The sequence below is a fragment of the Streptomyces sp. NPDC091272 genome, from assembly GCF_044757485.1.
Classification (GTDB): Bacteria; Actinomycetota; Actinomycetes; order Streptomycetales; family Streptomycetaceae; genus Streptomyces.
Genome location: NZ_JBIVVC010000009.1, coordinates 254,128 through 304,505 on the forward strand (window position 1 = coordinate 254,128; position 50,378 = coordinate 304,505).

Here is a 50,378-nt window from a genome sequence, read left to right on the forward strand (position 1 = left end):
GCCTCCTCCTTCTTCCCGCCGAACTTGAAACGGGACCCGGCGGACGGGTTGCGGCTGCTCTTGGGCTTCTGCTTGTTGTTGCGCAGCAGCCGCTCGGAGGACAGCTCGACGGCGGCGGTGTACCCGAGGGGAGCCCCGGGGTGCGAGGCCTGCCGCTGGTCGTGCGTGACGGGAGAGGGCCAGGCCGCGCCGGACCGGGGATCGACGGGGGCGGCGGGCGCGGCGGGAGCTTCCGGCTGGGGCTGTGCGTGCGGCTGCGGCTGCGGTTGGGGTTGGGGCTGTGCGTGCGCCTGTGCCTGTGCCTGCGCCTGTGCCTGTGCCTGCGGTTGTGCGTGCGGCTGCGGTTGTGCCTGGGGGTACTGGTGCTGCTGCGGTACGGGCTGGTGGGCCGGGCCGTCGGGAGCGGGGGGCGCGGGGGGCGCGGAGTGCGCGGTGGGCTGCGGGAATCCGTAACCGCCGTCCTGGGGGAGCTCGGGAGCCGAAGGCTGCGGTGCCGGTGGTGCCGGAGCCGGTGCCGGCGTCGGGAGCGGTGCCGCGGCGGGCTGCGGGAATCCGTAACCCGGCTGCTGCGGGACGGCGTGGCCGGTCTGAGCTGCCTGGGGCTGGGGCTGCGGCTGCGGCTGCGGCGGAAAACCGTAGCCGTTCTGCGGGGCGGGTGCCGAGTCCTGCGGGAATCCGGGGGAGCCCTGCGCCTGCTGGCCGGAACTCTCGCTCGACGGCGCGGGCGCGGACCAGGGTGCCGACGGGGCCACGGGCTGCGCGGGCCACTGCGGGGCGGTCGAGGGCGCGGCGGGCTGGAAGGAAGGTGGCAGCGGCGGCAGGCTGCCCTGCGCAGGTGCCGGGGGAGCCCAGGACTGGGGCGCAGGTGCGGCGGCACCGGCGGGCGGGGTGTCTTGGGGCTCGTCGGCAGGGGAGGCGGCCGGCGTGTCCGAGGGGTTGTCCTCGGGGACGGCGTCGCTCAGGGTGCCGGTGTCAGTGACGGGCGAATCGTTGCGGAAGTCGCCAGGGACGGAATCGTTCGGCGCATACCCCTCCGCCCCGAAGTTGTCCTGCGCGAAGCTGCTCGGTACGGAGTCGCTGGGCTCGTCCTCGTCACGGCCTGGGGCCGCGTCCGCTGCCGTGTCGACGGTGGCGTCGGGGTCTCCGATAGTTGATGGAACGTCAAAAGCGTTGCTGGCGACGCTCGTTGCGGTGCTGGGGGCGGCGACATCGACATCGGGCGCAGCCGCGTCAATTGCGGCATCGTCAGCAGTGACAGCGGCAGGAGTGTCGTCGGACACGGATGCCGTCGCGAGCACGTCCCCGTCCTTGTCCGCGCCGGTGATGTGGGGCTCCGCGCCCGGCTGCGTATCGGACCCACTTGCAGATCCACTTCCGGATCCACTTCCGGTTCCGGCCGCCGACGCGTCCTGCGCCGCAGGGCCGTCGCCCGTGCCGCCGTATGCCCCGGCGTCAGTCCCCGTCCCGGCGGCGTCCGCAGCCGCGGCAGCTTCCTCGGCCGCCGCGAGTGCCGCGAACTCCCGCTTCAGCGCGGCGGGGGAGAAGCGCATGGTCGCCCCGCTCTCCAGATCCCCGCCCCCGAACGCCCCCGGCTCCTCACCCCGAACGTCGAAGTCAGCCGCAGCAGGCGCCGTCGGCTCGCCAGGTGCCGCCGGCACCACAGGTGAAGCCCCCGCAGTCTCCGGAGCCCCCGCAGTCTCCGAAGCCCCCACAGTCTCCGGAGCCCCCGCAGTCCCAGCAACCTCAGAAGCGCCCGGAGCGTCCGGAGCCCCCGAGTCCCCAGGGTGGCCCTCCGCACCGGCCGCGGTGCCCGAGGCGCCCGGAGAGCCCGCGTTCTGCGTGTACCAAGCCGGCGGCGTGTAGTCGATCGTGAACTCGCCCGTCTGGTCGGCCTCCGCGTCCGGCGACTCATCGGCGGGCGCGCTGACGGGCACGTTCCAGCCCTCGCGGATGTCGTCCCGCTCGCTGTTCACATTGCCTCCTGCTGTGGTCGAGCACCCTGGTGCCGTGCGTGGTGGGTGGGGTGACCGCTTCCGTCGTCCGATCCGCTCGGCGCTTCCCCGTGTTCTGCCGGGGCGGCCGGCGCACCCTGCCTGCTGCTCGCAGGCCCGCCTGTCGCGCCCGTGCGTCAGCCTAGTCGTCAGCAGTGCCCGTACGGCAGGCCTGCTCACCCGACGAACCGGGCCTCGGGGGACACTTGACGCCCACAAGTGACCTCGCGGCGCCACTCCGTAACGGCCAAAACGGTCACAACTCGACATCTCCGTACGGAATGCGAGCGACCCGTCCCGCCGACCGCACGCTTGCCAACAATCAGGTGTCACCAGCTGTGGCATGTGTCATGGCAGCACGCACAGACTCTGCACAAGCAGACTCCGCGCACAGCTGCGTCGATGCTCGCCGATGCCCACTTCCCCCGCCCCCCCGTACCCCCGTCCCCGTACCCCCACAGCGAAAAGCGGCCACCCGGCAGGTATGCCCGGCGACCGCTCCTCACCGCGGTGCACGCCCGTGGGGCCCGCGCACCCGCCACGGCTACGTCAGGTCGAACTCACCGTCCCGCGCCCCCAGCACGAAGGCCGTCCACTCCGCCTCGGTGTACCGGAGCACGGTCTCCGGGTCCGCCGACGACCGCATCGCCACGGCACCCTCGGGCAGGTACGCGATCTCCACGCGCTCCTCGGCGTCCTCGGTGCCCGGCGCGCCGAGCCACTCCACGTCCGAGATGTCGAGGGCGTAGAGCGCGTCCTTCTCCTGCTGCGTTCCCATTTGTCCGGGTGTCCCTTCACTTCCAGCGGCCGGCCCAACAGCCAACGGCCGCTCTCGCAGCAGCCGTTCGCTCCCCTGCCATGGTGCCCGATGCGTCAGCGGGGGGTTCCCTCTTCGCTGCGATCGTGCTAGCCGGATCGCGCTCGCCGGGCCCCGCAGAACCCGGCCCTCAGTCCATCCGGCGGGCGGGGCCGAGCAGGGTCCCCTCTACGGGGGTGGGCATCGTCGCGACCCAGTGCCGTTCGCGGCCCGCGCACCACAGGGTGACGCCGTCGCCGAGGCCGGGCAGCGCGGCGACCTCCTCGGGCGTCAGTCCCAGCAGCCCGCCGATCTGCTGCGCCTCGTCCGGCGACACCCGCTGTACGCCCACGAGCGCGGAGTTGCGGATCAGCCGGGGCGCCACCGGGCTGAGGTACGGCAGCAGGGTGAGCACCGACTGCCAGGGCGACGACACGATCCGTCCGCGCGGCGGCCGCATCCCGCAGTCCCGCACGACCAGCACGGGCGAACCCGGCGTCGCACCGCTCGGCGGCACCCGCCCCACGTCGTGCAGGGTGACGCTGTTCGCGTCCGGCCCGCCGCCCGCCGCCTGCGCGAGCTGGGTCCACGCCTGGGTGCGGCCGGTCTCGACACTCACCCGCGCCCCCGTGCCCGCGGTGCGCAGAGCCACCGCCTGCGCCGTCCAGAGACCGCCGATGAGCAGGATCTCGTACGGGGCGGGGCGGTGCAGCCCGAGTATCCGGGCGTGACCGCCCGTGTCGCTGCCGAGCAGGATGCCGTCGTCACCGACGGGCAGGGCGAGTGCGCCCAGGTCCTCCGTGGCGATGCTGTGCCCGGGGTGGCGCGGGCCGCGCAGCCCGCGCGGTACGAGATCCCTGACCCGGGGCCCCGCCCCGCTGCGGCCCCTCACTCGGCACCGCCCAGCGGCAGTGTGGCCAGTACGCCCGGCAGCTGCTCCCGGTCCAGGCGTACCAGGCCGAGCTTCGCGGAGCCCGCCATGCGCTCCAACTCCTTCCGTACGGACACCAGTTGGGTGTCGGAGTCGCCGGTCACCCGGACGTGCCCGGTGACCGTGGAGGAGCCCCGGTGCGGACCGCGCCGCACGGTCAGGCTGACGGTGGTCGCGTACGAGGGGACCTCGGCCAGCGCGGAGACCAGTCGCGGCAACGGCGTCGCGGCCCTGCCCAGCTCCGGCCAGCGGCCCACCGCGTACGTGGTGTGCAGGCGGTCGTCGCAGCTCCAGACCCGGGACGTCTCGGAGGTCCGCCGGGCGGTGTCCGTCCCCGCACCCCCGCCGGGGCCGGTGGGCCCGCCGGCCCTGACGCAGGCGGTCGTGGCCATCGCGGAGTTCAGCTCCTCCTGGTCGAGCACCACGGCCCGGAAGCCCGCCCCGGTGACGCGGCTCGCCACGTGGTCGGCGACCCGCACCAGGCAACGCTGGGCGCCTGCCACCCCGCCACCGCGGGCCTCGACGGCCTCGTGGGCGCGTTCGGGGTCGAGCTTCAGCGCGATCCAGGTCATCCGCAGCGCGGGCGCGGGAGTCTGCTGCTGGAGTTCGGCGTGCGAGACCCGGGCCGCCGACCGCTCGGGCAGATGCGGGGCCGGAGCGGCCCGTACCTGCTGGAGCAGCTGGGCCGACGCCAGCTCGATGTCGTCCACCGCGAGACAGTCGCCCAACAGCGCCAACGGCAGCGCACGCGCGCCGGACGCGGGCCGCAGCGCCTCGCCGCTCGCCTCGACGCGGACGACGGCGGTGAGGAACGTACCGTCGCCGATCATGCCGACGGTGCGGCGGTCCCGGTCCACGTAGGTGTACGGACCGAACCCGGGCACGTTCTCCGCGACCGGCACCAGCGCGGGGTCCAGGGCGGGATCGAGCCGAGCGCCGCCCGACCGCCCGCGGGCCCGCAGCGCGAGTACCGCGGCGAGCCAGTCCAGCACCGCGCGCCCCCGGCGGCGTACCACCGCGGACAACAGCAGCAGCACGGCCACCACCGCGCCGAGAACCATCCAGCTGCCGCCGGCCAGCCAGCCGAGACCGGCCGCGGCCACCGCGAGCTCCACGAGGACGAGCTGCCGCAGCGGCAGCGAGGCCGGCCGGCCGGTCCGGGAGAGCGGTCGCAGACCGGCCTTCGCCGGTGGATCGGCGGGCCGGGAAACGGCCGCCGGGCCGGGGGTGACAGAACCCTGCCGGTCCGGGTTGTTCGATTCGTTGCTACGTTGCCGACGGGAAGAGTTACGTCGGTTTCCGGATGGTTGCGGTGTGTTCCGCCCCCCGCGTTCGCGCGTTGTCGTCGCCACCGCAGCCTTCCCGTCGGTTCTACAACCGGCCACCCCGTGTCAGGGGTTGACCGGTCGATCACAGTACCGGAGCAGCGGGATGCGAACACCGGCAGGCATAGTGAGGGGCAGCAGGACAGCAGGACCCGCCCGGAGGAGCGCGGTGCACCCGGGGACCTGTGCGGCCCAGCGGGGAGAGGGAACAGCGGACAGATGGCATCACGTCGGGACGAACTCAACGCCTACACATTTGCGAAGAGGAGATTGATTGCGCAGTTTCTCCAGCCCAGTTCGACGGGTTCGGAAGAAGGTGCGCCCCGGCCGTTGCGGGCGGTGATTCCGGGCGCGATCGTGGGTGTGGTGATCCTCGCGGGGTTCGGCGCCTGGGGCATGTTCAAGCCGGTCGCGCCCAAGGAATGGGACAAGCCGGGCGAGAACGTGATCATTGCCAGCAAGTCGACCACCCGCTATGTGGTGTTGAGCACCGACGGCAAGACCCAGCTGCACCCGGTCCTGAACATGTCCTCCGCCCGGCTGCTCCTCGACCCGAGCAAGGGCAAGGTCGTCAACATCGACGAGAAGGTGCTGGACAGCGGGAAGATCCCGCACGGCGCGACGCTCGGGATACCGTACGGCCCCGACCGGCTGCCGGAGGCGAAGGAAGCGGGTGGCGCGAAGCGCTGGGCGGTCTGCGAGCAGCAGGGCGAGGGCGGCCGGGCCATCCAGAAGGCGGCGTTCGTCCTCGCCGAGCGCGAGGCCGCGAAGACCGACAGCCGCGAGCGCCTGACCGGCGGCGACCTGCTGTACGTCGAGGGGCCAGGACCGGCCCGTACCCGCTACCTGGTGGACGCGGGCGGCACCGCGTACCCGGTGGCCAAGGAAGAACTGCTGCTGCGCCAGTTGGTCGGGCACGGGCGCGTCCCGCAGCGCGTGTCGGCGGGCTGGCTGGCGACCCTGCACAAGGGGGACGCGATCGGCTTCCCCCGTATCGCCGCCTCGGACGGAGTGCCCAACACCCCGGCGGGCGCGCCTGGCAGCCTGCGGCCCGAGCAGAACAAGGTGGGCATGGTACTGCGGGCCACCGACGGCACCAGGTCCCAGCAGTACGTGGTCCTCAGGGGCCGGGTCGCCCCGGTGTCCGACTTCACCGCGAAGCTCCTGATCAACAGCCGCCAGCTGATCTCGCTCGGCCAGGCGGGCCGCCCGACGGCGGTGAGCGCGGCGGCGATCGAGCCGGGCGCGGCCTTCGGCCAGGACCGCCGGTGGCCACAGGCGGCGCCGAAGCCGGTGAACGACCCGGCGACAGGCTCGGCGACGCCCGCCGGCTCGGCACAGTCCGCCGGCTCTCCTGGGCCCGCCGGCTCTGCGCGGTCCGCCGACCCTGCGTCCCCTGCGTCGCAGTCCACCGGTTCCTCGGCCCCCCGCAACACCGTGTGCAACGTACTGCGTTCCGTGGACAGTGCGACCGGTGCCACCACGCTCAGCACCTGGGCGGGCCCGGCGTTCCCCGCGCCGCTGCCGGCCGGGGCGAGCAGTGCGTACGTCACGCCCGGCTCCGGCCAGCTGTTCCGCCAGTTCCAGGGCTCCACCACCGGCACCGGCTTCGTCTTCCTGGTCACCGACACGGGACTCCGGTACGCGATGCAGTCCAACGGCGACAGCGCGACGGGCGACCCGGAGGGCGGCATCGGCTCCGGTACGAAGGAGGAGCAGGAGGCGCGCAGGCAGGAGGCGGCCCAGGCGCAGACCCGCCTCGGCTACAAGGACGTACAGCCCGCCCCGATACCGCTCGCCTGGTCGGAGTTCCTGCCGACCGGACCGCGTCTGTCGACGGGCGCGGCGCGCCAGCCGCAGGGTTCGTGAGGAGCGGCGCGCAGATGACCCGTCACCAACTCCCCCCTCTCGTACGGCTGCTGACGGCCGCATCGGCCACGGCAGTGCCGCTCCTCGGTCTGCTCGCGGTGTCCGCGCCGCCCGCGACGGCGGCCCCGGCGGCCGGTGAGGACACCGGGGATCAGTGCCAGTACCCGGCGAAGCCGTACGAGGGGCGCCCCTGGGCCCTCCAGCGGGTCCTGCTCGACGAACTGTGGAAGCAGTCCACCGGGAAAGGCGTCCGGGTCGCCGTCATCGACAGCGGCGTCGACGTGAAGAACAAGCAGCTGACCCCGGCCGTGGACACCCGCAGCGGCCTCAACGCGCTGCCCAAGGGCATCAAGGACGAGCAGGGCACGCCGATCGAGCGCGGCAAGGAGGACGGCACCACGGACACGGTCGGCCACGGCACCAAGGTGGCGGGCATCATCGCCGCACGCCCGCTGCGCGGCACCGGCTTCGTCGGCCTCGCCCCGGACGCCACGATCATCCCGATCCAGCAGAACGACGCCGAGGGCCACGGCGACGCGGTGACCCTGGCCACCGCCATCGACCACGCGGTCGCGAGCCGGGCGAAGGTCATCAACATCTCGCAGGACACGGCGAACGCGACAAGGCCGACACCGGTGCTGGAACGCGCGGTCGAGCGGGCGCTCACCAGGGGCATCGTGATCGTCGCCTCCGCGGGCAACGACGGCCTGGGCGGCAACGTCAAGCAGACCTACCCCGCCTCCTACCCGGGCGTCCTGGCCGTCGCCGCGTCCGACCGCAACAACGAACGGGCGGCGTTCTCCCAGTCCGGCGAGTTCGTCGGGGTCGCGGCGCCGGGGGTGGACATGGTCTCGACGGTCCCCGGCGGCGGCCACTGCGCGGACAACGGCACGAGCTTCTCCGCCCCGTACGTGGCGGGGGTCGCGGCCCTGATCCGCAGCAAGCACCCGGACTGGACCCGCCAGCAGGTGGTCACCCAGATCCAGCAGACCGCGGAGCGCGCGGTCCCGGCCCACGACCGACTGGTGGGCTGGGGAGTGGTCGACCCGGTCCGCGCACTGACCGAGGACGAGCACACGCCACCCCCGGCGCCGGTTGCGGGCGGAGGTCTGACGGGCGTGCACGCCCCGACCGCCGCCGAACTCCCGGTGGGGGAGACCCCCCAGGAGCGCGACGCCCGCCTGGGCACGTACGTGATGGTGGGGGGCGGTGTGCTGGTCGCGGCGATCGCGGGTGCGGCCGTGGCGGTACGGGACGGCCGCCGACGGAGCCGCGCGACGACCGTGGTCACTCCCCACGGTGGTGCGCGGTCGCAGTAGCGAACAACATCACCTCAAGTCGGGATGTGGGGGACAAGTACCCACCAACGTCCCACAAGCGCTTGCGGTGTTGTCCATCACGCGCCTGATAACGGGGTTGGCTGTGCCGGAGATCTGGATAGAGTGGTTCCCCTGTGACGGATGGGACTCGCCAGCACTGCGATCGCAACCGGTAGGGACAGAGCAAACGGGGACGGGGAAGGTAATTCATCGTGGGCGATGACGGAAGCGATCTGTCGAAGGGCGTGGGGGCGCTTCGGCGTTTCCAGAGCAGGGTGAACGTCCTGCTGAACGACCTTGAGGGCGGAGACGCGGGCCGCACGAAGATCGCGGCACAGCGGGTGTCGAGGGCGTCGCTGAGCGGGGGCAACGCGGCATTCGCGGAGGCGGACGGGCTGTACGCGCAGTACAACCGCGTGCACCAGCAACTCACGTCGCTCTCCAAGACGTTGGGGTACCAGATCGAGGCGCTGAGCATTGGTGTGCACGCGTCGGAGGTCGGTTACGACAATGTGGAGGAGGAGGTGCGGCAGAGGTATGCGGGGATACAGGCGCGGCTTACCGAGGAGCAGCTGGCACAGGAGCGCCGAGACCTGGCCTATGAGCGCGAGCAACGTCAGCGGGAAGCGCGCCTCCACCAGCCTGGCCCACAGGGGCCCTCCACGGCCCCCAAGACGGAGTACTGACCATGGCTGAAGAGAACCCGCAGACCTCTGCCGAAAAGGCGCAGCTCGCGCAGGACCGCGCGGAAGTCCGGGAGCAGCTCGGCTCGACCGAGAACCTCGAAGCGGTCGCGAAGATGAGAACGATGTTCGCCCCGCCGGAGACCTGGGACGACCCTCCTCCCGTCCCTCTCGTGCAGACGCTGAGCCGTCCGGGGCACGGGGCTCGGACCAGCTTCGAGGCCCACGACCTCAACGCCATGATCGACCTGGTCGAGAACGCGAATCCGGCCGAGCTGGCGGCGGCAGGAGAGGCCCTCTGGGCGGCCAGGACCGCGCTCAAGGATGCGGCCAAGGAGCTCAGCGACTACGTCGGAAGCGTGGATTGGCACGGTGAAGGCGGAACCCGTTTCCGTACCTTCGGCAAGGGACTTGCCGCGCACGCCGGCCTCCTGGGCGACTTCGCCCACACGGCCGGTACGCAGATCATGGTCGCGAGCACCGGTCTGACCTCCGTGCACAAGGCGATGCCACCGAGGGACAGCCGGCTGGACCAGCGCAAGCCGGACGATGTGCCGTTGGTGAGCCGCGTCGAGGGCAACCCGGCGTACGACGCGGCGCTGAAGGTGGAGAAGGACCGCCAGGAGGCCATCAACCAGATGAACCGCCTGTCGTCGTTCTACATGGTCTCCGAGCAGAACCTCGCGATGGAGGACCCGCCGCAGTTCGACCAGGTTCTGAAGGCGAACGTACCGCCGCCCAGTGGTGGCGGCGACGGGTCTCTCGGAGAGGCGCGGGGCGGGCCCGGAACCCTTGGCAACTCCGGACCGGTCGCGCCCGCCGACACGACCCGCCCCGGCGAGGTCGCGCACCCGGAAGCCGGACGCGCGGACGCCGTGGGTAACGCCCGGGTGCCGGGCGACACCGACCGTCCCGTCGGCTCGGTCGGGGCGGTTTCCCCCGCACCGGTCAACGACCCGTCGATGCAACTCGCCCAGACCGCGGCGCCGCCGGCTCCTGCGCCGGTCGCTACTCCTACGACCGTCCCGACGTCAGCCCAGGCCCCGACGGTGGGCAATACGCCACCCATGGCTCCGGGTTACGCACCTCCGGCGCAGGGCGGCGTGAAGCGTGCGCCGGGCATCTCCGGTATGCCCGCGGGTCGACCGGGCGCTCCCGGGCAGGCGCCGTTGGGCCGCGCAGGAGGCCCCGGCCAGTCCGCGATGGGAAGGCCCGGTGCCCCCGGTCAGGCACCGATGGGCCGCGGAAGCGCGCAGGGCCAGGCCCCGATGGGCCGTGCTGGCGCCCCCGGGCAGCCGCCCATGGGCCGCGCGGGCCGCACCGACGGAATCACCGGCGGCAACCCCCAGCGCACCGCGCCCGGTTCCACCGGCTCCCGCATCCCGCGCGGCACGGTCGTCGGCGGCGAGTCAGGTATGGCAGGTCGCACCTCGGCGGGCCGCGTCCCCGCGGGCGGAGCAATAGGCGCCAACCCGGCGGGCAGCAGGGCCAACCGGCCCACCGGCCGCCCCGCCTCCAGCACGAACGGAGTGGTGGGTACGCCCCGGAACGGTGCGGCAGCCCCCGCCAGGCCCGGGACCGGCGGCTTCACCCAGGGCGGAGCCGGACTCGTACGAGGCCCGGCAGGCCCGCGCGACCCGAACGAGCGCGACGACGAGCACGGTTCGGAGCGGCCCGACTACCTGACCGAGGACGAAGAGACCTGGACAGCCGGCCGCCGCAGTGCCGTACCGCCGGTGATCGGCTGAGTTCCACCACGTCCGACCGAGTAAGACCCAGCACAGCGAAAGGCCCGGAAGCCAGGATGACGGCAGGAACCAGCCAGCCCCGAAGGCGCCGGCAGCGCAGGCAATGCGTGCTCGCGGCAGCGATGGTGTGCAGTATCGGCCTCGCTGCCGCGGCTCCGGCGGCGGTCGCTGCCGAGGCCTCGCCTGAGCAGTGGTACCTGGGCCCGATGAAGGCCGAGGAGATGTGGAAGGTCTCCACCGGCAAGGGCATCAAGGTCGCTGTCATCGACTCCGGGGTGCACGCGTCCACACCGTCCCTTAAGGGGCAGGTGCTCCCTGGCAAGCACTTCACCAGGGAAGGCGCGGACACCCAGACCGACGACACCAACGGTCAGGGGACCACGACGGCGGAGCTCATCGCCGGAACGGGCAAGGGTGGGGGCATCCGAGGACTCGCGCCGGGAGCGAAGATCATTCCGTTCAAGGTTGCCCTCCACAAGCACGATGCCCTCCCCGAAATCATGGAAGATTCCCTGTACCAGGCGGTGAGGGCTGCTGCGGACAGCGACGCACAAATCATCAACATTTCTGTGGGTAGCGAGTGGCCGATCCAATTGGGCAGGTTCGGCGAGACGGATGCCTTCAAATATGCCGCTTCCAAAGGCAAGTTGGTGTTCGCCGGGACCGGTGACAACGCCAAGCAAGGGAACAAACCCCAGTACCCCGCCAAGAACCTTGAGGTTGTCGGGGTGTCCTCGACCGACCGCAACGGTCAGGTGAACAACTACTCGCAGCACGGGGATGAGGTCGATCTCGCGGCTCCGGGTGCCGAGATCCCTCGTTGGTGCGATGCGAAGTTCGAGCGGTACTGCTCCGGCGGTGGGTTCGTTTCCGCTGCGGCCCTGGCGTCCGCCTCCGCTGCCCTGATCTGGTCCAAGCACCCGTCGTGGAGCGCGAATCAGGTGCTGCGTGTCATGTACGACACGGCAGGCCGAAGCTGGAAAACGGGATCGCGAAGCGTCTACCTGGGCCACGGCAGCATTCGCCCGCGGGCGCATCTCGTCGATGGCAAGGGTGATCCAGGTGCCCCCGACCGGGACTTCGTCGCGTATGAGGTTGAGCCCAACCCCCCTGCCGCCACCAAGCCGCCTGCAAAGTCCCGTAGCAAGGACTCCCCGGCCCTCGCCTCCTCCTCCCAGGACGCCGGCTCCGGCCCCTCCCCCCTCCTCATCGGGGGAATCGTCACAGCCGTGCTCGTCCTCGCCGCAGGCGCCTTCGCGGTGGTCCGCAAGCGCCGCACCACCTGACCAACGGCCGCTCATCGCAACACCTCCACCCACGCGCAACCGAAAGGAAGTCATCTCATGCCGCTCGACCAGCAGAAGCTTGACGATGCCTCACTCACCAAGCTCCAGACGCGTCTGACCCACGGCTTCGACGGGGTCAAGGGAACGCTGCACAAGCTGAACGCCACGCTCGACAACCTCGAAGGCCAGTGGCGCGGTATCGGCGCCGGCGCGTTCAACCAGAAGCAGTCCGAGATCAACCAGCGGATCGTGGAGATCGGCAAACTGCTCCTGAAGTTCCAGGAGGGCATCGAGGCAGCCCGGACCATCACCGGCAACACCGAGGACGAGGTCCTTCAGGCGATGCGAGGCGTCGACGTGGTGGGCGGCTACCAGGGCGACGCGAGGGTTGAGGCCAACACCTCGAACCTCAACAAGTTCTGAGGGCCGGCCCCGCCCCCTCTCCACCCGCACAACTCCCTTCCCACCACACCACTCCGGAGCACCCCATGGCACCGCAGGAACCCGGCTCGATGATCGTCACCTACAGCGCGCTGGACCGTGCCGCCGAGGACGTCCAGCGGCAGGCGAAGCGTCTGGAAACGGAACTCAAGGCCATCCAGACCGAGGTCAAGAGCGTTTCCCAGCTGTGGGCGGGTAAGGCCCACACGGCGTACGAGACCGCTCAGCGCGACTGGGACAACCAGGCGCAGGGCATCCACGACAACCTGACCAAGATCTCGCAGCAGATAGCGCAGGCCGTCCTCGCGTACAAGGCCGCCGACAACAAGGCCGCGAGCAACTTCTAGCCGCTCGACGAAACGCACGACTCGGGGTGGGCACACGCGGGAGGCGCCCACCCCGGGGCGCGCAGATCAACTGGGCAGATACACCCAGGACCTGACCCCCCTGTGCGGGGGCGCAGCCTCGCCCACTCCCCACTCCCCGCCCCAGTCGTTCACGACCTCCGCGAGCAGCCACAGCGCCCGCCTGCGCCGTACGAAACACAACGACGCGGCGTCCACCTCCGCGTGCGCCGGATGCTGGTCCCACACCACCAGCCGCAGACACTCCTCGCGCCACCGCAGTGAGATGTACAGCTCGGCGCCGCTGGTCAAACCGCTGGCCACGGCGACGAGTTCAGTCACGGCGAGCGCGGTAACGACCCCGTACCGCTCCATCCCGTGCACCCGCAGCGCACCGGCCACGGCATTCCGTACGATGCCCGCACTGCGCGGCTCACCGGGAACGGTGAGACTCAGCGCGAGCACGCCTCTTTCCTCGTACGACGATGGTTCTTCAAGGGCAACGGGGCAGAGCGAGGTGACCGTCATGGCTGAACTCCCTTGTTCACTACGGTTACTGGGGCGCTGTCCGGCCCGCCGGCGAGTAGTGGCCTGTCTCCCTGGCACGAGCCCGCCCCTCCCAGGGAAGAAGCTTCCGGGCAGGCTCGCGCGATGCACTTCCAACTCGTGTGCGTAGTCGGTGCGTTACTCAAAGTAGAGCACACGAGGCACCTGTGCCCAAGCTAAAGGGGGCAATTGCCGATCTATCTGGACTGGCACACCTGTACAGCGGCAGACTGATCGCAACGTCCGCCCGAAAGGGGCAGCATGCCAACGCGACCCACACCGTCGGAGCGACAACTGCGCCTCGGGGCCGAGCTCCGCAAGATGCGCACTGCCGCGGGTGCGACCACCGAGTACGCCGCGGGGCTGCTCGGTCTCGACCGCACGAAGGTCTCCAACATGGAGTCCGGAGTACGTCCGATCGCCCCGGAGCGGGTGCGCACGCTGGCTAGCAACTACGAGTGCGCGGATGCCGAGTACGTCGACGCGCTTGCCGAGATGGCGGCACGGCGCGGACGCGGGTGGTGGGACAAGTACCGGGGAGAACTGCCCCAAGGGCTACTGGACATCGCCGAGGTGGAGTGGCACGCGCACGCGTTGAGCACCGTCCAGACCGTGCACGTTCCGGGTCTGTTGCACACCGAGGAGTACGCTCGTGCGGTCTTCGACTCGGTGCTTCCGCCCCTGTCCCGCCTGGAGGTCGAACTCCGCGTGGCGCATCGGATGCAGCGCCGCCAGGTACTGGTGCGCGAGCCGCCGATGCCGTACGTCGGGTACGTCCATGAGGCCGCGCTGCGGATGAGGTTCGGAGGTCGACAGGTGATGCGCGAGCAGCTGAAGCATCTGTGCGGGATGTCCGAACGCGACAACATCACTCTGCGCGTGCTCCCGGCCGAGGCCGGTGCCTTTCCCGGAGCGGGCCATGCTCTGCTCTACGTGCACGGTGTCGTGCCCCTGCTGGACACCGTGCAGCTCGATTCGGCGCACGGCCCCGAGTTCATGCACTCGGAGGCTCAGCTCCGCAAATATCAGTCGCACTTGGACTGGATGGCCAAGGCGACCCTGCGCGCCGATGAATCGCGGGACTTCATGCATGCCATCGCCAGCCAACTCTGAGGAGAACCCACCGTGACCGGCATCCACTGGGAAGCCCCCTTCTGCGGCGAGGGCAACAACTGCTTTCGCATAGGCACCGACAACGCCGGCAACGGCTACATCGCTCTCCTCGGCCAGGAGGACACCCCCCTCGCCGATACCCAGGAAGCCCTGCGCAACCTCATCCGCGACATCAAGGCGGGCAAGGCCGACCACCTCCTCTGAGTCCCTGGAGTCTCTACGCAAACAGCATCTGGTCGCGTATGGAGATCCCTGGAAACACCTGAATGTGCATCTCGCCGATCTGCTCTTCCAGTTTGAACTGGGCCACCAGCCCGGCAGAACCAGGTGCGTTGGTGATGCGTAGGTGTGTAGCCCCTTCCCGGAAGACATCAAGGAGTTCCCGGCCGTCGGAGTCTGTCCAACGAATTCGGATCGACTGCCCCAGAGGATCGAAGGAGAGCACCAGCGTCTCCCTTTTTTCGTCATAAAGCGTGACCTGGTGCACGTTGCCTTCGATAACTACCGGCCACTCACCGAAGGTGTCAAGGAATTCTTGCTGTTCCGGAGTAGTGAATTCGTTGTACATTACGTTCCCGTCGTACGCGTAGCGGACGGTGCCGGCGGGCAACGCCGACCATCTCCTCTGACTACCGAGAGGGTTACATCTCCTTGCCCTGGCTCCTGGGAGATGCAACCCCCGAATCCGAGATAGGTGGTTGGGAGGGTCCCCCTGGCGTTGTGGTACATCCTCCGTGCATGCAGTCAACATGAGAAGCGCAATCGAAGAGGAATAACCGATACGCGCGTACCGTCGACCAACCTGATTCATCCAGCTATCCCCTTTTCGATGTCTTCGATACCGTCCTTGCCCCGTGCGTACGCATTCGCTAGTTCCGATTGCAGACTCCCGAGTTCGGATCGGTTCATTCCACCGCTCTCCCGGGCATAGTGGCTAGCAGTGTCCCAGAGCCCAGCCGTCCCTATGGTTTCGATGCTTTTGGGCGCCCTGAGCCATCCGGGCAGTAGCTTTTTTCTCGTTCTCCTGGAGGTACTCGAGATGTCCGGCACAGATTCAGCTACCCGGCGCCGGACGAAGCTCCACCGCGAAGGTCGAGTAGGTCCGTGGCCGTGCGCCCGGCGACCCCGCCTTGCGGGACGGCAGAAGAGCGTGCCTACCGCCCCTCCACCCCCACCACCCCCGTCTGCACCAACGGCTTCCCCCGCCTCCGTGAGACGAAGACTCCCCGGCCCGTCGGCATCGGGCGTGGGCGGACGCCCTGGAGGACGTCGCCCTCGTTCGGGTCGCCGGACAGGACCATTCCCTGGGCGCCCAGTTCCTGCATGCGCTGCATGAAGGGTTCGTACGCGGCGCGGCTCGCGCCCGCCGTGTTGCGGGCGATGACGAAGCGGACGCCCACGTCGCGGGCGAACGGGAGGAGTTCCGCCAGGCGGCCCAGCGGGTTGCCGCTCGACGTGGCGACCAGGTCCCAGTCGTCGACGATCACGTACACGTTCGGTCCCTGCCACCAACTGCGGTCGCGCAGCTGCTGCGCGGTCACGTCCGCGGGGGGTGTGCGGCGCTTCATCAGGCCTTCCAGCGCGTCCACATGGTGCTCCATGTTGTTGGACATGGGGACGTACTCGGCCAGGTGGGCGGGCGGCGTGACGTCGAGCAGGCCGCGACGGTTGTCGATGACGAAGAACTGGCACTCGGAGGGATCGTGACGTTCCGTCAGTTGTTGGATGAACAGGCGCAGCAGGTTCGTCTTGCCGGTCTCGCTCTCACCGAAGACGAGGAAGAACGGGTCCTGGTCGAAGTCGACGAACACCGGCTCCAGCAGGTTCTCGTCGATGCCGAAGGCGACGCCGCGGCCCGGGTGCGCGTTGCCGTGCGGGAGGGAGGACAGGGGCAGTTCGCGGGGCAGCAGACGCACGGCGGGAGCGCCGGGGCCCGTCCAGTGCCGGGCGACCTCCCGGTTCATGGCCGTCGACGCGTCGGAGAGCTCGCTGTCCGAGTTGATGCCGTCGATGCGCGGCACCGCCGCCATGAAGTGCAGCTTCTCCGGGGCGATGCCACGCCCCGGCACCCCGGCCGGCACGTTCACCGCCACCTTGCGGTCGATCTCGGAGTCCATCACGTCGCCGAGCCGCAGCTCCAGGCGGTTCATCAGGAGGTCCTTGAGGTTGGCGCGCACCTCCATCGCGCGGGACGCGGTGAGGACCAGGTGGATGCCGTAGCCGAGACCGCGCGCGGCGATCTCCAGGACCAGCTGCTCCAACGCCTCGTACTCGGTACGGAAGTTGCCCCAGCCGTCCAGGATCAGGAAGACGTCGCCCCAGGGCTGGTCGGCGGACGATATCTCGCCGCGCGCCCGCATCCTGCGGTACGTGGCGATGGAGTCGATGCCCGACGAGCGGAAGTACTCCTCACGGCGCGCCATGATCCCGTACACCTCGGAGACCGTACGACGGACCTTCTCCGGGTCGAGCCGGGAGGCTATCCCGCCGACGTGCGGCAGTCCGGCGACCGCGGAGAGCCCGCCGCCGCCGAAGTCGAGTCCGTAGAACTGGACCTCCTGCGGGGTGTGGGTGAGGGCGAAGGCCGTGACGAGGGTCCGCAGGAGCGTCGACTTGCCCGACTGCGGGCCGCCGACGATCTGCATGTGGCCCGCCGCCCCGGAGAAGTCCCGGTAGAGCGTGTCGCGCCGCTGCTCGAACGGCTTGTCCAGCACGCCGAGCGGGACGACGAGACGTCCGGCGCCCTCGTAGCCCGGCTGCGTCAGCCCGCGCCCGGGTACCCCCGCGAGACCGGGCAGCAGTTCGTCGAGGGCCGGCGGATTGTCCAGCGGCGGCAGCCACACCCGGTGCGCCTCGGCGCCACGCCCTTCGAGCCGGCGCACGATCACGTCCAGCACGGTGTCGGCGAGCGCGTCGTCCTGCGCGGGTCCGGCCCCGCCGGTACGGGAACCCGTCGCGGCAGGCGCGAGATAGCGCACCGGGACCGGGGCCGCGGTGAACAGCGCCGGTGCCCGGTCCACCCGGAGCGTCCCGCCCACGGCAGGCCGCTCGGCGCCGGTGCGGTAGACCCCGGACACGTACGCCGCCTTGAAACGGACCATCTCGTCCGTGCCGAACTTCAGATAGCCCGAGCCGGGCACGTTGGGGAGCTGGTAGGCGTCCGGAACGCCGAGGGCCGCCCGCGACTCGGCCGCCGAGAAGGTACGCAGACCGACCCGGTAGGAGAGGTAGGTCTCCAGGCCGCGCAGCCTGCCCTCCTCCAGGCGCTGCGAGGCGAGCAGGAGGTGGACGCCGAGCGAGCGGCCGATGCGGCCGATCTGCACGAACATCTCGATGAAGTCCGGCATCGCGGTGAGCAGCTCGCTGAACTCGTCGATGACCAGGACGAGGGAGGGGATCGGCTGGAGCGGGGCGCCGGCCGCACGCGCCTTCTCGTAGTCGTGGATGTTCGCGTAGTTGCCCGCGTCGCGCAGCATCTCCTGGCGGCGGTTGAGCTCACCGCGGATCGAGTCGCCCATCCGGTCGACCAGCGTCAGGTCGTCGGCCAGGTTGGTGATCACCGCGGCGACGTGCGGCATCTGCGACATCCCGGCGAACGTCGCCCCGCCCTTGAAGTCCGCGAGCACGAAGTTGAGGGTCTCGGACGAGTGCGTGACGGCGAGGCCGAGCACGAGCGTGCGCAGCAGCTCCGACTTTCCGGAGCCTGTCGCTCCGACACACAGACCGTGCGGGCCCATGCCCTCCTGCGCCGCCTCCTTGAGGTCGAGCATCACGGGTGAGCCGTCCTCGCCGACCCCGATCGGCACCCGCAGCCGCTCCGCCTGCGAACGTGCCCGCCAGGTCCGCGCGACATCCACCGACGCGGCGTCGCCCAGCCCCAGCAGGTCCGTGAACTCCAGATTGGCGAGCAGCGGCTCGTCGTCGTCCCCGCCGGACGCCATCCGCAGCGGCGCCAGCTGCCGGGCCAGCGCCTCGGCCGCCTCCCGGCTCAGACCGTCGGGCACACCGTCGTAGACCATGCCGTGCCCGGACTCCAGCCGCAGTGCGTCCGGCCGTACGACGACGGAGAGGCCGCCCCGCGCACCGGTCATCTCACCCGGTACGACCTCGACGACGGTGACGCCCTGGAGCCCCTCGGGCGAGGCGAGCCGCGACATCGGCGGCACCGACAGACCGTCGATCACCACGACGAGGTGCGGCTCCTCCAGCAGCGGCTGCCCGCCCGGCTGGAACCTGGGCCTGCCGTCGAGCCGTCCCGCCAGCAGGTCCTCCAGCTCCTGGACGCCGGTGGTGACCAGCCGGCGACTGCCCGCACCGTCGCCGTCGCCCGGCGCCTGGGCGTGCGGCAGCCACTTCGCCCACTCCCACTCGGGGGCGTGCCGCCGGTCGGTGGCGACGGCGATCACCAGGTCCTCGGGGGAGTGCAGCGCGGCGAGCGAACCCACCACCGCGCGCGCGGTGGACCGTACGCCCTCCGGGTCGCCGCTCACCGTCAGGTGGTAGAACGCCCGCAGCGAGACCGCCATGGGCAGCCCGTCGAGGGTGCTGTGCACGTTCAGGAACTGCTGCATCGCCCCGGCGGTGAGCGGTTCCAGCTCGTCGACGGGCGCGGTCTCCGGCGGAACCAGGGGGGTGGCGAGCTGCTGGCTGCCGAGGCCCACCCGCACCTGGCCGAAGTCGGGGTCGGACGGCCGCCGCTCCCAGACCCGGCTGCCCTCGGCGACCAGCGCCCACAGCTGCTCGGGGGAGGGGTGCAGGTAGTACTGCGCGTCACGCTGGAGCCGTGCGGTCTCCAGGACCGTACGGCGGGTCCTGGTGAGGTACTTCAGGTAGTCGCGCCGCATGTCGGCGAGCTCGCCCTGGGTGCCGCGCCGGTAGCGCACCAGCATCGCCACCGCCATGCCGACGGTCGCAGCGACCATCACCATGCCCATGATCTTCATGATCGGATTCGGTGTCATGAAGAAGAAGACCACCGACCCGCCCATGCCCAGCATGGGGAGGATCTGCATCAGCGCGCCCTCTTGCTGACCGCGCGGCAATTCCGGCGGCGGTTGCAAATGCACCTGCTCGCCGGGAATTTCGGATGGCAGCGCACGAGGCGGGCGCTTGACGACTATCTGGCTCACAACTCCCCAATTCCCCTACCGGACCGGAGTCGTTCCTCCTGGCAGCTCATGACGGACGACTCTGCCCGCCGGGATCCTAACTTGCACACCGGTGGCCGGGGCGGCGGTAGGGTGGCGCCCGGCAAGTACGCACCCGCGAACAGCGGGAGCAAACAGTGTGGTTGAGGACAAGTGGGCAATCGTCGGTCGATCCTCCACCGTTGACGGTCATTTCGGACACCTGGCGTGCAAGTGGGCGCAATGGGTGTGCGGGTGGTGTGTGCGAGTGTGCACGGAGGGTGTGTGGCGGGCGTGCGTGGCGGGGGGTGCGTGCGGTGATGCGTGGCCGACGCGTCGTCGGCTGCCGGTCGTCCCGTCCGCCGGACCGCGGTACACCGGCGGTGGTCGTCCCATCCACCGGAGCGCGACCGGTATCGCCACCGCGTGCGGCCGGTACGTCAGCGGAGTGCGGCCGACGCGTCAGCGCGTGCGGCCCGTACGTCACCGGCGTACGGCCGGCACGTCACCGGCGTGCGCCGACCGGGGCGTGTCCACCGGAGTCGTCGCCCACGGCGACGGGCGCGCACGGGCGGGCCCGGCCGGCCACATCGTGAAGAACCTGCGACGGGAGCAGAAGTTGAGTACGACGGTCTCAGCGCCGACGGCCACAGGCGGCCACCCGGGCGCCGCGAACGGCAGGTCGGCCCCCGCGGTCACCGCCACAGCGGTGAGCGGCACCGGCTTCTGCCGCGTCACGGTCGTCGCCCCCGACGGCCGCGTCGACGTGGCGCTGCCCGACGACCTCCCCGTCGCCGACCTCCACCCCGAGATACTCAGGCTGTCCGGCCAGAGTCCCGCCGCGAGCGCGCCCGTCGGCTACCACCTGGTCCGCCGGGACGGCACCGTTCTGGACGGCGCCCGCACCCTGGCCGCGCAGCGCATCCTCGACGGCGAGCTCCTCTCGCTGCGCCCCTTCTCGGAATCCCTTCCGCCGGCCGTCTTCGACGACGTCTCCGATGCCGTGGCCACCGCGGTGGCCCGCGACCGCACCCTGTGGAACGACCGGCTGACGCGCGGCGCGGGCCTGTTCGGCGGCGCGGTGCTCCTGGTGCTCCTCGCCTTCGTCCTGTGGAACGCCGACCCCCGCCACGACATGCACGGCCTGCCCGGCATCCTGGCCGCCGTCACCGGCACCCTCCTGCTGGCCCTGGCATGTGTACGGGCGCGGGTGTACGACGACCGCGCGTCGGCCGTCGCACTGGGCACCGGCGCGCTCGTGCACGCGGCGGTCGCGGGGGCCGGGCTGCTGCCGCTCGCCGCGGGGCAGGGCATCGGCCGGCTCCAGTTCCTGCTCGGCTGCGCCACGGTCCTGATCGCCGCGGTCGTGCTGGTGATCGTCTCCCCGTACGGCGACGGCCCCTTCGTCGCGTTCGCCGTGGCCTCCGCGCTCGGCCTGCTCGTCACCTTCACCGCGATCCTGACCGACCTGAAGCCGGTGGAGACGGCCGCGATTCTGCCACCGCTCGCGGTCGGCGCGCTCGCCTTCCTGCCCGGTCTCTCCACCCGGTTCGCCCGCCTCCCCATCGGCTTCGAACCGCCCCGCACCACCGTCGGCGACTACAGCACCGGCGCCGAGCCGGCAGCCCCGCAGGGCCCCGTCGACGCCGACCGGATCGCCGCCCAGGCCCGCCGCGGCCATGAACTCCTCGTCGGCCTGGTGGGCGGCTTCGCCCTCGCCACCGCGGGCGCCGCAGCCGTGCTCGGCTTCTCCGGCGACACCTGGGCGCAGGCACTCGCGTTCGCGACCGGACTGGCGATGGTGATGCGCGCGCACCTCTTCCGGTACACGGCGCAGGTCGGCTGCGCGCTGGCCGCGGGCCTCGCGGCGCTGGTCCTCCTCGGGCTCGGCCTCTGCCTGAACCCGCCGCAGACCCTGATCCTCAAAGCCCTCGCGGGTGACTCCACGGGCCTCGACATCCGTACGATCTGGCTGACCGCGGCGATCGCGGCGACGGCCGCACTGATCACGGCGACGGGCCTGATCGTCTCGGGGAAGGGCGTCACCCCGTTCTGGGGCCGCTTCCTGGAGATCGCCGAGACGTGCGTGCTGCTCACCCTGCTGCCGCTGTGCCTGGCGGTCTTCGACGTCTACCACTCGATCCGGGCCCTGACTTCTTGAGGGGGCGGGCGGGGGAGGAGGCGGTGGTCGAGGCGGCCGGATCGCCTCCGCCGCGCCCATGCCTCACCCCCGCCGCGCCCATGCCTCACCCCGCCTCGTCCCCGCCCGTCGGCGTCAGTCCATCCTGCGTGCCGGTCCTGCCAGGGCGCTCTCGCCGCCGACGGCCGTGGTCGTGACCCACTGCCTCTCCCGCCCCGCACACCACAGGGTGACGCCGTCGCCGAGGCCCGGCAGGGCGTCCGCCTCCTCCTGCGTCAGCGCCAGCAACCGACCGAGCTGCTGCACCTCGTCGGGCGACACCCGTTGTACGCCGACGAGCGCGGAGTCCCGGACCAGCCGGGGGGCGACCGGGCTGAGGTAGGGCAGCAGCGTCAGCACCGACTGCCATGCGGCAGGCACCACCCGCCCACGGGGCGGCCGCATCCCGCAGTCGCGTACGACCAGCACCGGCCGCCCCTCGCCGGCCCCGAGCACAGGCACCCGCCCCACATCGAACAGCGCGAACGTCCCCGCGTGGCTGGGCCTGCCGGTCCCTGCGTGGCTGGGTCCGTTGGGCGTGCCGGTCCCTGCATGGCTGGGCCCGCTGGATCTACCGGTCCCCGCGTGGCTGGGTCCGCTGGGCCTGCCGGTCCCCGCGTCGCCCTGTCCGCGGGGCCTGCCGGCGCCCGCGTCGACCCCGTTGGCGGTGTCCGCCCGCGCTCCCATCCGCTCCCACGCGTGCGCCCGCGCCGTCTCGACCGCCACGTGGATGCCCGCCGCCTCCGCCCGTAACGCCAGGATCTGGGCCGTCCACAGCCCGCCGATCAGCGTGATGTCGTACGGGACGGACCGATGCAGCCCGAGCAGCAGGGCCCGCCCCCCGGCGTCGTGCCCGACCGTCACACCGTCGTCCTCGACGAGGACGCTGCCACCGTCGCCGGGCACCACTACGTCGTCCCCGACGAGCACGCTGCCACCGTCGCCGGGCACCACCATCTCGTCCCCGACCAGTGCGCTGCCGTCGCCCCCGCCCGCCAGGGATGACGCGCCCTCCGCGTGCGCCCCGGCCCGCGTCCGTCGCCGAGTCCCGATCAGGCTCCTCACCGCGTACCCCCCAGCGGCAGCGTCGCGAGCACGCCCGTCAGCTGCTCCCGGTCCAGTCGTACGATCCCCACGCGTGCGGCCCGTGCGGAAGCTTCCAACTCGCGGCATGACACGTCGAGTTCGCGCTCGTCGGCGCAGCTCACCCGAACGTGTCCCGACACCTGCACCGCCCGCCCGCCGGCGCGGCGCCGCACCGTCAGCCCGACAGTCGCCGAACGGCAGTCCTGCGCGGTGGCGGTGGCCAACCGCCGCGCGCCCTCCGCCCCGCCCGTGACCGCATAGGCCGTGTGCACGAGCCCGCCCCCGTGCCACGCCCGCACGGACTCGCCACCGGACCGGGCGCCCTCCCCGTCGGCGCCGCCATGTCCACGCGCGGCACCTTGCGCGGAGCAACCCGCGGCCAGAGCAGCCGAGTTGATGCCCTCTTGATCCAGTACCACCGCCCGCAGACCCGCCCCCGTGATTCTGCTCGCCACGTGGTCCGCGGCCCGCACCAGGCACCGCTGCGCCCCACCGAACCCGCCCCCACGGGCCGCCGCGGCCTCTACGCACAGGCCGGGCTCCAGCCGCAGCGCCACCCAGGTCAGCCGCAGCGAGGGCGCCACCCCGGCGGAGGCGGAGGACCCCTGCCCCCGCGCCTGGCCCACCCGCCGCACCTGCTGCACCAACTGTGCCGAGGCGAGCGCGATCCCGTCCACCTCCAGCGCGTCCGCCAGCAGGGACAGCGGCAACTCCCGCCCCCCGCCCGCCGGCCGCAACCCCGCGTCGCCCGTCTCGACCCGTACCACCGCCGTCAGAAACGTCCCGTCACCCACCATGCCGACGATCCGCCGCCCCCGGTCCTCGTACGGGTGGGCCCGCAGGTCGTGCACCCCCAGCAGGTCGTAAGCGGAATCCGGCCGACGGGTCCGTACCCGCAGTGCGACGGCCTTCGCGAGCCAGGCCCAGGCCGTCCGCCCGCGGCGCCCCGGCACAGCCAGCGCAAGCCCGGCGGCACCCAGTGCAAGGGCCGTCGGCGACCACCACGGCGAGCGGCCCGCCATCCCGAGCACCGCAACCGCGAGTGATAGCTCGCAGAGCACCAACTCCCGTACTCCGAAAGCCCTGTTGTGCCCGTGCACCCTCGCTCCGATCGCTGTCCCGCGTTCCAGGGCCGTAACCCCCACCGACGTGCGGGAGTTGACGGAGAGTTCACCCTATCCGAGCTGTGAGTGACGGAGGTTCACGTTCGGAACGGGGCCCTGCGGCTACGACCGGGGAGAGTGCGGCGGCCCGATGGCATCACGACGAGACGAGCTCAACGCGTACACCTTCGCGAAACGGAGGCTGGTCGCACAGTTCCTGCGGCCCAGCCCGACCGGCTCGGAGGAAGGTGCCCCGCGGCCGATGCGCGCGGTCCTGCCGGGGCTGCTCGTCGGCGCGGTGGTGCTCGCGGTCTTCGGAGCCTGGGGGATGTTCAGGCCGACCGCGCCCCGCGACTGGGCCAAGACACGTACGAACATCATCGTCGCCGGCGGGTCCACCGCCCGTTACGTGGTGCTGGAGGCCGACGGGGTGCGCAAGCTGCACCCGGTGCTGAACATGGCCTCCGCCCGTCTCCTCATCGACGTGAGCCAGGGCGGCGTCGTCAAGGTCGACGACCGGATCCTGGACGAGAAAGGGCCCCCACGCGGCGCCACCCTGGGCATCCCGTACGCCCCGGACCGGCTGCCCGAGCCCGACGCGGCGGTGGCGCCCAAGAGCTGGGCCGTGTGCGAGCGGCCCGGCCGGGGCGGTGGCGGGGGCGTGCAGCGGGCCGTGTTCGTCCTTTCCGGCAAGGACCGGGACGCGCTCGAAAGCCCGAACCGGCTGCGCGGGGACCAGATCCTGTACGTCGAGGGCCCGGGGCATGTGCGGTACGTGGTGGACGCGGCGGGCACCGCGTACCGGCTCGGCAGCGACCCGGCGCTCCTCACCCAGGTGGTCGGACCTGGCAGGGTGCCGCAGCAGGTGTCGGACCGCTGGCTGGCCACCCTGCCCAAGGCAGGCCCGATCACCTCTCCTCTTCCCGGGGGAAAACTCGCAGCCCCCACCCCCGAGCCACGCGTCCAGGCCCCCCTCAACAGAGTGGGGACGGTCCTGGTGACCGGGGTCGCCGGCAACCGCCACCAGCACTATCTGGTGCTGCCCGACCGGATCGCCCCCGTCACCGACCTCATGGCGAAACTCATCACCAACAGCGCGAACCGCACGCTCCGAGCCCTCCACCCCGGCGGCCGCCCGCACCCCGCCAGCGCCGGCTTCGCGCCCGGCGCGCCCTACCTCCCGCCCGGCGGGGCGAAATGGCCTGCGAGTACGTCCGGAGCCGTCAACTCCCCGAGTGCCGCCCCCGGCAGCCGGAACACCGTGTGCAGCCTCCTGGGCGCGGTCGATCCCACCACCGGCCGGATCACGTTGCGAACCTGGGCGGGCACCGGCTTCCCCAAACCGCTGCCGACCGCTGCCGACCCCGTGTACGTCACCGCGGGATCCGGCCAGTACTTCCGGCAGTTCAAGGGCGCCCAGCCCCGCACCGGCACGGACTACCTGCTCACCGACACCGGCCTGCGCCACGCCATGCAGAGCAACGGGGACACCGCGAGGGGAACGGTACGAGCGACGGGCGGCGCGGCCGAACGCCCCAAGTCCGCAGCGGAACTCCTCGGTTACGGGGAAAAACGTCCGGCCCCCGTCCCGGCCGCATGGGCCGACCTGCTGCCGAAGGGGCCCCGGCTGTCCACCGGGGCGGCGCAGCAGCCGCAGGGCTCATGAGGGGCGAGGGCGCGCGCGGCCTGCTCCGCTGCGCCGCGACCTTCGCACTCGTCACCCTGTGCGCCCCCGCCGCCCGGGCTGAGGGCGACCCGACGCGTGACACCGCGCCGTGCGCCTTCGGTGGCAAGCCGTACGCGGGCACGCCCTGGCCCCTCCAGCGCGTCCTGCTCGACGAGCTGTGGGAGGAGGTCACCGGGGCCGGGGTCACCGTGGCGGTCGTCGACACCGGGGTGGACGCCAACCACCCGCAGCTCAGGGGCGCGGTGAACACGGCCGCGGGAAGCAACTTCGTCACGGGGAACGGCAGGCGGGGGACCGGCACCGCCGACCCCGTCGGCCACGGCACCAAGGTCGCGGGCATCATCGCGGCCCGCCCGCACCCCGGCACCGGCTTCGTGGGCCTGGCCCCCGGCGCCACCATCCTCCCGATCGTGACGCACGACGCCGAGGGCAGGGGCGACACCAAGGCGCTGGCGCAGGCCGTCCGGTACGCGGTCAAGCAGGGCGCCGATGTCATCAACATCTCGCAGGACCAGGTGGACGCGGGACAGCCGTCCGACGATCTGCGCGGGGCGATCGCGTACGCACTCCGCTACGGCCGGGTGGTCGTCGCCTCCGCGGGCAACGACGGTCTCGGCGGCGCCGTGAGGTCCACCTACCCGGCCTCCCACCGCGGGGTGCTCGCCGTCGCCTCGTCCGACCGCAACAACGAGCGCGCGTACTTCTCCCAGTCCGGCGACTTCGTCGGCATCGCAGCCCCCGGCACCGACATCGTCTCCACGGTGCCCGGCGGCGGCCACTGCACGGACAGCGGTACGAGCTTCTCCGCGCCGTACGTCGCAGCCGTCGCGGCCCTCCTCAAGGACAAGTACCCGAGGTGGAGCGCGGAGCAGATCGTCACCCAGCTCCAACAGACCGCGGAGCGCTCGGTCCCCGGCCACGACCGGCTCGTCGGCTGGGGAGTGGTCGACCCGGTCCGTGCCCTCACCGAGAAGGGCGGCCCGGCCCCGGGCGCCGAGCCGTCCGCGGACAACGGCCCGCCGCGTGCGGGCGCGGTACTGCTTCCGCCGCTCATGCACGGCGAAACCGCGCAGGAACGCGATACGCGCAGGGCCACGTACGCTCTGGCCGCCACGGCCGCGGCCGTGGCGACGATGACGGGCGCCGCGGTGGCGCTGCGCGACGCGGGACGGCGCAGACGGCGGGGCGGGTCGTCGTCGGGCCCGCGGGAGCACGGGTCGACGTAGCCATCGGGAGCGCCCAGGAGCCCGGCCCGCAGCGGCACGCAGGACGTACGGCGGGGGCCGCCGGCCTGACGCCACCCGCCGAACGGGTGTCGGAAGCCCGGCCCCCGCGCCCCGCAACGCCGGGCAACCACCCTTCCTGACCAGCGACTTGACCGAACGGGCGGCGCCGTTCCGGTGGCACGCTCAAGTGATTGACAGCAGTGCGCAGCGATCCGAACCGCACACTCCCCGCACACGACCTCCCCGCACACGACGCAGACGAAGGAGCACCGTGCTCGACGCAGGCGCCCCGGCCGCCGGCAGCAGCGACCTGGAACGCGGGATGAGCGCGCTGAGGCAGCTGCGCGCCCGCGTGCACGCCATACTGACCGCCTTCGAGGACGGCGCGGCCGGGCAGCGGAAGGTCGCGGCGCACACCCTCTCCCGCGCCGACCTGGGCGCACCCGGCATCCCCTTCCCGGAGGCCGACCACCTGCACGCGCAGTACCTACGCGTGCACAGCGGCCTGGTGAAGCTCTCCCGCTCCCTCACCGAGCAGATCGACTGCCTCAGCATCGCCGTGCACGGCGCGGAGATCGGTTTCGACAACCTGGAGGAGGACCTCCGCCTGCGCTTCTGGTCCGTCCGCTCCCGTACGGAACACGGGGCGGACAGCCGTGGGAGCGACGGATGAGCCGCTTCGAGTCGTACCGCCTCAACACGATGGCCGACCTCGTCGAGGCCGGAAACCCGCAGGCCCTCGCCGGCGCCGGGGAGGCGCTCGGGGAAGCCGGGTCGGCGTTCCACGAGGCCTCACGAGAGCTGCGCGGCCACCTCGGCGAGGTGAACTGGAAGGGCGAGGCGCACTCCGAGTTCCGCAGGTTCGGCGGACGCCTGGCGGACCACGCGCAGGACCTGGGGGAGTACGCGGACTTCGTCGCCCGCCGGCTCACGGAGGCCGCGACCGGCCTGACCTCGGTACAGAACGCCATGCCGCCGAGGGACGCGACCGGGGGAGCGGCGCCTTCGGAGCCCGACCGCCAGGAAGCCGTCAACCAGCTCAACCGGCTGACCTCGTACTACGCGACCACGGGCGCACATCTGGCGGCAGCGGAACCGCCGTGGTTCGACGAGATCCTGTTCGCGGACGTCCCACGGCCGCAGGCTCACGGCGCGACGGCGGAGACCGTGTACCTCGGGGGGCCCGGTGGGTCCGGTGGGTCCGGTGGGTCCGGTGCGTCCGGTGCGTCCGGTGCGGCGGGGGCCGACGCCGCTCGTTGGGATGCGCGGGGGGCAGGTGCAGGTGCAGGTGCAGGTGCTGGTGGTGGCCAGGTCGGCCCGGGCGTGGACCGGCTCGGGGCAGGACACTCCGCGACGGAACCGCGCAGCGCGTTGCCGGCCGCGCCCGGTTCGTCTCCCGCGCCGTCCGCCATGGAACTGAACAGCGTGGCATCCGGCGCTCCCACCGCGTCGCCGTCGTCGCACACGGCGGCCCCGCCCGTCCACCCCGCGCCCTCGCCGGGCGTCGCCGCCGTGCCGGCCATGGGCGCCGCTCCCGTACCTCCCGTGCCCGGAATCGTCGGGGGGATCGCGGGGAGTTCGTCGTCCCGGCCGGCTCCCGCGAGGGCGGTTCCCGGGTTCGGCCCGGCCCCGGCAGCGACGGGCCGTCCCGGATTCGCCCCCGTGACGTCCACCGCCTCCTCGGCGCACACGTACGGGGTTGTCGGCGGGGTTGTCGGCGGGGTGGTCGGCGGCACCCCCAGCGCGGTCCCGCCAATGTCCCCGGGCTCGTCCCCGACCGTACGGACGAATGCGAGCACCGCCTCCGCCCGAGGCTTCACCCCGGGCGGTACCGGGCTGGTACGTCCGGGCGCGCCGCCCCTGCCGCCTGCGCCTGCGCCGCACCGGGCTCCCGCGTCACGCATGTCCTCCCGCCCCCAGCCAGGGCAGCAGTCGTCGCAGGACGGCCGCCCCACGGAGGACCTGGAGACCTGGACGGCAGACCAACGCGCCCCCGTACCCCCGGTCGTCAACCATCAGCCCCACTGAGGAGGCCCCACCCATGGCAGTCCAGAAGGTCAACGACGTAGCCCTCGGCAAGCTCCAGACGGAACTCACCAGGAACTTCGACAGCGTCAGGGGCCAGCTCCAGCGCCTGCACGCCACGATCGACGGCCTGGAGGGCCAGTGGCAGGGCATCGGAGCGGGCGCGTTCAACACGAAGCAGGCCCAGATCAACCAGAACATGGTCCGCATCGGAAAGCTCCTCCTGAAGTTCCAGGAAGCGATCGCGGCGGCGCGGACGATCTCCGGCAACACGGAGGACGAGGTGCTCGCGGCGATGAGGGGCATCGACGTCACCCCCGGCCACCAGGGTTCGGCACCTTCCCCGCAGCCGACCACCCCGCCTTCGGCACTCAGCGGCTACTGACCCCGCTCCTCCTGCCGCACCCACCTTCACCCATCTCCATCGCCACCTCCACCTCACCGGAACGGGAACTCCGATGCCTTACAACGACGGCTCCATGCTGGTCACCTATGCCGCCCTGGACGAGGCAGCACGCACGATCAAGGCCCAGGCGGACAAGCTCGACGAGAGTCTGGAGGCGATCAAGACGAAGATCGGGTCGGTCTCCCAGCTCTGGTCGGGCGAGGCCAGGGAGGCCTACAACATGGCCCAGGCGGACTGGGACCGCGAGGCCAAGTCCATCCACATGTCCCTCCTCCAGATCTCCCGCGCGGTCCAGGACGCGGCACCGGCGTACCGGGCGGGGGACAGGAGGGCGGCGCAGGGGTTCATGTAGGTGGGGTGGGTGGCGCCGGCGAGATGGCCGGAGCCGCCTCCGTCCGCCTAGGAGCCGGCGCCGGGAGAGTTGCAGTCCGGCATTCTCCCGGTTGCCCGCGCGTAACTGGTCAGGAGTGCTTCCATCCCGGCTTCGTTCTTCGGGTCTGGATCCAATGTGTACATGCTGACGAAGAGTTGCCCTTTGGTGCTGCGCCACTCCTTGGCGGGGTTCGGGCAGAGGACCTTGCTCACCCCACCCTCCTCCGAGAACGAGTAGGTGCGGTCCGCGGCGATGTGCTCGCTCACGTCGATCTGCCAGCCGCTCGCGGAGACATCAGCGATTTCCGTCCCCGGGCTCCTCCACTGGGATTCCATCGACAGGACCCTTTTGTGGTCGACCAGGACATTGCAGCGGCGCTGACCGATCACCCCCGAGTCGGCCCGGACAACTTCCAGCTGCTTGCCTCCGGGGAGGAAAGGTGCGAGCAGCTTCGGGTGGACGGGAGTGCCGCACAGTTGACGTGGTGCGGCGTAGTCCCTGTCTGATTCGGCTACGCCGCATGCGGCCGCCAAGATGCTCAGCGATGCTGTGGCAGCGAGCAACGGGATCGACCGGGAAATGACGCTCTTGTGCATGGGCCAGCTTTCAGGGTGCGATTTCCGTAGTGAGATCGTCAGCCATCCTCGAAGTGTTCTCCTCCGCACGGTTGAAGCCCTCGTCCGCCCCTGCGTAGGCCCAGTCCGCAGGGGCGGAAATGTGACTGGTCCGGTGTCGCTCCGCAGCCATGGTTGCGGCTCTCTGCGCGACTTCGATGGCGGCATCGCGATCTCTACCCCAGATGTCCCCGGCCTCCCTGCCGGAAGCCTTCAGTTCCTCGGACTCGATCTGCTGGCCCACGTACTCGATCACCATGCCCGTGACAGCGGAGGCCCCGCCGCCGGCCAGAGCGCCACCGATCGGGGAGGCGATGAACGTGACTCCCGCCCCCGTGACGATTCCGGCCGCGCCGGAGATTGCCGCCTTGTTGTTGCTCAGCGCGTCGCTGAAATCCTTGTCGGTTTCTCGGGAAGATCCGAGAACTGCCTCCTGGCACCCTCTGGTCAATGTGCCACTGATCTCCGCCGTTCTCAGCGAGATGTCGGTGACAGTTTTCTCCGCCGTGTGCGGGTAGCGAAGCCCTTCGGGCGTGTCCGGGTTCAGGTGGTAGTCCATCAGACTGCCCATGTAGATCTTGTGGCCGTACTGCATTTGTGCGTAGCCCTCGGGTGTCTGCCCGAGCTGCAGAAGGAAGCGCGTTACTTGCGGATGCTCCATCGTGGCCGCCGCGCCCGTCACGGGGAACAACCTGTCCGTATTGCCGAACCTGTCATCCGCAATCGCCCGATTGATGTCCGGCAGATAATCAACCGCAATCCGCCCCACGCTGTCCCCCATGTACCCCCGATCCGTAACCCGCTTCCCGTCCTCCGAGATCGAACTCACCAGGGACTCCATGACCCGCACCTGACCCGGCGTATGGGCGATGATCCGATCGCCCGCCGGTTCCCCCGCCGGCCTTCCCGTGGCTGCCGCCTCCAACGCGTGGGCCATGAAGTCCGGGCCCGCGAAGCTCTCCGTGCCGTCCGTGTGGTGGGTGATGGGCCACTGGCGTTCCTCGAAGAGGTACTCGAAGTTGCTGAGGGTCCGGCGGCCCTCCTTGCCGTCGCCGTCCGTGTCCTCGGTGAACTCGTGGTCCTCCGCCGGGGTGAGAAACGTTCCGTTGAAGAACTGCGTCGCCGCCTCCGGACTCTTCGACAGCGCCTGCATGAACCCGGTCATCGGATCGTGTCCCGCGTCCGTGCCGCTCCGGTTCAGCGGGAGGGAGTCATCCCAGATGTCCTCGGCCGCCGCACGCCCGTTCTCGCCCAACTCCTTCTCCACCCGGACGAGTTCCGTTCCGTAACTCTTCAGGAACTCGTTGTCGTACTCGCCCCAGCGCAGCAGGTTGCTCATGACCTGGAAACCCAGGGCCTCCCGGCGTCCCGCCGAGACCGGTTCGTCGCCCAGGGCGACCATGCTGCGCTCCCACTGCCGCATCTGCGGGCTGTCGGACCGGGTCGCCTCCGCCAGCGTGAGCCCCAGGTACTTCTGCAGCTCGTGGTCCTCTTCGAACCGTGCCCTGTCCGCCCAGAAGTCCAGGGTTCCCCGCGCACCCACCTGGGTCGCGAACCGTTCGGCGAAGAGCGGGTGCGACGCGTACCGCTTCAGGCCGGCCAGCAGAGCCGCCCGCTGCGCAGGGGCGAGCGCGCGCCCCTCGCCCATGAGGGAGGCCATCGCGTCGGCCTGCTTCAGCGCCCCCGCCGCCGTGTCCCGGTCCCGGTAGGAGGGCCCGCCCGCGAACCCCAGCCGGGCCTGCGCCACCAGCGCCCGCAGCACCCGGTCCGCCGTGCTGTCGCTCTCGGTCGCCGCGTTGAGAATGCGCTGCAGCTCGTCCCGCAGCGCGGTGACGTCCCGCGCGGACCTCTCCTCGCGCGCCGCCCGCGCGGCCTCGCTCTCGCTGGGCCTGCAAGGCGCGTTCGGCCGTACCGAGAACCCGCCGTCCGCCGTCCCCACCACCGCGAGCTGCTTGCCCTGCCCCCGTTCGATCGCCCTCGTCAGGTCGTTCCGGTGCTTCACCAGTTCGTCGCGCGTGTCGCGCAGAACGTTGTGGATGCTGCTCGCCTGCGCCCGCGCGTCGGTGAACTCCCCGGCGGTCTTGGCGACGAATTCCCTGGTGACGTCCGCGTTCACGCCCGCCCAGTCGGCCTGCCGCGCCCGCGCTCCCAGACCTTGCCCGGCGTCCTTTTCCAGAGCCTTCAGCCGCGTGACCACCACGCTCCAGTCACGTACCGCCTCTGTCAGCGACGTGAAGTTCGCGTGCCGCAACGCCTCCAGTCTCATCGTCGCCGCTCGGATTCCTCGTCGAACGCGGCAGAGAGCTCCTTGATGCCGCTCACGGTCCGCGACACGAAGTGTTCGTCCCCTCGGTGCGCCTTCTGCGTGAAATCGAGGTGGTTGGAGATGTGCGCGCACGCGTCGACGAGTGAGCGCACCTGCTGCCCCCACCGCTCCTGGACCTGGTGCAGCGCGCCGCCGAGTGCGAACCCCTGCCCCGACAGGTCCCCCGCGGCGGTCGCCGTACCCGCCACCGGCCCGCGGCCCTCCTTCGCCAGCCGCTGGAAGAGCTTGAACGCGAAGTCCCCGATGTGCGCCAGATCCTGCTGGGTGACCTTCAGATCGCCCTGCCCCCGGCCACCCGGGCCTCCACCCGGGCCCCCGCCCGGAGGCTTGCCCGGCAGCGAGTTCAGCCGCATCTCCGTGCCCGCGCCCGCCGCCCCCTGAGCGGACCGCCGCTCCGCGACCTCCTCCTTCAACCGGTCCCACTCGTCCCACACCGTCCCCGCACCTGCCCTTCCACCCGACCGTCGCCCCTCACCGCGCCGTGAACCGCGGCGCCGCTCACCCCGCTCACCCCGCCCACCCCGTCTGCACCAACGAAGTCCCCCGCCTCCGGGACACCATCAGCCCCCGACCCGCCGGCATCGTCCGCGGCCGTACGCCACCGAAGACATCCCCCTCGTTCGGGTCGCCCGACAGCACGATCCCCTGCGCCCCCAGCTCGACCATGCGCTGCAGGAACGGTTCGTACGCCGCCCGGCTCGCCCCCGCCGTGCTCCGCGCCACGATGAACCGCACCCCCACGTCCCGTGCGAACGGCAGGAGTTCGGCCAGCGGCGCCAGCGGATTGCCGCTCGACGTCGACACCAGGTCGTAGTCGTCGACCACCACGAACACGGTCGGCCCCTGCCACCAGCTCCGCTCCCGCAGCTCACGTGCGGTGACGTCCGCCGCCGGGGCCCGCCGCCGCATCAGTTCCACCAGCGCCTCCACGTGGTGGTCCATGGAGTGCGACATGGGCACGTACTCGGCGAGGTGCGACGGCGGCGTCACATCGAGCAGACCGCGCCGGTTGTCGATGACGAACAGCTTGCAGTCCTCGCCCGGGTACCGCTCGACCAGCTGCCCGATCAGCAGCCGCAGCAGATTCGTCCTGCCGGACTCGCCCTCCCCGAACACCAGGAAGAACGGATCCCGCTCGAAGTCGACGAACACCGGCTCCAGCCGGTCCTCGTCGATCCCGAAGGCCACCCCCTCGGCGGGGCGCGCGCCTCCCGACGGCAGCTCCCGGGCCGCCAACTCCCGTGGGAGCAGGCGTACCTCGGGCGCCCCGGCCACACCCGACCACCGCTGCGAGACCTCCCGTACCAGCGCCGCCGTCGCCCCGGCGAGCCCGTCCCCCGAACGCACCCCGTCACCCCGCGGCAGAGCCGCCATGAAGTGCAGCTTCTCCGGGGTCAGGCCCCGGCCCGCCGCCCCGGCCGGTACCTGGGCCGCGGCCCGCCGGTCCACCTCGGAGTCCATGACGTCGCCCAGACGCAGCTCCAGCCGGTTCATCAGCAGGTCCTTGAGGTGCGCCCGTACCTCCGTCGCACGGGAAGCGGTCAGTACGACATGGACGCCGTAGCCGAGCCCCCGGGCCGCGATGTCGACCACGACAGGCTCCAACGCCTCATGGTCGTTACGGAAGTTGCCCCAGCCGTCGACCACCAGGAACACATCACCCCACGGCTGCCCGGCGGCCGGACCCTCTCCCCGCGCGCGCATCGCCCGGTACGTGGCGACGGAGTCCACCCCCGCCCGGCGGAAGTACTCCTCCCGCTCGGCCAGCACGCCGTACACCTCCGCGACCGTACGGCGCACCCGCTCGGGATCGAGCCGGGAGGCGACCCCGCCGACATGCGGCAGACCGGCCACCGCGGACAGCCCGCCACCGCCGAAGTCCAAGCCGTAGAACTGCACGTCGCGCGGCGAGTGCGTGCAGGCGAAGGCGGCCACGAGGGTCCGCAGCAGCGTGGACTTCCCGGACTGCGGCCCGCCGACGATCTGCATGTGCCCGGCCGCCCCGGAGAAGTCCCGCCACAGTGTGTCCCGCCGCTGCTCGTACGGCTTGTCGACGATTCCCAGCGGCACGGAGAGCAACCCCCCTGCCCCACCTGCTGTTTCACCCGTTGCTCCCACCAACTCGTCCAGCGTCGGCGGGCTGTCCAGCGGCGGCAGCCACACCCGGTGCGCCGCGGGGCCGTGCCCCTCCAGCCGCCGTACGACCACATCCAGTACGGAGTCGGCCAGTGCCTCGTCCTCGACGGCCGCCCGCGCACCGGGCACCTCCGCCACTGCGGCCGACCCCGCGCCTTCCCCCGCCGTCGGACGGCGCACCGCTACCGGGCCCGCCGTGAACAGCGCGGGCCGCCGGTCCACCGCCCGCACGCCCGCCCCGGTGGCGCTCTCCCGCGCCTCCTGCGGACTGCGGTAAGGCCCCGACACGTACGCGGCCTTGAACCGCACCATGTCGTCCGTGCCGGACTTCAGGTACCCCGACCCCGGCACGTTGGGCAGCTGGTACGCGTCCGGCACCCCCAGAGCGGCCCGCGACTCGGCCGCGGAGAACGTCCGCAACCCCACCCGGTACGACAGATACGTCTCCAGCCCCCGCAGCCGCCCCTCCTCCAACCGCTGCGAGGCCAGCAGCAGATGGACGCCCAGCGACCGGCCGATCCGCCCGATCTGTACGAACATCTCGATGAAGTCCGGCATCGCCGTCAACAGCTCGCTGAACTCGTCGATCACCAGGACGAGTGACGGGATCGGCCGCAGCGGCACCCCGCCCGCCGAGGCTCCCGCCGCCCGCGCCCGCTCGTAGTCGTGGACGTTCGCGTAGTTGCCCGAGTCCCGCAGCAGCTCCTGGCGCCGGTTGAGCTCGCCCCTGATCGAGTCGCCCATCCGGTCGACCAGCGACAGGTCGTCGGCCAGGTTGGTGATCACTGCGGCGACGTGCGGCAACCGCGCCATCCCGGCGAAGGTCGCCCCGCCCTTGAAGTCCGCCAGGACGAAGTTCAGGGTCTGTGACGAGTGGGTGACCGCCAGCCCCAGCACCAGCGTCCGCAGCAGTTCGGACTTGCCGGAACCGGTCGCCCCCACGCACAGACCGTGCGGACCCATGCCCTCCTGCGCGGCCTCCTTCAGGTCGAGGGTGACGGGCGCACCGTCCTCACCCACCCCGATCGGCACCCGCAGCCGGTCCCCAGGTGCCCTCGTCCGCCAGACCCGGTCCACCGCCACCCCGGCAGCGTCCCCGAGGTCCAGCAGGTCCGTGAACTCCGGCCCCGTCAGCAGCGGTTCACCCCCGTCGCCGCCCGAGGCCGCCCGTAACGGCGCGAGCTGCCTGGCGAGCGCCTCGGCCCCCGCCCGGCTCAGCCCGTCGGCCAGCCCCTCGTAGACGGCCCCGCGCCCCGACTCCAGCCTCAGCGTCCCGTCCCGGACGACGACCGACAGCCCGCCGCGCGCCTCCTCCACGCCCAGCTCACCCGGGATCACCTCGATCACGGTCACCCCCTGCAGACCGTCCGCGCCGGCCAGCAGCGACCCCGCCGGAACCGTCACCCCGTCGAGTACGACCACGACATGCGGCCGGTCCGTCAGCGGCGGCCCGTCCGCCCGGAACCGGGGCCGCCCCTCCAGCAGCCCCCCGGGCAGGTCGCCGAGCAGCGCCTCCAACTCGGCGACGCCGTCGGTGATCAGCCGCCGGGTCCCGGCCCCGTCGGGCTCCCCGTGCGCCTCCTGCGCGTGCGGCAGCCACTTCACCCACTCCCACTGCGCCGCACACCGCGCAGCGGCGGCCACGGAGACCACCAGCTCACCGGGGGAGTGCAGGGCAGCCAGCGCACCGACCACCGCACGCACCGAAGCCCGCACGCCTTCCTCGTCGCCGCTGACCGTCAAGTGGTAGAAGGCGCGCAGCGACAGAGCCATCGGCAACTGCTCCACGGTGCTGTGCGTGGCCAGGAACCGACGCAGCGCGCCCGCCGTCAGCGGCTCCAGCTCCTCGACCGGGGCCGTCTCGGGTGCCACCAGGGGAGTGGCGAGCGCCTGGGGGCCAAGCCCCACCCGCACCTGCGCGAAGTCCGGGTCGCCCGGCCGCCGCTCCCACACCCGGCTGCCCTCGGCGACCAGCGCCCACAGCTGCTCGGGCGAAGGGTGCAGGTAGTACTGGACGTCGCGCTGCGTGCGGGCGGTCTTCCGTACGGCCCGTCGCACCTGTGCCAGATGGCGCAGATAGTCCCGGCGCAGATCGGCCAGCTGCCCCTGGGTGCCGCGCCGGTGGCGTACGAACATGGCAACGGCCATGGCCACGGTCGACACGACCATCAGCCCGCCCATCACCTGCATGATCGTGTTCTTCCCCAGGAAGAGGAAGACGACGGAGCCACCCATCCCCAGCATCGGCAGGAGCTGCATCAACACGCCCTCCTGCTGCCCGCGAGGCAGCTCGGGAGGTGGTTGCAGCCGCACTTGCTCCGCGGGGACAGCGGGTGGCAGGTCCCGCGGCGGACGCTTCACGACGATCTGGCTCACGATCCCCAATTCCCGTACCGAACAGGCGTGTTAGTGCCTCGCCCGATCACCCGCGGGCCCGTCCGCCGGGGATCCTACTGTCGCCCCGCCGCCTCCGCGCACCACTCACCACCGCTCACACACCTGTGCACAAGCGAACAGGATTCGCACATTCCGGCGGTTGCCCCTCGTCCCGCGCACCCTTCACGCCGCTCCGGCGTTTGACCGTCCGGACCGGCCCCGCGCGCGGTCGAACCCCGGCCGGGGCGGGTGCGGTGAGGACCGGCCCGCGTGCGCTCGCTCCCGGCTGGAGCGGACGCCGTTCGGCGGGTGCCCTGCGGACCGGCCCGGCTGGTGGCGCCTCGGCCATGGCCAGGCGGCGTCCGGACCGGACCCGTGTGCGCTTGCTCGGATGGGGCGACCGCCGTCCGGACCGGCGCGCGGGCGCTCGCTCGGATGGGGGTGACCGCCGTCCGGACCGGCCCCGTGCCTGGCCGCCCGGACCGGGGGCGACCGCCGTCGGGCCGGTGCAGCTTGTGGCCACCCCCGGCCCGGGGCGGGCCCCCCCCGGGCCCGCCCCGCCTGGAGCGACCGCCGTCCAGGACCGGCCCCGCGTGCGCTCGCCCCCGCCCGGAGCGGACGCCGTCCGGCGGGGCGCGGACCCGTGGAGGCCGTGCTCGGGCCGCCACCCCGATCCCTCGAAGGAGTGCAGAACGTGACCGTCGCCACCCCCCGCACCACCCCCCTCCCCGCCCCGCGCCGGAGAACCGCCACCCCCACCCCGTCCCCCACCGGCTTCTGCCGCTTCACCATCACCGCCCCCGACAGCCGCGTCGACGTGGCCCTCCCCGACGACCTCCCCCTCGCCGACCTGCACCCCGAGATCCTCCGGCTCTGCGCCCAGCGCCCCACCCCGCACGCCCCCGTCGGCCACCACCTCGTACGCCGCGACGGCAGCGTCCTGGACAGCGCCCGTACCCTGGCCGACCAGCGCGTCCTGGACGGCGAGATCCTGGCCCTGCGCCCCTTCGCGGAATCCCTCGCGCCACCCGTCTTCGACGACGTGTCCGACGCGGTCGCCTCCGCGGTGGCCCGCGACCGCAGCCTCTGGGACGACCGGCTCACCCGCACCACCGGGCTGTTCGCCGCCTCCGCCCTCCTCACCCTCCTCGCCTTCTGCCTCTGGAACGCGGCCCCCGGCCACCAGACCCGCGGCCTTCCCGGCGTCCTCGCGGGAATCGCGGCCGTACTCCTGCTGTCCCTCGCCGCCGTACGGACCCGGGTGTACGAGGACCAGGGCTCGGCCGTCGCCCTCGGCGCCGCTGCCCTTGCCCACGCGGCCGTCGCCGGCACGGCGCTCGTACCGCCGGATCCCGGCGAGGGCCCCGGCCGCGTCCACCTCCTGACGGCCTGCGCCGCCGTCCTCCTCGCCTCCGTACTCCTGGTCCTCGTCGCACCTCCCACCCGCGACGCGGTACGCGGCCCCCGTGCCGCCACCGCCGCAGGCAATTCCCCGGGCGGCGGCCTCGGCAGCTCCGGCCGCGTTCCGCAAACCGGTGCGGACGCCGCCATCCACGCCTCAGCCGGCGCGTCCCTCACCCCCGCCTCCCCGACCGACGCCCCCTTCCTCGCCACCGCCGTGGCCTCCGGCGCCGGCCTCCTCCTCACCTTCCTCGCGACCCTCGCCGACCTGGCGCCCGTCAAGGCCGCCGCCCTCGGCGCCCCGCTCCTGGTCGCAGCCCTCGCCTTCCTGCCCGGCCTCGCCGCCCGGTTCGCCCGCCTCCCCGTCGGCTTCGCCCCGCCCCCCACCGCGGTCGGCGGCCACGACCCGGAGCCCGCCACCTCCCAGTCCCACGCCCACTCGGACCCGGACACCGACGCCCACCGCGTCGCCACCCGCGTCCGGCGCGGCCACGAACTGCTGACCGGCCTGCTCGGCGGCTGCGCCCTGCTCGCCGTCGGCTGCGCCTCGGTCCTCTCCTTCTCCGGCGGCGTACGCGCACAGGCACTCGCGTTCGCCCTCGGTCTCGCCCTGCTGCTACGGGCCCACCTCTTCCGGCACACCGCCCAGGCCGCGTGCGTCCTCGCCGCCGGCCTGGCCGCCCTCCTGCTGCTCGGCCTCGGCCTGGCCCTCCACCCGCCGCACACCGCCGGGGCCTCTCCCGACCTGCGTACGCTCGTCATCGCGGCGGTCACCGCCGCCACGGCGGCCGTCGTCGCCGCGATCGCGTTGATCGTCCCGAACAAAGGGGTCACCCCCTTCTGGGGCCGCTTCCTGGAACTGGCCGAGGCCGGCGTCCTGCTCACCCCGGTCCCGCTGTGCCTGGCCGTCTTCGACGCCTACCACGCGCTGCGCTCGGCCCCGATGTAGTGCGCCGCCCGCTGAAACCGCCTGGTACTCTGACCTACGGCCGTTTGTGTACGCGCCCATCGGAGTCTCCCCGGAGCTCTGGGGGCTGCGCCCAGCGGATCCCCGCCTCCCGAGTAACGGAAGCTCCCCTGAGAACGAGACCAGGGGCACTCGGTGGCAGTCACTTAACACGAGGAGCACGCATGGCGCTCGACGCCGCTGTCAAGAAGCAGATCATGAGCGAGTTCGGCCAGAAGGAGGGCGACACCGGCTCTCCCGAGGTCCAGGTCGCCATGCTTTCCCGTCGGATCTCGGACCTGACCGAGCACCTGAAGACGCACAAGCACGACCACCACTCCCGCCGGGGTCTGCTGATCCTGGTCGGCCAGCGTCGTCGCCTGCTCCAGTACCTCGCCAAGAAGGACATCCAGCGCTTCCGTGCGCTGGTCGACCGTCTCGGCATCCGCCGCGGTGCGGCCGGCGGCGCCAAGTAGGACGCCACGAAGGGAGCGGTTCCCGACCACTGGGGCCGCTCCCTTTGCCGTACGTACGAAGCCCGCTTGCGAGCTTGTACGTGCACGACGTACCGGACCCCATTTAGTCTGGTAACGCGCAACACCCGCCGCGCCGGTCCGGCTCGGCACAAGCACGGGTTTGCTGCACCCGTACGGCGCAGCACCACGTGTAGGACGTACGACGCAGGAAACAAACGAAGAGCGAGAAGCGCGACGCGTCCAGCCCGCCGGTCCTCGGTAGTGGCGCCCGGAGAAACACGACCCCGGGAGCTTCGATCGAAGACCGGCCGCTAACCACGACGGAGCGCGCGCTTCTCCGACACCGTCCCTCGCCACACGGGCGCAGGAGACGAAAGACGCTAAGTATCGGAGAAAACGCTAGTGGAGAACGAGACCCACTACGCCGAGGCCGTCATTGACAACGGCACTTTCGGCACCCGCACCATCCGCTTCGAGACGGGCCGTCTGGCCAAGCAGGCCGCCGGCTCCGCCGTCGCGTACCTGGACGACGACACCATGGTGCTGTCGGCCACGACCGCGTCGAAGCGCCCCAAGGACCAGCTCGACTTCTTCCCCCTCACGGTGGACGTCGAAGAGCGCATGTACGCCGCCGGCAAGATCCCCGGCAGCTTCTTCCGCCGTGAGGGCCGGCCCTCCGAGGACGCGATCCTCACCTGCCGCCTGATCGACCGGCCGCTGCGCCCCTCCTTCAAGAAGGGCCTGCGCAACGAGATCCAGATCGTCGAGACGATCATGGCGCTCAACCCCGACCACCTGTACGACGTGGTCGCGATCAACGCCGCGTCCTGCTCCACGATCCTGGCGGGCCTGCCCTTCTCGGGTCCGATCGGCGCCACCCGCGTCGCCCTGATCAAGGGCCAGTGGGTCGCGTTCCCGACGCACACCGAGCTTGAGGACGCCGTCTTCGACATGGTCGTCGCCGGTCGCGTCCTGGAGGACGGCGACGTCGCGATCATGATGGTCGAGGCCGAGGCCACCGAGAAGACCATCCAGCTCGTCAAGGACGGCGCCGAGGCTCCCACCGAGGAGATCGTCGCGGCCGGCCTCGAAGCGGCGAAGCCCTTCATCAAGAACCTCTGCAAGGCCCAGTCGGACCTCGCGGGCAAGGCTGCCAAGCCCACCGGCGAGTTCCCGGTCTTCCTCGACTACCAGGAAGACGTCCTGGAGGCCCTCACCAAGGCCGTCAGGCCGGAGCTCTCCAAGGCGCTCACCATCGCGGGCAAGCAGGAGCGCGAGGCCGAGCTGGACCGCATCAAGGAGATCGCCGCCGAGAAGCTCCTCCCGGCCTTCGAGGGCCGCGAGAAGGAGATCTCCGGTGCCTACCGCGCGCTGACGAAGAAGCTCGTCCGCGAGCGCGTCATCAAGGACAAGGTCCGCATCGACGGCCGCGGCGTCACGGACATCCGTACGCTGGCCGCCGAGGTCGAGGCCATCCCGCGCGTGCACGGCTCCGCCCTGTTCGAGCGTGGCGAGACCCAGATCCTGGGCGTCACCACCCTCAACATGCTGCGCATGGAGCAGATGCTGGACACCCTCTCCCCGGTGACCCGCAAGCGCTACATGCACAACTACAACTTCCCGCCGTACTCCGTCGGTGAGACGGGCCGCGTCGGCTCCCCCAAGCGCCGCGAGATCGGCCACGGCGCGCTCGCCGAGCGCGCGATCGTGCCGGTCCTGCCGACGCGCGAGGAGTTCCCCTACGCGATCCGCCAGGTCTCCGAGGCGCTGGGCTCCAACGGCTCCACCTCGATGGGCTCGGTCTGCGCCTCCACCATGTCGCTGCTGAACGCCGGTGTGCCGCTCAAGGCCCCCGTCGCCGGTATCGCCATGGGCCTCATCTCCGAGGAGATCGACGGCAAGACGCACTACGTCGCGCTGACCGACATCCTCGGCGCCGAGGACGCGTTCGGCGACATGGACTTCAAGGTCGCCGGTACGAAGACCTTCGTCACCGCGCTCCAGCTCGACACCAAGCTCGACGGCATCCCCGCCTCGGTCCTGGCCGCCGCGCTGAAGCAGGCCCGTGACGCACGTCTGCACATCCTCGACGTGATGAACGAGGCGATCGACGTTCCGGACGAGATGTCCCCGAACGCGCCGCGCATCATCACCGTCAAGATCCCGGTGGACAAGATCGGTGAGGTCATCGGCCCCAAGGGCAAGATGATCAACCAGATCCAGGAGGACACCGGCGCCGACATCACGATCGAGGACGACGGCACCATCTACATCGGTGCCGCCGACGGACCGGCCGCCGAGGCCGCCCGCGCCACGATCAACGGCATCGCCAACCCGACCATGCCGGAGGTCGGCGAGCGCTACCTGGGTACGGTCGTCAAGACCACCACCTTCGGTGCGTTCGTGTCGCTCATGCCGGGCAAGGACGGCCTGCTGCACATCTCGCAGATCCGCAAGCTCGCCGGTGGCAAGCGCGTGGAGAACGTCGAGGACGTGCTCGCGGTCGGCTCCAAGGTGCAGGTCGAGATCGCCGAGATCGACTCCCGCGGCAAGCTCTCCCTGATCCCGGTCATCGAGGGTGAAGAGAACGACGAAACGAAGGACGACGCCTAAAAGTGACGTCCCGTAGTTCCGTGACGACGGCCCGCACCTCTTCGGAGGGGCGGGCCGTCGCCCGTACCCAAACGCTTCTCAAGGGCGAGCACGGCATCGGCACCGTCCGCAGAACCACCCTCCCCGGCGGCCTGCGCATCGTCACCGAAACCCTCCCCTCCGTACGCTCCGCCACCTTCGGGATCTGGGTGAACGTCGGCTCGCGCGACGAGACACCCTCGCTGAACGGCGCGACGCACTACCTCGAACACCTCCTCTTCAAGGGCACCGCCAGGCGCAGCGCCCTCGACATCTCCTCCGCGATCGACGCGGTCGGCGGCGAGATGAACGCCTTCACGGCGAAGGAGTACACCTGCTACTACGCGCGGGTCCTCGACACCGACCTCCCGCTGGCGATCGACACGGTCTGCGACATGCTGACCGGCTCGCTGATCCGCCAGGAGGACGTGGACGCCGAACGCGGCGTGATCCTCGAAGAGATCGCGATGACCGAGGACGACCCGGGCGACTGCGTGCACGACCTGTTCGCGCACACCATGCTCGGCGACACCCCGCTCGGCCGCCCGGTCCTGGGCACCGTCGACACCATCAACGCACTCGACGCCAACCGCATCCGGCGCTTCTACAAGAAGCACTACGACCCCACCCACCTGGTGGTGGCCGCCGCGGGCAACGTCGACCACGCCACGGTCGTACGCCAGGTCCGCCGCGCCTTCGAGAAGGCCGGCGCCCTCGGCAGCCCGGACGCGGCCCCGGTGGCCCCGCGGGCCGGTTCCCGTACGCTCCGCACCTCGGGCCGCGTCGAGCTGCTGAACCGCAAGACCGAGCAGGCGCACGTCGTCCTCGGCATGCCGGGCCTGGCCCGCAACGACGACCGCCGCTGGGCGCTCGGCGTGCTCAACACCGCGCTGGGCGGTGGCATGTCCTCGCGGCTCTTCCAGGAGGTCCGCGAGAAGCGCGGCCTGGCCTACAGCGTGTACTCGTACACCTCCGGGTTCGCCGACTGCGGCCTGTTCGGCGTGTACGCGGGCTGTCGGCCGAGCCAGGTGCACGACGTACTGAAGATCTGCCGCGACGAACTCGACAAGGTGGCGGCCGACGGCCTCACCGACGACGAGATCCGCCGCGCGGTCGGTCAGCTCTCCGGCTCCACGGTCCTGGGCCTGGAGGACACCGGCGCGCTGATGAACCGCATCGGCAAGAGCGAGCTGGCCTGGGGCGAGCACATGTCGGTCACCGACATGCTCACCCGCATCTCCGAGGTCACCCCGGACGAGGTACGGGAGGTCGCCCGCGACATCCTGGGACAGCGCCCTTCCCTCTCGGTGATCGGCCCGCTCAAGGACAAGCAGGCCGCCCGCCTCGACGAAGCGGTCGCGTAACCCTCCTTCTAAGGAAGAGCAACATGAGCAAGCTGCGCGTGGCGGTCCTCGGTGCCAAGGGCCGCATCGGCTCCGAGGCGGTACGAGCCGTGGAATCGGCCGAGGACCTGGAGCTGGTCGCCGCCCTCGGCCGGGGCGACTCGCTGGACACCCTCACGGAGTCCGGCGCCCAGGTCGTCGTCGAGCTGACCACCCCCGACTCGGTGATGGACAACCTCGAATTCTGTGTACGGCACGGGATGCACGCCGTCGTCGGCACCACCGGCTGGACCGAGGACCGCCTCGCGCAGCTGAACGCCTGGCTGGCCGATTCCCCCGCCACCGGTGTGCTCATCGCGCCGAACTTCTCCATCGGGGCGGTCCTCAGCATGAAGTTCGCGCAGATCGCCGCGCCGTACTTCGAGTCGGTCGAGGTCATCGAACTGCACCACCCGCACAAGGCGGACGCCCCCTCGGGCACCGCCGGCCGCACCGCCCAGCTGATCGCGGCGGCCCGCGCGCAGGCGGGCAGCGCCGCCATGCCGGACGACACCAAGACAGCCCTGGACGGGGCGCGCGGCGCGGACGTCGACGGCGTGCGGGTCCACTCGGTCCGCCTGAGCGGGCTCCTCGCCCATCAGGAGATCCTCCTCGGCGGCGAGGGCGAGACCCTCACCGTCCGTCACGACTCCCTGCACCACAGCAGCTTCATGCCGGGCATCCTGCTCGGCGCCCGCCGCGTGGTCAGCACTCCCGGCCTCACCTTCGGCCTGGAACACTTCCTCGACCTGAACTGACGATTCCCACCGGCGGGGCACCCACAGCCATGCGCGCAAAGATCACCTACTTCATCACGGCAGCCGTCCTGGTCGTCTTCTTCGTCCTGGTCGGCGGCCGTGCCGTCGCGATGATGCAGCTGGGAACGCCGCTCGGCATCGGCTTCGGCGTGGCCGCGCTGATCATCCCGCTCATCGGCGTCTGGTTCCTCTGGAAGAACACCGAGTTCGTCCGCAGGGCCAACAAGCTGGCGGCCGAGCTCGACGCCGAAGGAGCGCTCCCCGTCGACGAGTTGCGGCGCACCCCGGCCGGCCGCATCGACCGTGACTCGGCGGACGAGGTGTTCGCCAGGCGCCGCGAGGAGACCGAGGACGCCCCGGACGACTGGCGCTCCTGGTTCCGGCTCGCCATCGCCTACCAGGACGCCCGCGACACCCCGCGCGCCCGCAAGGCGATGCAGCGCGCCATCGCCCTGCACGACGGCAGGTCACTGCCGCTCTAGGGCCTCTCACCCGGATCGTGCCGTACGAGCAAGGGCCTGGCCCCGGATCTCTCCGGGGCCGGGCCCTTGCTGCCGTACTGCGGGGCGTACCTACGACGTCCGGTACTCGTCGCCCCAGACCTCGATCGTGTCCGCCGCCCGGTCGAACGCCTCGACCCGCGACAGGAAGTCCGCACTGTGGTCGGTGAGCAGCGGCGGCAGCTGCGTCCCGCCGTGCCGCTCCATGACCAGTGCCTGGCCCTGGACGGTCCTGGGGAGCCCGAGCCAGCGCACCGGCTGCTGCACGGTCCTGATGTTCGAGGTCTGGCTCCAGGGCACCGTGACGGTGCTGAGGAACCCGACCCGTCGCAGACCGGCCCGGCTGACCCACACGCCGAGCCGCAGGATGCGCAGCGCGCAGGCGACGACGACCGCGCCGAAGCCGAACACGATGAGCGCACTGCCCGTCTGGGCGGCGAACGCGATGATCATCGCCGACAGCAGGACGAAGGACGCCAGCAACAGCAGCAACGCCGCCGCCCCGACCCGGTAGGGGCCTGGCCGGTACGGTCGCCGCCACAGGTCGTGGTCGTCGTACGGCAGCGCAATGTCGTCCGCGCCTGCTTCAAAAGCGCGGTCGGCCGTCAGGAAAGGCAGGGGCACGACTGGTCCTCACTCACAAGCACGCTCGATTGGGCTGTGCCCGGTGAGGCTACCCAGCGGACTCCCGCCGGGCCAGCTCAGGGGGGCCGGAAGAGTTCTGACGGGCTGTGAGGTCCGTGGGACGGGTGAGGTCAGCGCCCCTGGGAGGCCTCGGACTGCTGGGCCTTGCCAGGCGCGTGACCGGGATCGAGCGCGGGGAGCCCCAGGAGAAGTGAACCGACCAACCCCGCGACCACGGTCAGACCGACCAGCGACCGGTGAAGGAGCTGAGCGGTGCTCGGGCGCTCCGGAGGGGGCGGGGTGACGTTACTGCGGAAGCGGTCGGCCTCGGCCACGAAGGCGAACGGGACGGCTTCTCGCCGGCGAAACATGAGTGTCGCTCCTTCTGCTCATCAGAATCGAATGCGTCTGTGATGCCTTGCACAGGCACCTCTACAGAGACAGACGTACGAACCTGCCACTTGGTGCCCGATTTCCCGGAATTATTCGAAGAATGTCCTGACGGGTCGTCCGGAATTCGGAGCCCCTTCCGGCCCGTAGAGTGGACGCCGCCCAGAGCGACGCAAGTGGAAGGACCCGCCGGTGACCGTGACCCCGGACAGCACTACCGAGGAGACCCAGAAGCCCAGCTTCCGCAGTGAAGTCACTGTCGAGCTGGTCAAGCACGCCGCACAGGACTCGGACGTCCTGTGGGCGGCCCGTGTCTCGACGGCCGGCGAACAGTCCCTGGAGGAGCTCACCAAGGACCCCGAGCGCTCCAAGGGGCTCATCAACTACCTGATGCGCGACCGGCACGGCAGCCCGTTCGAGCACAACTCGATGACCTTCTTCATCAGTGCCCCGATCTTCGTGTTCCGCGAGTTCATGCGGCACCGCGTGGGCTGGTCGTACAACGAGGAATCGGGCCGCTACCGCCGTCTGGACCCGGTCTTCTACATTCCCGGCGCCGAGCGCAAGCTCGTCCAGGAGGGCCGCCCCGGCAAGTACGAGTTCGTCCCGGGCACCGAGGCCCAGCAGGAGCTCACCGCCCGCGTCATGGAGGACTCCTACCGCCGGTCCTACGAGGCGTACCAGGAGATGCTCGCCGCCGGCGTCGCCCGCGAGGTCGCCCGCGCGACCCTGCCGGTCGGCCTGTACTCCTCGATGTACGCCACCTGCAACGCGCGCTCGCTGATGCACTTCCTCGGCCTGCGCACGCAGCACGAGCTCGCCAAGGTCCCGTCCTTCCCGCAGCGCGAGATCGAGATGGTCGGCGAGCAGATGGAGGCCCGGTGGGCCGAGCTCATGCCGTTGACCCACGCGGCCTTCAACAAGAACGGCCGCGTCGCTCCGTGACCGCATGCGGGCACAGATGTACGGATGGGCCGCACGAGGTGTCCGTATTGCGGCGTTTCGAGAAGTTCATCTAGGCTGATCAAACGGACCCGGCACTGCTTGAACCCCCGAGCAGGCAGTGCCGGTGTCCTTTTCCCCCCGCCCACCGGTCCCCCCGAGGGGACACCCCGCGCTGAGCAGCGAGTAGCGTGTTACCCATGGCTCCGATCTCCACTCCGCAGACCCCCTTCGGGCGGGTCCTCACCGCCATGGTCACGCCCTTCACGGCGGACGGCGCACTCGATCTCGACGGCGCACAGCGGCTCGCCACCCATCTGGTGGACGCAGGCAACGACGGTCTTGTCGTCAACGGCACCACCGGCGAGTCCCCGACCACCAGCGACGCGGAGAAAAACGACCTGGTACGGGCGGTACTGGAAGCGGTCGGCGACCGCGCCCACGTCGTCGCGGGGGTCGGCACCAACGAGACCCGCCACAGCCTGGAGCTGGCCCGCGCGGCCGAGCAGATCGGCGTCCACGGCCTCCTCGCCGTGACGCCGTACTACAACAAGCCCCCGCAGGAGGGCCTGCTCCAGCACTTCACGGCCATCGCCGACTCCACCGGCCTCCCGGTGATGCTGTACGACATCCCCGGCCGCAGCGGCGTCCCGATCAACACCGAGACGCTCGTCCGGCTCGCCGAGCACCCCCGGATCGTCGCCAACAAGGACGCCAAGGGCGACCTCGGCCGCGCCAGCTGGGCCATCGCCCGCTCCGGTCTCGCCTGGTACTCCGGCGACGACATGCTCAACCTGCCGCTGCTCTCGGTCGGCGCCTGCGGTTTCGTCTCCGTCGTGGGACATGTGGTCACCCCGGAGCTGCGCGCCCTGCTGGACGCCTTCCTCAGCGGCGACGTACAGAAGGCGACCGAGCTGCACCAGAGGCTCCTGCCGGTCTTCACCGGCATGTTCCGCACCCAGGGCGTCATGACCACGAAGGCCGCCCTCGCCCTTCAGGGCCTGCCCGCCGGACCGCTGCGACTGCCGATGGTCGAGCTCTCGGCCGACGAGACCCACCAGCTCAAGATCGACCTCGCTGCCGGCGGGGTACAGCTTTAAACACAGGCTTCTTTGCACAAAGACTTCACAACTGAACAAGCTCCACCGAGCAGGACCGGTTACACCCCACAGACACAGTCAGTGCACGACACGACATGCACGCCACGATCCCCAGGGGCCCGTGGCGTGTGTGGTAAGGAGAGTCTTTTGAGTCATCCGCACCCTGAACTTGGCGCCCCGCCGAAGCTCGCGAAGGGTGGCCTGCGCGTCACCCCGCTGGGCGGGCTCGGCGAGATCGGCCGCAACATGACGGTCTTCGAGTTCGACGGCCGTCTGCTGGTCGTCGACTGCGGAGTGCTCTTCCCGGAGGAGGAGCAGCCCGGCATCGACCTGATCCTGCCGGACTTCACGTCCATCAAGGACCGCCTCGACGACATCGAGGGCATCGTCCTCACGCACGGCCACGAGGACCACATCGGAGGAGTTCCCTACCTCCTGCGCCTCAAGCCCGACATCCCGCTGATCGGCTCGAAGCTGACCCTCGCGCTGATCGAGGCGAAGCTCCAGGAGCACCGGATCCGTCCGTACACGCTGGAGGTCGCCGAGGGTGATCGCGAGCGCCTCGGCCCGTTCGAGTGCGAGTTCGTCGCGGTCAACCACTCCATCCCGGACGCGCTGGCGGTAGCCATCCGCACCCCCGCCGGCATGGTCGTGTGCACCGGCGACTTCAAGATGGACCAGCTGCCGCTGGACGGTCGCCTCACCGACCTGCACGCCTTCGCGCGTCTGAGCGAGGAGGGCATCGACCTTCTCCTCTCGGACTCCACGAACGCCGAGGTCCCGGGCTTCGTACCGCCCGAGCGCGACATCTCCAACGTGCTGCGCAACGTCTTCGCGAGCGCCGAGAAGCGCATCATCGTCGCGAGCTTCGCCAGCCATGTGCACCGCATCCAGCAGATCCTGGACGCCGCCCACGAGTACGGCCGCCGGGTCGCCTTCGTCGGCCGCTCGATGGTCCGCAACATGGGCATTGCGCGCGACCTCGGTTACCTGAAGGTCCCCGGTGGCCTGGTCGTCGACGTCAAGACCCTCGACGACCTCCCCGACGAGGAAGTCGTGCTGGTCTGCACCGGTTCGCAGGGCGAGCCCATGGCCGCCCTCTCCCGGATGGCCAACCGCGACCACCAGATCCGGATCGTCCCCGGTGACACGGTCATCCTGGCCTCGTCCCTCATCCCGGGCAACGAGAACGCGGTCTACCGCGTCATCAACGGCCTGACCCGCTGGGGCGCCAACGTCGTCCACAAGGGCAACGCCAAGGTGCACGTCTCGGGCCACGCCTCGGCCGGCGAGCTGTTGTACTTCTACAACATCTGCAAGCCGAAGAACCTGATGCCGGTCCACGGCGAATGGCGCCACCTGCGCGCCAACGCGGAGCTGGGCGCGCTCACGGGTGTCCGCAAGGACCACATCGTCATCGCCGAGGACGGCGTCGTCGTCGACCTGGTCGACGGCCGAGCCAAGATCGTCGGGAAGGTCCAGGCCGGTTACGTCTACGTGGACGGCCTCTCGGTCGGCGACGTGACGGAGACCCACCTCAAGGACCGCCGCATCCTCGGTGACGAGGGCTTCATCTCGGTGTTCGTGGTGGTCGACAGCTCCACCGGCAAGATCGTCGGCGGGCCGACCTTCCACGCCCGGGGCTCCGGCATCGACGACGCCGCCTTCAACGCGGTCACCCCGAAGATCGAGGAAGCGCTCATGCGCTCCGCGGCCGACGGAGTGATGGAGGCCCACCAGATCCAGCAGCTCATCCGCCGCTCGGTGGGCAAGTGGGTGTCCGACACCTACCGCCGCAGGCCGATGATCCTGCCGGTCGTCGTAGAGGTCTGATCGAGGTCCTGTACCTCATCTTCCGGAGCGGGGCACCTCGATTTGCATCGAGGCGCTCCGCTCCAGTACGTTTACGTCTCCACCCCACCGGGAAGCAGCACACGTCCGCGTGTCTGCGTCACCCGGCCGGGAGATGGAAATTCCGACTCAGAACTTCTGATAAAGTCGGAACCGCCGGAAAGGGAAAACGCGAAAGCGAAGAACCTGGAAAGCGAGTGGGACCGAGGAAATTGGCACTGGAAACAGTCTGATAGAGTCGGAAACGCAACAACACAAAAGAAACAAAGAAACACCGAACGAAAACGTCCGGAGGAAAGCCCGCAGGGGTGAGTACGAAGGA

General features: G+C 71.1%; 40 protein-coding genes (1 of these 40 running past the window's edge). 25 read left to right on the plus strand and 15 right to left on the minus strand.

Going from position 1 to position 50,378, the window contains the following annotated elements:
- The 4 genes from ACIQM4_RS24920 to eccE (ACIQM4_RS24935) form a co-directional block, all read right to left on the minus strand.
- A protein-coding gene (locus ACIQM4_RS24920) for an SCO5717 family growth-regulating ATPase (protein ID WP_401595563.1) crosses the window boundary here: on the minus strand, nt 1–1,973 show its 5' portion. It extends 1,717 nt beyond the left edge of the window; only the first 1,973 of its 3,690 coding nucleotides appear in the window; its start codon is at nt 1,971–1,973; the stop codon falls past the left edge of the window.
- Nucleotides 1,974–2,535: 562 nt separating this feature from the next.
- Nucleotides 2,536–2,769 carry a DUF397 domain-containing protein gene (locus ACIQM4_RS24925; protein WP_362416549.1) on the minus strand — a complete coding sequence of 78 codons (234 nt, stop codon included), beginning with the start codon at nt 2,767–2,769 and terminating at the stop codon, nt 2,536–2,538.
- Nucleotides 2,770–2,938: 169 nt separating this feature from the next.
- Nucleotides 2,939–3,679 (minus strand): hypothetical protein, encoded by a 741-nt coding sequence (locus ACIQM4_RS24930; protein ID WP_401595567.1) that lies wholly within the window; start codon nt 3,677–3,679, stop codon nt 2,939–2,941.
- Nucleotides 3,676–5,070, minus strand: coding sequence for a type VII secretion protein EccE (eccE, locus tag ACIQM4_RS24935; RefSeq protein ID WP_401595570.1), 1,395 nt, complete (start codon nt 5,068–5,070; stop codon nt 3,676–3,678). Before eccE (ACIQM4_RS24935) ends, ACIQM4_RS24930 begins: the two co-directional genes overlap by 4 nt.
- A gap of 192 nt (nt 5,071–5,262) precedes the next feature.
- Between eccE (ACIQM4_RS24935) and ACIQM4_RS24940 the strand changes: the two genes are divergently transcribed.
- From ACIQM4_RS24940 to ACIQM4_RS24970, 7 genes are all read left to right on the plus strand, one after another.
- On the plus strand, nt 5,263–6,912 hold the full coding sequence (locus tag ACIQM4_RS24940) for a type VII secretion protein EccB (protein ID WP_401595573.1): 1,650 nt from the start codon (nt 5,263–5,265) through the stop codon (nt 6,910–6,912).
- Nucleotides 6,913–6,926: 14 nt separating this feature from the next.
- Nucleotides 6,927–8,231 (plus strand): type VII secretion-associated serine protease mycosin, encoded by a 1,305-nt coding sequence (gene mycP / locus ACIQM4_RS24945; RefSeq protein ID WP_401595576.1) that lies wholly within the window; start codon nt 6,927–6,929, stop codon nt 8,229–8,231.
- A 212-nt stretch (nt 8,232–8,443) separates the two neighbouring features.
- On the plus strand, nt 8,444–8,917 hold the full coding sequence (locus ACIQM4_RS24950) for a hypothetical protein (RefSeq protein WP_401595579.1): 474 nt from the start codon (nt 8,444–8,446) through the stop codon (nt 8,915–8,917).
- A 2-nt stretch (nt 8,918–8,919) separates the two neighbouring features.
- Entirely contained in the window at nt 8,920–10,662 is a 1,743-nt protein-coding gene (locus ACIQM4_RS24955; protein ID WP_401595581.1) for a hypothetical protein, read from the plus strand.
- Between the two features lie 56 nt (nt 10,663–10,718).
- The gene (locus ACIQM4_RS24960) at nt 10,719–11,948 is read left to right on the plus strand and encodes a S8 family serine peptidase (protein WP_401595583.1); all 1,230 of its coding nucleotides are present in this window, start codon (nt 10,719–10,721) and stop codon (nt 11,946–11,948) included.
- Nucleotides 11,949–12,005: 57 nt separating this feature from the next.
- Nucleotides 12,006–12,371: a WXG100 family type VII secretion target gene (locus ACIQM4_RS24965; RefSeq protein ID WP_401595586.1), complete on the plus strand. Its 366-nt coding sequence runs from the start codon at nt 12,006–12,008 to the stop codon at nt 12,369–12,371.
- A gap of 65 nt (nt 12,372–12,436) precedes the next feature.
- Nucleotides 12,437–12,736 carry a WXG100 family type VII secretion target gene (locus tag ACIQM4_RS24970; RefSeq protein ID WP_401595588.1) on the plus strand — a complete coding sequence of 100 codons (300 nt, stop codon included), beginning with the start codon at nt 12,437–12,439 and terminating at the stop codon, nt 12,734–12,736.
- A gap of 66 nt (nt 12,737–12,802) precedes the next feature.
- Here the strand turns inward: ACIQM4_RS24970 and ACIQM4_RS24975 are convergent, their stop codons facing one another.
- Complete coding sequence (locus tag ACIQM4_RS24975; protein WP_401595592.1) at nt 12,803–13,198, minus strand: ATP-binding protein; 396 nt, start codon at nt 13,196–13,198, stop codon at nt 12,803–12,805.
- Nucleotides 13,199–13,540: 342 nt separating this feature from the next.
- Here ACIQM4_RS24975 and ACIQM4_RS24980 point away from each other — a divergent pair, with 342 nt between their 5' ends.
- A complete protein-coding gene (locus ACIQM4_RS24980) occupies nt 13,541–14,392 on the plus strand; it encodes a helix-turn-helix domain-containing protein (protein WP_401595594.1) in 852 nt (283 codons plus the stop codon).
- Between the two features lie 12 nt (nt 14,393–14,404).
- Nucleotides 14,405–14,596 carry a hypothetical protein gene (locus tag ACIQM4_RS24985; RefSeq protein WP_401595597.1) on the plus strand — a complete coding sequence of 64 codons (192 nt, stop codon included), beginning with the start codon at nt 14,405–14,407 and terminating at the stop codon, nt 14,594–14,596.
- A gap of 13 nt (nt 14,597–14,609) precedes the next feature.
- On the opposite strand, the gene ACIQM4_RS24990 is transcribed toward ACIQM4_RS24985, so the two are convergent.
- Nucleotides 14,610–15,002, minus strand: coding sequence for a hypothetical protein (locus tag ACIQM4_RS24990; RefSeq protein ID WP_401595600.1), 393 nt, complete (start codon nt 15,000–15,002; stop codon nt 14,610–14,612).
- A 544-nt stretch (nt 15,003–15,546) separates the two neighbouring features.
- Nucleotides 15,547–19,521, minus strand: coding sequence for a type VII secretion protein EccCa (eccCa, locus tag ACIQM4_RS24995; protein WP_401595602.1), 3,975 nt, complete (start codon nt 19,519–19,521; stop codon nt 15,547–15,549).
- A gap of 706 nt (nt 19,522–20,227) precedes the next feature.
- Between eccCa (ACIQM4_RS24995) and eccD (ACIQM4_RS25000) the strand changes: the two genes are divergently transcribed.
- Nucleotides 20,228–21,679 (plus strand): type VII secretion integral membrane protein EccD, encoded by a 1,452-nt coding sequence (eccD, locus tag ACIQM4_RS25000; protein ID WP_401595693.1) that lies wholly within the window; start codon nt 20,228–20,230, stop codon nt 21,677–21,679.
- Between the two features lie 114 nt (nt 21,680–21,793).
- Here eccD (ACIQM4_RS25000) and ACIQM4_RS25005 read toward each other — a convergent pair whose 3' ends face one another.
- Both ACIQM4_RS25005 and eccE (ACIQM4_RS25010) read right to left on the minus strand, forming a co-directional pair.
- Nucleotides 21,794–22,762 (minus strand): hypothetical protein, encoded by a 969-nt coding sequence (locus ACIQM4_RS25005; RefSeq protein WP_401595605.1) that lies wholly within the window; start codon nt 22,760–22,762, stop codon nt 21,794–21,796.
- Nucleotides 22,759–23,805 (minus strand): type VII secretion protein EccE, encoded by a 1,047-nt coding sequence (gene eccE, locus ACIQM4_RS25010; protein ID WP_401595607.1) that lies wholly within the window; start codon nt 23,803–23,805, stop codon nt 22,759–22,761. The genes ACIQM4_RS25005 and eccE (ACIQM4_RS25010) overlap by 4 nt, the downstream gene beginning before the upstream one ends.
- 232 nt (nt 23,806–24,037) lie before the next feature.
- Here eccE (ACIQM4_RS25010) and eccB point away from each other — a divergent pair, with 232 nt between their 5' ends.
- From eccB to ACIQM4_RS25040, 6 genes are all read left to right on the plus strand, one after another.
- On the plus strand, nt 24,038–25,552 hold the full coding sequence (gene eccB, locus ACIQM4_RS25015; protein ID WP_401595609.1) for a type VII secretion protein EccB: 1,515 nt from the start codon (nt 24,038–24,040) through the stop codon (nt 25,550–25,552).
- Nucleotides 25,549–26,799, plus strand: a complete 1,251-nt coding sequence (mycP, locus tag ACIQM4_RS25020) for a type VII secretion-associated serine protease mycosin (protein WP_401595612.1) — start codon at nt 25,549–25,551, stop codon at nt 26,797–26,799. The genes eccB and mycP (ACIQM4_RS25020) overlap by 4 nt, the downstream gene beginning before the upstream one ends.
- Before the next feature lie 271 nt (nt 26,800–27,070).
- Nucleotides 27,071–27,472: a hypothetical protein gene (locus ACIQM4_RS25025; protein ID WP_401595614.1), complete on the plus strand. Its 402-nt coding sequence runs from the start codon at nt 27,071–27,073 to the stop codon at nt 27,470–27,472.
- On the plus strand, nt 27,469–28,827 hold the full coding sequence (locus ACIQM4_RS25030; protein ID WP_401595616.1) for a hypothetical protein: 1,359 nt from the start codon (nt 27,469–27,471) through the stop codon (nt 28,825–28,827). The genes ACIQM4_RS25025 and ACIQM4_RS25030 overlap by 4 nt, the downstream gene beginning before the upstream one ends.
- A gap of 13 nt (nt 28,828–28,840) precedes the next feature.
- Nucleotides 28,841–29,209 carry a WXG100 family type VII secretion target gene (locus ACIQM4_RS25035; protein WP_401595618.1) on the plus strand — a complete coding sequence of 123 codons (369 nt, stop codon included), beginning with the start codon at nt 28,841–28,843 and terminating at the stop codon, nt 29,207–29,209.
- 73 nt (nt 29,210–29,282) lie between these two features.
- Nucleotides 29,283–29,582, plus strand: coding sequence for a WXG100 family type VII secretion target (locus tag ACIQM4_RS25040; protein ID WP_401595621.1), 300 nt, complete (start codon nt 29,283–29,285; stop codon nt 29,580–29,582).
- Nucleotides 29,583–29,629: 47 nt separating this feature from the next.
- Here ACIQM4_RS25040 and ACIQM4_RS25045 read toward each other — a convergent pair whose 3' ends face one another.
- The 4 genes from ACIQM4_RS25045 to eccCa (ACIQM4_RS25060) all read right to left on the minus strand — a co-directional run bounded on the left by ACIQM4_RS25045 (nt 29,630) and on the right by eccCa (ACIQM4_RS25060) (nt 37,055).
- On the minus strand, nt 29,630–30,199 hold the full coding sequence (locus ACIQM4_RS25045; RefSeq protein ID WP_401595623.1) for a hypothetical protein: 570 nt from the start codon (nt 30,197–30,199) through the stop codon (nt 29,630–29,632).
- Nucleotides 30,200–30,209: 10 nt separating this feature from the next.
- Nucleotides 30,210–32,483: a hypothetical protein gene (locus ACIQM4_RS25050; protein ID WP_401595626.1), complete on the minus strand. Its 2,274-nt coding sequence runs from the start codon at nt 32,481–32,483 to the stop codon at nt 30,210–30,212.
- Nucleotides 32,480–32,977 carry a hypothetical protein gene (locus tag ACIQM4_RS25055; protein ID WP_401595628.1) on the minus strand — a complete coding sequence of 166 codons (498 nt, stop codon included), beginning with the start codon at nt 32,975–32,977 and terminating at the stop codon, nt 32,480–32,482. The genes ACIQM4_RS25050 and ACIQM4_RS25055 overlap by 4 nt, the downstream gene beginning before the upstream one ends.
- A gap of 73 nt (nt 32,978–33,050) precedes the next feature.
- Nucleotides 33,051–37,055 carry a type VII secretion protein EccCa gene (eccCa, locus tag ACIQM4_RS25060; RefSeq protein WP_401595630.1) on the minus strand — a complete coding sequence of 1,335 codons (4,005 nt, stop codon included), beginning with the start codon at nt 37,053–37,055 and terminating at the stop codon, nt 33,051–33,053.
- Nucleotides 37,056–37,749: 694 nt separating this feature from the next.
- Between eccCa (ACIQM4_RS25060) and eccD (ACIQM4_RS25065) the strand changes: the two genes are divergently transcribed.
- From eccD (ACIQM4_RS25065) to ACIQM4_RS25090, 6 genes are all read left to right on the plus strand, one after another.
- Nucleotides 37,750–39,405, plus strand: coding sequence for a type VII secretion integral membrane protein EccD (gene eccD, locus ACIQM4_RS25065; RefSeq protein WP_401595632.1), 1,656 nt, complete (start codon nt 37,750–37,752; stop codon nt 39,403–39,405).
- Between the two features lie 182 nt (nt 39,406–39,587).
- Entirely contained in the window at nt 39,588–39,878 is a 291-nt protein-coding gene (gene rpsO, locus ACIQM4_RS25070; protein WP_185034549.1) for a 30S ribosomal protein S15, read from the plus strand.
- A 402-nt stretch (nt 39,879–40,280) separates the two neighbouring features.
- Complete coding sequence (locus ACIQM4_RS25075) at nt 40,281–42,491, plus strand: polyribonucleotide nucleotidyltransferase (RefSeq protein ID WP_401595636.1); 2,211 nt, start codon at nt 40,281–40,283, stop codon at nt 42,489–42,491.
- Between the two features lie 2 nt (nt 42,492–42,493).
- Entirely contained in the window at nt 42,494–43,873 is a 1,380-nt protein-coding gene (locus tag ACIQM4_RS25080) for a M16 family metallopeptidase (RefSeq protein ID WP_401595639.1), read from the plus strand.
- 23 nt (nt 43,874–43,896) lie between these two features.
- A complete protein-coding gene (dapB, locus tag ACIQM4_RS25085; protein WP_401595641.1) occupies nt 43,897–44,649 on the plus strand; it encodes a 4-hydroxy-tetrahydrodipicolinate reductase in 753 nt (250 codons plus the stop codon).
- A gap of 29 nt (nt 44,650–44,678) precedes the next feature.
- Nucleotides 44,679–45,131, plus strand: coding sequence for a hypothetical protein (locus ACIQM4_RS25090; RefSeq protein ID WP_401595643.1), 453 nt, complete (start codon nt 44,679–44,681; stop codon nt 45,129–45,131).
- Between the two features lie 90 nt (nt 45,132–45,221).
- Here ACIQM4_RS25090 and ACIQM4_RS25095 read toward each other — a convergent pair whose 3' ends face one another.
- Nucleotides 45,222–45,773: a hypothetical protein gene (locus tag ACIQM4_RS25095; protein ID WP_401595645.1), complete on the minus strand. Its 552-nt coding sequence runs from the start codon at nt 45,771–45,773 to the stop codon at nt 45,222–45,224.
- A gap of 131 nt (nt 45,774–45,904) precedes the next feature.
- Complete coding sequence (locus ACIQM4_RS25100) at nt 45,905–46,144, minus strand: hypothetical protein (RefSeq protein ID WP_401595647.1); 240 nt, start codon at nt 46,142–46,144, stop codon at nt 45,905–45,907.
- Between the two features lie 211 nt (nt 46,145–46,355).
- Between ACIQM4_RS25100 and thyX the strand changes: the two genes are divergently transcribed.
- The 3 genes from thyX to ACIQM4_RS25115 all read left to right on the plus strand — a co-directional run bounded on the left by thyX (nt 46,356) and on the right by ACIQM4_RS25115 (nt 50,038).
- Nucleotides 46,356–47,108 carry an FAD-dependent thymidylate synthase gene (gene thyX / locus ACIQM4_RS25105; protein ID WP_401595650.1) on the plus strand — a complete coding sequence of 251 codons (753 nt, stop codon included), beginning with the start codon at nt 46,356–46,358 and terminating at the stop codon, nt 47,106–47,108.
- A gap of 197 nt (nt 47,109–47,305) precedes the next feature.
- A complete protein-coding gene (gene dapA, locus ACIQM4_RS25110) occupies nt 47,306–48,205 on the plus strand; it encodes a 4-hydroxy-tetrahydrodipicolinate synthase (RefSeq protein ID WP_401595652.1) in 900 nt (299 codons plus the stop codon).
- A 147-nt stretch (nt 48,206–48,352) separates the two neighbouring features.
- Nucleotides 48,353–50,038: a ribonuclease J gene (locus ACIQM4_RS25115; protein WP_401595655.1), complete on the plus strand. Its 1,686-nt coding sequence runs from the start codon at nt 48,353–48,355 to the stop codon at nt 50,036–50,038.
- The last annotated feature ends 340 nt before the right edge of the window (nt 50,039–50,378 follow it).

Excerpts from the sequence above, each read along its gene's own strand:
- ACIQM4_RS24925 (WP_362416549.1), bottom strand. The coding sequence starts at position 2,769 with ATGGGAACGCAGCAGGAGAAGGACGCGCTCTACGCCCTCGACATCTCG.
- ACIQM4_RS25040 (WP_401595621.1), top strand. The coding sequence starts at position 29,283 with ATGCCTTACAACGACGGCTCCATGCTGGTCACCTATGCCGCCCTGGAC.
- ACIQM4_RS25030 (WP_401595616.1), top strand. The coding sequence starts at position 27,469 with ATGAGCCGCTTCGAGTCGTACCGCCTCAACACGATGGCCGACCTCGTC.
- eccE (WP_401595607.1), bottom strand. The coding sequence starts at position 23,805 with ATGGCGGGCCGCTCGCCGTGGTGGTCGCCGACGGCCCTTGCACTGGGT.
- mycP (WP_401595612.1), top strand. The coding sequence starts at position 25,549 with ATGAGGGGCGAGGGCGCGCGCGGCCTGCTCCGCTGCGCCGCGACCTTC.
- ACIQM4_RS25045 (WP_401595623.1), bottom strand. The coding sequence starts at position 30,199 with ATGCACAAGAGCGTCATTTCCCGGTCGATCCCGTTGCTCGCTGCCACA.
- rpsO (WP_185034549.1), top strand. The coding sequence starts at position 39,588 with ATGGCGCTCGACGCCGCTGTCAAGAAGCAGATCATGAGCGAGTTCGGC.
- ACIQM4_RS25090 (WP_401595643.1), top strand. The coding sequence starts at position 44,679 with ATGCGCGCAAAGATCACCTACTTCATCACGGCAGCCGTCCTGGTCGTC.
- ACIQM4_RS24960 (WP_401595583.1), top strand. The coding sequence starts at position 10,719 with ATGACGGCAGGAACCAGCCAGCCCCGAAGGCGCCGGCAGCGCAGGCAA.
- dapA (WP_401595652.1), top strand. The coding sequence starts at position 47,306 with ATGGCTCCGATCTCCACTCCGCAGACCCCCTTCGGGCGGGTCCTCACC.
- ACIQM4_RS24940 (WP_401595573.1), top strand. The coding sequence starts at position 5,263 with ATGGCATCACGTCGGGACGAACTCAACGCCTACACATTTGCGAAGAGG.
- mycP (WP_401595576.1), top strand. The coding sequence starts at position 6,927 with ATGACCCGTCACCAACTCCCCCCTCTCGTACGGCTGCTGACGGCCGCA.
- ACIQM4_RS25100 (WP_401595647.1), bottom strand. The coding sequence starts at position 46,144 with ATGTTTCGCCGGCGAGAAGCCGTCCCGTTCGCCTTCGTGGCCGAGGCC.
- ACIQM4_RS24955 (WP_401595581.1), top strand. The coding sequence starts at position 8,920 with ATGGCTGAAGAGAACCCGCAGACCTCTGCCGAAAAGGCGCAGCTCGCG.
- ACIQM4_RS24970 (WP_401595588.1), top strand. The coding sequence starts at position 12,437 with ATGGCACCGCAGGAACCCGGCTCGATGATCGTCACCTACAGCGCGCTG.
- ACIQM4_RS25035 (WP_401595618.1), top strand. The coding sequence starts at position 28,841 with ATGGCAGTCCAGAAGGTCAACGACGTAGCCCTCGGCAAGCTCCAGACG.
- ACIQM4_RS24965 (WP_401595586.1), top strand. The coding sequence starts at position 12,006 with ATGCCGCTCGACCAGCAGAAGCTTGACGATGCCTCACTCACCAAGCTC.
- eccB (WP_401595609.1), top strand. The coding sequence starts at position 24,038 with ATGGCATCACGACGAGACGAGCTCAACGCGTACACCTTCGCGAAACGG.
- ACIQM4_RS25050 (WP_401595626.1), bottom strand. The coding sequence starts at position 32,483 with ATGAGACTGGAGGCGTTGCGGCACGCGAACTTCACGTCGCTGACAGAG.
- dapB (WP_401595641.1), top strand. The coding sequence starts at position 43,897 with ATGAGCAAGCTGCGCGTGGCGGTCCTCGGTGCCAAGGGCCGCATCGGC.
- ACIQM4_RS24980 (WP_401595594.1), top strand. The coding sequence starts at position 13,541 with ATGCCAACGCGACCCACACCGTCGGAGCGACAACTGCGCCTCGGGGCC.